Raw genomic sequence first — 56649 nt, forward strand, 5'->3', positions numbered from 1 at the left:
TGGTATCGTCATTGGCCGGACAAACCTTCCTTTGGTGTATGAAGGTGATGGACTGTTTCACATTGTCCGGGTTGAAGGGACTCAGGTTGTTGCTGAGACATTGGACGCCTTTATTCCCGAAGAAGATTATGCCGAAGGTTTGACTGCCGAGTTGGCCGACGATCCGCTTCTTTCGTAGAATCTACTAGGATTGATGCCACAGGATTTCGATTGAGAGCATCAGTCTTGAAGTCCTGAACTGAACAGTGACCTCACCAGCGAAGCGGCACAGCGTCCTGAGTCAGCTCTAAACCTTTTGCACTCTACGCAAAATCTTCAAATCGATCATGCATCTAAATTCCATGTACGCGCCGTAACATGAGTACGGCAATCTCCATAAAACCTCCAAACATTCACCAGGATCTCTTCAAGCAAGGTCCGGCGTTTTCGGGCAAAACCAGTATGACAAGCGGGTTGGTTCGTTTGCTCGCCGGGAGAAAAGAACTGAATTCGAGTTTAATAGAGAGAGACTTCGATGATTGTCGAGACTGTTAACTGCCGCCGGGAGCGTTTGCCATGACGGCATGGATAAGAGAGAAGGGTGGTGCAATGCTGTGGAGTTCGCAAACCATTGGTGTTGGGGAAACTGGAGGACAACTACCCTTTGTAGAGCGCCGCCTCGGCGTGTGCCGTTCGCGCGTTTTTGGAGATCGCCGCACTAGAAGCCCTTCATCAGCGCGCGCGTACTGGCTGCATCAGCGCGTTTGTGATACGACCATTGACCGATGCAGCCGGAGCACCGAAACCATGATCATCCCCAATCTGTTGGTCACCGATATGCGCCGTTCGATCGAGTTCTATCGAGACACGCTGGCGATGACCCTCATTATGGCCGTTTCTCGGGATCGTGAAATTTTATCCGATGGTGATTGCAAGGATGGCGCCTTTGTCATACTTGAATGGAACGGTGGCCAGCTCATGCTCCAGACGGCGGCCTCTCTGGCGGATGAACTTCCGGTTTTCGACGGCGGGGAAAAGCCCACCGCCTCCGGCACAATTTACTTTCGTGATCTACATCCAAATGATGTCCTGGAACGGGTATCGGAAGACCAAATCGTCAAGGGTCCGACGCTTCAGTGGTACGGCATGATGGAACTTTACCTGCGCGACCCGGATGGTTATGTGATTTGTATCGGAACGCCCGAGGGACCACCGCCAAAGTGATTTGAGCGGAGAGAACGGGCCAACAAACAGCTACCGGCGCTTGGTAGCAGCCGTTCGAACGACATCACTGCGGCAGCTTTCTTGATCCGCATCCCGCAGTTTTCTTCATAGCCTTCCCGGAGGAGCTCCGGCACAGTTGCGGCGTTATGCCTTGGAGGATGCGGTGTGGATTTAGTCGCTTGGATTGGCCGTCAGCGGACAAGGGCCGTCGCTGCGTTGGTTGCGATCGCAATCGCTCTGCCGTCCCTCGGCGCCATTCTCAAACCCTACGTCACCGAAGCCGTGGTTGGTCTCCTCTGCATCGCGTTCCTCAGGATCGATGTTGAGGCATTCCGGTCCTATCTGCGTCAGCCCGGCTCTGTTGTGGCAGCCGCGGTCTGGACAAGCTTTGCGATACCGATGCTTTTTGGGCTTGGTTGTTGGATTGCAGGTTTCGAGGCGATCAGCCCGGCACTGTTTCTCGGCCTGATGTTGCAGGCAGTGGCTTCGCCGATGATGGCGGCACCCGCTCTCGCTGCTTTGATGGGTCTGGATGCCACATTGGTGCTTTGCACTTTGATTGTCAGCACGGTCATTACACCAATTTCGGCCCCGCTCTTCGTTTATCTCATGGGGCTTGATCTATCCCTGTCACCGCTGTCGCTCGGCCTGAAACTTATGACGATACTAGCTGGCTCGGCGGTTGTTGGTTTATTGATACGGCGTTTGTTGGGGGCTGACGCAATTGCCAGGCACCGGGATCGGATCGACGGAGTAAATGTTCTTATCCTCTTCGTCTTTGTTTCCGCCGTGATGGGCGAGGTCGGCATACGCTTCCTTGATGATCCCATTAAGATGCTTGCTTTAACGGTCTTTGCTTTTGCTGTTTTCGCTCTACTTCTCGCCGTTACCTATCTGGTTTTCCTAAAATGGGGGTCGAAACGCGCCTTCGCTCTCGGGATGATGACGTCTCAGCGGAACATGGGACTGATGCTTGCCGCAACCGGAGGAATTTTGCCCGACTTGACCTGGCTCTACTTCGCGGTCAGCCAGTTTCCGATCTATTTATCGCCGCAGGTACTCCAACCCGTTGCCCGGGCAATCGCGCGAAGAGAACGCTGACGACTGGCCGCAATTTAGTTGGGCGGCGACGCATCTTGAAACTGGGTGAGCTATCGCTTTTGGAGATCGAGGATAAATCCTTGTTTCACGATTCAGTCAGGCTTCTCTTCTGCTAGTGCCCGGAGCGGAGTTTCACGTTAGTCTTTGTGTTCACCCGGTAATGTCGGGCGCGAAATAAGGGGAGCATCAATGGCACAGTGGGTCAGGTTCGAATATCAAGGTCAGATCGAATTCGGAGTACTTGAAAACGAGGCGATCGCGGTTCACAGCGGTGATATGTTCGATGGCGCAGCGTCAACCGGCGAATCAAGAACGCTGGCAGATGTCACGCTTCTGACACCTTGCGTTCCTTCCAAGATGATTTGTCTGTGGAACAATTTCCATCAATTGGCGGCCAAACTCGGGACCTCCAGGCCAGCCGATCCCCTGTATTTCCTCAAGGCCTCAAATGCTTTTGTTGCTGATGGTCAGGAAATCCGCCGCCCGAAAAGCTATGCGGGAAATGTGATCTACGAAGGCGAACTCGGCATCGTGATCGGAAAAAAATGTGCCGACATAAATGAGGCTGAAGCAGGGGAGTACATCTTCGGCTATACCTGTATCAATGATGTGACGGCTGTCGACTTGTTGAACAAGGACGCAAGTTTTGCGCAGTGGACGCGCGCTAAAAGCTTCGACAAATTCGGTGCTATCGGACCGTCTATCGCCACTGGACTAGATCCGATGTCTTTGACCATCAAGACGGTCGTGAACGGTAAAGAGCGTCAAAATTATCCCGTGGAGGATATGTTTTTTACGCCTCACAAGCTGGTGGCGCGCTTATCGCAGGACATGACCCTGATGCCGGGAGATGTTATAGCCTGTGGTACTTCGGTTGGCGTTGGCGCCATGCGGGAAGCCGTCAACCGAATGGAGGTCGTCATCGACCAGGTTGGCACCCTGACAAACGAATTCGTGCAGGCGGTTCCATTCCAGTACAGTGCGGAGGTTCCGCCGACAAGAGTCTGTGTCGTTGGCGCGGGTGCAATCGGCGGCCTGCTGGCGGCCAAAATCGCCAATGCGGGACATCCGGTCACCGTGGTCGATATGGGCCGGCATCTGGAGGCGATCCGCCAAAACGGACTCAAGCTTATCTGGGAAGACGGCACCAGCATCACTACGGCGGTTAAAGCCGTGAGCTCTGCTGCCGAAGCTGGCCCACAGGATCTTGTCATACTGGCAGTCAAAGCCCATTACCTGGAAGGGGTGGTGCGTGACATCGAAAAGATGCTCACCCCGGAAACCATGGTGATGACCGTACAGAACGGTTTGCCCTGGTGGTATTTCCAGAACCACGGCGGCCCACATGACGGCCAGCAGCTCAAGGGTCTCGACCCTTCGGGTATCCTCACACGCAAAATCGATCCCTCGCGGATCATCGGATCCGTGGTCTATCCTGCCGCTTCAGTCCACGATTTTGGCGTAATCCATCATGTTGAGGGAGATCGCTTCCCAATTGGCGAACTGGATGGTGCCGAGACAGATCGGGTTAAGTTGCTTCATGACCTGCTGGTTTCCAGTGGACTGAAGTCCCGTGTCTTGAGCGATATTCGCGCGGAAATCTGGTTGAAGGCCTGGGGCAATCTTTCGTTCAATCCCATCAGCGCCCTCAGCCATGCCACTCTGGTTGATATCTGCCAGTTCCCTGAAACCCGGACGTTGGCGGCAGACATGATGGCCGAAGCACAAACAGTCGCGGAACAGCTCGGCATCACCTTCCGCCATACCATTGAAAAGCGGATCCAAGGTGCGGAGGCTGTCGGGTCGCATAAAACCTCGATGTTGCAGGATGTGGAGCTCGGCCGATCGCTGGAAACCGAGGCACTGGTTGGATCGATCCTGGAGATGGCGAATTTAACTGGTACGCCGGCGCCCTCCATCAAAGCGGTTTATGCCTGCATCAAGCTCCTGAACAAGGTGATGCTGACCGAAGGTGTTGGCGTCGCCTTTGCGAAAACCGGCTAGCGCCAGGGCCTGAGTTCGGCGTTGTTCGCGTCATCCTTTCAAACTCTCGTCGAACGAATGGATGAAGCGTCCCCGCCCGGTAAATACGATCACCCAAATGACAAGACATATGGTCACGGCGATCAGCATGGGCGTCACCACGCCCTGGGTCACCGCATAACTTCCGACCAGATAGGTTCCGATCCCTCCGGCCAGCTGCGTCAGCAAGAACATATTTCCCATGACGCGCCCGCGTTGCGCCTCGTCGACGTTTAACTGAAGCAATGACTGCGTACCGGTTTTTCGAATCTGGCTCGCCAATCCCGAGGCCATCGCGATAGCAACCGCAAAATACAGGTTTTCGACGAGGAGAAGGCATGCGAGCGATAGGGTGGCTGCCAGAAACGCCCAAAGTACCCGTTCGATTCTCGCGGCTTTGGCGCCACCATGAGCGAGCCAAAGCGCCGCCAGCGTTGCACCGAAGCCTCTGGCCGCCAGGATGGCGGAAACGCCAACAACGCCCACACTAAGGATCTGTTCCGAATAAGCAGGCAGCATATGATAGAAGCTGACGCTCAGCGCGTCCCCGGCCAACAGCAGGATGAGCAGAGCGGAAATACCCTTGTTGCCGAGGATGTAAGTAACGCCGTGTGCAATGTCGCCGAGAATTGAAAGGCCGCTTCTTTGCGGCTTCATGTAACCTTTCGGCGTTTTCAGAAAGGTCATTGCACAGAGCAGGATGAAGTAGCCCAGCGCATTGACGGCGAAGGCCATGGCGATGCTGTGGTTGACGATAAGCCAGCCCGCCAGTGCAGGTCCGGCAAAAATCGCAAACTGAGTATAGGAGGAATTCACTGCGATGGCCGAGGCAAGGCGGGATTTTTCGACAAAGCGCGGCAGCATTCCATGCATGGCAGGGACATAAAAACTAATGAGCGTTCCATGCAACAAGACCAGCAAGGCCAGAGGCCAAATGCTCAGGAGATCCCACCAGGCCAGCAATGCCATCACCGTCGCCTGAATCAGCAAAAGGATGTTTGTGACGATCAGAATCCGGTAGCGATCGAACCGATCCGCCAGGGCGCCGCCAAGAGGCAGTAAAAGGACATTTGGAACGATGTCCATCAGGGCAACAACAGCCAGCCAAACCGTCGACGCCGTCAGTTCCCATGTCAGCCAGGACACCGCGACGATCTGCACGAAGTAACTGATCCAGGATGCGATCGAGCCAACAGAGTGGATGCGGAAATTCCGATCCGCAAAAGCTCTGCCGATACCGCCAAACCACTGCCGTTCCGCAGTTCCATTCATGGCCAAGGTCCAGATGACCTAGACGGTGAGTTTCTTGCCATGGAATTAGCGTGGCCCTGGAGCAGTAGGTTCGAGAAATTTCTCCATGGCATAGTTATGGATCGCGACGCCGGAGATATCCAGCTCGCGCCTTGAAACAACGACAAAGCCTCTTTTCAAAAAGAAACGCCGCGCTGCTTCGCTTGCTTCGGTATACAGTCGGTGCATGCCATGAGTTTGTGCCGTCTGTTCCAAGGCATCGTAAAGTACGGACGTGACGTTCTTTACGGCAGCCTCTGGCGCGCAATAAAGGAAATGGATGTGACCATCCGGTTCCAGATCGGCAAAAGCGATCGGAACATCTGAAGCCTCTATCGCAACAAGCCGGATTCGGCCGTCTTCGCTCATAAGGTGAAAGCTCTCTGCGCTTGGGCAGAGAGACGCCCAGGCCGTGACCTGGGCTGGCGTGTAGTCACGGCTGCCGATCTGCTCGACCGACCGCCGATAGAGGTTTTGAAGGCTGATTGCGTCGTGTTTCTCGTAGGCGCGAATTATCACGTGGCACTGCTGCTTTCATTCCGAATGCAACTGGATTTGCCTCGTCGTTTTACGCGTGTGTCCGGGTTTTGTCGCGGTCGAAAAAGGGAATGGCTTCGACAACTGCGCCGCACGCGAGCTCCTCGCTGTCGACTTCCAACCGCGTTCCGGGGGCGATTGCGTCAGGATGCAGATGCACGAGGGCGAGAGATTTGCTTAAGCGATGAGACCACGCGGGACTGTTGACCACGCCTACGTTTCTGCCATCCAAGAGAAGCTTTTCGCCGTCCGCAAGCGCGTCGCCGTGGTCGGCGGCGATACCTGCCAGCTTAAAGCGTTCCTGTCCTTCCAGAGCGTAGACCGCATCCTTGCCCCTGAAATTCCCTTTCTTCCGGCTGACCGTAAAACCAAGGCCAACCTCCCAAGGGCTGTGCTCGCTGGTCATGTCGTAGCCGAAAAACAGCAGGGCCGCTTCGACCCGCACTTTGTCCAGTGCCGTGAAGGAACAGGGCAAGACTCCCTGGGACTTGCCACGCCCCAGGATGTTGTCCCAGATGTTGCAAACAACAGATTGGTCCGCGAAGATCTCATACCCGCGTTCGCCGGAATAGCCTGTGCGGGAAATGCGGCACGGATGGCCGAAGAGCTCGCTTTTCAGATGATGAAAGTACTTGAGGTCGCCCAGGTCAATGGACGCATGGGCGTTGAGCAGGTCCAGCGCCTTGGGCCCTTGGAGGGAGATGTTGTGGAGGCTGTCATCGAGTTCGATTTCGACGTTCTTTCCTTCTGCGGATTCCTGTAAGCGTTCCATGCTTTCTCCGGAACCGTGGCATAGCATCCACTCATCTCCGCCATTGTTGGCAATGATGGCATCGTCACAGACGTGGCCGGAATTCGTGAGGATCGCGCCATAGGCCGACTGTCCCGGCGTGACCCTAGTCATGTCTCTGGTGATGACATGGTCGACGACCTCTGCGGCGCCGGGGCCGCGCAGAAAGACCTTTTTAAGCGGCGACATGTCGAACAGACCAGCGGCCTCGCGTACCGCGTCATGCTCGGCATTGGGGTCGCTATTGTAAGTCCAGGCGGTGCCCATGCCGTTCCAGTCCTCAAGACCGGAACCCAATTCACGGTGCCGTGACGCCAATGCGGAGGTGCGCGATAGTTCAGTCGTCATGAGATTTCTCCCCTAGGTATGAATGTCTTGCTAATGATTGACGGCCTTCAGGTCAGTACCACTCGTCTCCTACGGCCTGTTTCTTCCGTGTCATGAAATCAAGAAGGGCCTCGTCGGTCGCCGGATCCATTGGCGGTGCCTGGTATTGAGCCAGCATTTCTTTCCAGCGCCTATTGGCCCGCTGTTCGATTGTCTGACAGCCGTTTTCTTCCCACTGTTCGAAGGAAGAGGTGTCGGCCAGATCGGACTGATAGTTGGCGGTTTCGAAGTTCTGCAAGGTATGGGGAATGCCGAAGAAGTTCTCGCCCGGTCCGGCCTGCCGGTAGGCTTCGGTGCCGAGCTGGTTGTCATTGATGGTGAGCCCCGAGAGGCTGCGTTGCATCATTCCGCATCGATCCAGGTCCATGACGAACTTCTCGTAGCCTATGGTCAGGCCGCCCTCGAGCCAGCCGGCGGCATGTAGAACGTAGTTGGCGCCGGCCATCAGACCAGCCGTCATGCTGTCGGCTGATTCCTGCATGGCCTGTCCATCGGCAACCTTGGAGGCGGTCAGATGCCCGCCGCATCGCAATGGCAGCCCCAGCCGCCGGCAGAGCTGGCCGATGGCAAGTGCGGAGAGATTGGCCTCGGGCGTACCGAAAGTAGGGGCGCCGGACTTCAGATCAACCGTGGTGAGGAAGTTGCCGTAAACCACGGGCGCGCCCTTTCGCACAAGCTGGCTGAGCGCAATGCCCACCATGGCTTCTGCGTGGGCCTGGGCGATCAGCGCTGGTTGTGTGACCGGACCCATGGCGCCTCCCAGGATGAAGGGTGAGAGAACGATGCCCTGGTTGGCGCAGGCGTAGGCTTTCAGTGCGCCGGTCATGATTTCGTCGAACACGAGGGGCGAGTTGACGTTGATATTGCCCTGGATGACGCAGTGCTTTTCAAGGGTTTCCGCGCCGAAGACGATCCGCGCCATCTCAATGGAGTCTTCGGCACGTTGCGGCGCAGTGACCGAACCCATAAAGGGTTTTGTCGAATACCGCAGGTGCGCGTAGACCATATCCAGGTGACGCTTGTTGACGGGGATATCGACCGGTTCACACACCGTGCCTCCGGAATGGTGGAGCCAGGGCGTAACGTCGGCGAGCTTCACAAAGTTTCGGAAATCCTCGAGCGTCGCGTACCGGCGGCCATTGTCGAGATCCGAGACGAAGGGCGGGCCGTAGGCTGGTGTAAAGACTACGTGATCGCCACCGATCGTGATCGTTTTTGCAGGGTCACGGGCGAACATACGAAATTGACCGGGGGCACTGCTGCAGAGAGACCGGGCATGACCGGGATCGAAACGTATACGGCTGCCGTTTACTGAGGCGCCGGCCTGCTTGAAAAGCGCCAGGGCTTCTTCGTCGCCGCGTATTTCGATACCGATTTCCTGCAGGATCCAATCGGCGTGATTTTCCAGGGCAATGAGGTTTTCTTCATCCAGGAGATCATACAGTGGTGTTCTGCGGGTGAGAAAAGCGGGGCCATTTTGGGTGCTGCCGTCGACACGTCGTTTTATGCGCCCGGAGCGTCCACCGCTGCGGCCGCCTCTGCGACCTCGCCGTAGGCTGGAAGAGGTTGGTTCTGGTATCGCCTTTGTCGCGGGCATTGCGCATTTCTCGATCAAAACAAATTATTCCAAACCCTGTTATGCACAAAGGAATGGATTTCGAGTGTATGTTTAGGTTCCTATATCGTTGACAAAACAACGGTTATCAAAATCGCGCAAACCAAATAATTTGCACTTTTGGTTTAAAAAAATTAGACCATAAAAATGCGCTTTCGCTCATTCGATAACCTGCGTCTCTTTGACGTCGTCGCGCGCCATCTGAGCTTCACGTTGGCGGGCGTTGAACTGAACCTGACCAAAGGGGCCGTCAGCTATCAAATCGGCCGCCTGGAAGAGGAACTCGGCTTCAAAGTATTCGACCGTCTACACCGCAGCATCGTCTTGACGGAAAAGGGTAAAAGGCTCTGGCATGTATCCCAGGTGGCGTTTCATGATCTCGAGCGGGAGATAGCGGGTCTTCGGGAGGACACTCCGGGACGGATTACGATCGGCCTGTCGAGTTACTTTGCTTCACGTTGGCTGTCGCCACGATTGATGACTTTCATGGTCGATCATCCGGGTATCGGGCTCCGCCTGCAGCCTGTGATCGATCTCATAGATCTTCGGGCCGAAAACATCGACATGGCCATTCGTTGGGGCAAAGGCGATTGGACAGATCTGGAAGTTGAGTTGCTGTTCCATTGCCCGGCCATACCGGTCGCTGGGGCAAAGATTGCAGACCGGATCAAGGAAACTGGAATTGCATCGGCCTTACCGGAGCTGACGTTGCTTCAGGACCGGGAGAGCAGCGTTGCCTGGCAGGATTGGCATTACGCGGCCGGATTAGCTTATCACACGGCGGGGGACGGTCTCGTCGTACCTGATCCGAACGTCCGAGTGCAGGCCGTGATCGACGGGCAGGGCGTAGCTCTAAATGACTCCCTGGTAGCACCCGAATTGTCTGCCGGTCGACTTTTCCCGATTTCGGACATCGCCCTCGACAATTACGGATATTATCTGGCTTATCCCAAAGGCGCGCTGGGAAACCCGGATCTACGGGATTTTCGTGATTGGATTCTGTCGGAAGCAGAGTCGGAGAGGGTCATAAAACCTTAGTGCAGCGCACAGCACCGCCGTTACTTCAAGTCCATTTCCAATCGGATGTAGTCGCCGCGATAGGTCGCTTCGGCCAGATAAATTACGGAGCCATCGGGCGAGCAGAAGACCCGGCGCACCTCGGCGACCGGCGCGTTGACCGGAACCTGTAGGTCGCGTGCAATCTCGAGGTCGGCCGTCGAGATGTGGAGTGTCTGGCGCGCCGTCGCAATCGTCACGCCCGGCAGGGACGTCAAAACCGGTATCGCGACTTCATTGCGGAGTTGCTCCGGCGCCTGCTGGAAGACCCGGTCATCGATAAAGATCGACGCGACGCAATAGTGCTCTCCTTCGCGCGAATGGACGCGGCGCATATGGAAATAGTGTGGGGCAGCGATACCATCATTTTCGGTCAGGATCGGCTGTTCGTCGGATTCCGTCATGTTTGAGAGATCGGGCTTGTCGCCACTGTACATGGCAACAAGTGCGTCCAGGGTCGTCTCAACCACGAGCTTCCGCTTACGCTCGGCGGCGGCAGTCACAAAGGTCCCGCGTCCGCGCTGGGGTGACAGCAGACCGTCTTCTGCCAGCAATCGGATGGCCTGGCGGATCGTCACGCGGGCCACGCCGAACTCACGCATGAGTGTCTCAATGGATGGCAGGATGTCCCCCGGTGTCCATTGTCCCTTGGCGATGCGTTGACGCATCAGATCTGCCAGTTGGACATAGCGGGGAATGGGGACGTTTCCGAACATAAGCCTCTCGTTGCAAAGATTTTGCTTGCATTAAACATCCTAATATTAGAACGTTTAGGACATTAGAACAAATAAAATGGTCAATTGGTTCTTGCATGGATCGCAATCACTGCGCAACGCGCAGTGCACATGCCAGAGCAAATACCAGACCGATAGGGAGGAAACGACATGACAATCCGCAGAGAGAATCCCGCAAAATTCAACTTTAAAAACATTGCCCGGCGTTCGGTGCTGAAAGGTGCCGTCTCCGGCGCGGCTCTGTTGGCGGCGCCAGCCATCTTTAGTGGCCGCGCGCAGGCCGCCGGCAAGTATATGGATCTTGAATCGCTTCGCGGCGCGAACATCGATTGGCGTCAGGCGGAAGGTGCGAAGATCACTATCGGAGTCATTCCGGCCGGCTACTTCAAGAACCTTGAAGCGGTGCTGCCCGACTTTGCGGAGCTGACCGGCATCGACGCCAGACTGGAAATGACGCCTCCGGGTCAGATCCGCCAGAAAGCGGTTCTGGATCTTTCATCCGGTACGGGTACCTGGGCAAGCCATGCCGCCGATCCGATGTATTACCCGCTTTATGTCGCCAACAATTGGGTGGATCCGCTGGACGGGTATCTCGGAAACGGCAAACTGACGGACAACAGCTGGTTCCAATACGAAGATATTCTGGCCGGTTGGCGCGGCGTCACCTCGGTCGATGGAAAACCCTACGGGATTCCCTTCGACGGCGAGGCGACCATCCAGGTTTACCGGAAGGATGTTTACGACAAGCTGGGCCTGAAACCTGCAGAGACCTTCGAGCAGTTCATGTCCAATGCCGAGAAGGCACACGATCCCGACAATCGGCTCTGGGGATCGGCCCTGCGTGGCTTCCGCGGTGCTGGCCAGAATATGTACATCTATCCCTCCATCTTCCGTGCGTTCGGCGGGGAGTGGTTCGATTCCAGTGGTAGGATGGTGGTCAACGGACCGGAAGCGGTCGCGGCCCTGGAGTGGTACGTCAAACTCCTGAACAACTACTCTCCTCAAGGTGTGGAGAACTGGAACTGGCCTGACATCGCCGATGCCTTTGGCCAGGGGACGGTGGCATCCTATATCGATGCGCATGGTTCGGCGGCCATCATAGCCAATCCGGAAAAATCCAAAGTGGTCGGCAAGATCGGGTTTGCCCGCTGGCCGAAAGGGCCATCCGGTAAGCGCGTCACCTCCATCTGGAACTGGAGCTTTCCGATCAATGCGGCCCTGTCGGACAAGGATAAAGCGGCGACCTGGCTGTTTATTCAATGGGCGGCCTCCAAGGAAACCCAGGCGGCAACCTCTTATGCCTTCCCGGGTGCTTACAAGCGTACAGGCGCAAACCGGACGTCGGTTTGGGGCTTGGATGAGTACAAGGCCGTTCTCAGCGCTGCCGGTGACAATTATATCGCCGCCACCACGGAATCCTTCGCCGAGGATACCGATGTGGAATGGCGTCCGCGCCTGCCGCAGTGGCCGGCAGTGGGTGACACCATGGCGACGGCGATCCAATCGAGCCTTGTCGGACAGTCCAGTGTGACCGAGGCGCTCAATGAGGCCCAACGTAAGATCGATGCCGTCCTGAAGGGCTGACGGTGCAGTTACCTCCCAAGGTCGGGATTGGGCGCCAGCGGAGCGGTCTGTTTACCGGTGAACGGGGTTTTGCCCTGCTCATGGTAAGCCCCGGTCTGCTGGTGCTCATTCTCACGACGACCTTTCCGCTTGCCTATCTGATCTGGAGTTCGTTCCAGAACATCAACCTGGCGATGCCGTTTCTCGACGGCTTTGCCGGTTTGGACAATTACCGGAACATGATGAGCGATGGCCGCTACTGGCACGCTCAGCAATTAACCGCCATCTACACCATCTCTTCGGTTTTTCTGCAGATCGCCATCGGTCTGGGTCTGGCGCTTTTGGTCATGCAGATTCCGGCAGGTCAGTGGCTTTTCAGGATCATGGCCATTCTGCCGATCGTTCTGGCACCGGTCGTTGTGGGCCTGTTCTGGCGGACGCTGATGCTGGCGCCGGAATTCGGAATCGTCGACTTTATCGTCCGGGTGCTAGGGTTCGGATCGGTCAACTGGCTCGGCTCGCCGACGCCTGCGTTGATATCGGTGATCATTATTCACACCTGGCAATGGACGCCCTTTGCCTTTCTGGTTTTGCTCGCCAGTCTCGCGTCGCTGCCGCCGGATATCTACGAAGCCGCGCGGATCGACAAAGCCAACGCCTTTCAACGATTCATCCACATCACGCTGCCGCTGATCCGTCCGGCAATCATCATTGTGGTCATCATGCGTTCCATGATCGCGCTGTCGGCTTTCGCGGCGATCTTTGCTGCGACAGGCGGAGGGCCGGGGACGGCTTCCGAAATTCTCAACCTCTATGCCTACAAGACTTCCTTCGTCGAATTGAACTTCGGTTATGGTTCGGCGCTCGCCGTGTCGCTTTTGATCATCACGCTTGGCGTGTCGGGTATTCTGTTCCACCTGCGCACCGCAAAGCGCAATTGAGGGCGACAGGAATGACATCTCGCGCCTCAACCAAGTATACGCGCAATGCCATCTGGTTCGTGGCGGGCGGGCTACTCCTCTTCGTCTGGGTGATTCCGCTGATTTGGGCGGTTATCGTGTCCCTGAAATCGGAATCGGAGGTGCTGGCCTATCCACCCAGCATCTTCTTCGAACCAACGCTCCAGAATTACAGGGATGCGCTTTTCGGTGGCGTCTCAATCCTACCGAGCCTGGGAACCAGTATGATCGTTTCGACCGCAACGACGGTCCTGACCATCGTGATTGCGGTCCCCGCTGCCTATGCCTTTGCGCGGCTGAATCTGCGTGGCAAGAAGTGGCTCGGCTTCTATACGCTGGCGACGCAGATGGTACCGCCGGTCGGTCTGGTCATTCCCTACTTTCTGATCCTCAATAAGGTCGGCTGGCTCGACAGCTATCAGGGAATGGTGACTGTTTATCTGACCTTCTCCCTGCCTTTCGCGATCTGGCTGCTGGTCTCCTACATGGAGGACATACCCTGGGAGATGGAGGAGGCAGCCTTTCTCGATAAGGCAAACCGCTTCCAGACGCTTTGGTATGTGATCCTGCCACAGGTGCGCGGCGGTATCGCGGTGACCGTTATCTTCATATTCCTCAATGCCTGGAATGAGTTCCTGTTTGCGGTCCAGTTGGGCGGGAACACGGTGCGGCCGGTCACGGTGGCCATGTACAACTTCGTGTCGGTCGAGCAGACGCTCTGGGCCAAGCTGAGCGCCGCTGCGCTCGTCGCCATGGTGCCGATGATCATTATTGGAATCGCTGCGCAAAAGCAGATCGTCAAGGGACTGACGGTCGGCGCAGTGAAGGGTGGGGGACGCCGGTGAACCAGGCAAGTGACAATCGGGGCAGGGTGACTCTGCGCGGCATTAGAAAGAGCTTCGGCAGCTTTGAAGCCCTGAAGGGTGTCGATCTGGATATCGAGGCGGTCGAATTTTTTGCCCTCCTGGGGCCGTCCGGATCGGGCAAGACGACCACACTACGTGTTCTTGCCGGGCTGGAAACGCCGGACGAAGGTGTGATGACCTTGGACGATGCCGACGTCACCTACGCCCAGCCGGGCGAACGCGACGTGGCCATGGTGTTCCAGAACTACGCCCTCTATCCGCATATGACCCTGGAGGCCAACATCGGCTTTCCCCTGAAGATGGACGGTGTGCCGAAGGATCAAATTCCGGGCCTGGTTCGCGAGGCGGCGGCCAAGGTAAAAATCGACCACTTGCTGCATCGCAGACCTGGACAATTGAGCGGCGGTCAGCAACAGCGCTGCGCGCTGGCACGCGCCATTGTCCGCCAGCCCCGGTTGTTCCTTCTCGACGAACCGCTGTCGAACCTGGATGCGCAGTTACGACTCGAAACCCGCGTCGAGCTGAAGAAACTCCAGAGGTCCCTGGATGTCACCACCGTATATGTGACCCACGATCAGGAAGAAGCCATGACGATCGCCGATCGGATGGCGGTCTTTCTGGATGGCAATATCGCACAGGTCGGAACGCCGGAAGAGGTTTTCAACACCCCGCGCAATGTCGACGTTGCAGCCTTCATCGGCAGTCCACCCATGAACATACTCAAAGGGCATCTCGACGGCACGAAGGTGTCGATCGGGGATTATGCCTTCAATCTTCCTGCAGCGGTTGCGCGTTCTCCGGGTGAAGTCGTGGTTGGTATCCGACCCAGCCATATTGCCATTGCGCAGGAGGGGCTGCCTGCAAGCCTGTACCTTTCGGAGAACCTCGGCGAGAGCATGCTGCTGAACTTCGATGTCGGGGACCAGCTCGTCAAGGTGCGCCTGCCGGAGGTTTGCCGCTTTGCCGATAACGAGACCGTGCGCCTGAAGTTCGATCCGGGCCATGTCCATTTGTTCGATCCGCAAAGCGGGACACGGATCGACTAGTACTGCCGTGACTGTCCCTGTTTCGTCCAGTGGATGGAGCAGAAAGTTGCGGAGAGCTCAACTGTATAAGGGCGAGAACCATGAAAGCCGTATTTCTTCTTTTTGATTCTCTCAATCGTCTGATGCTCGAACCTTACGGCTGCACGATCCTGGAAACGCCGAACTTCCGGCGCTTGGCGGAACGGAGCGTCACCTTTGACAAGCACTACATCGGCTCCATGCCCTGCATGCCTGCCCGCCGTGACATGCAGTCCGGGCGACACAGTTTTCTGCATCGTTCATGGGGACCTCTGGAACCCTTCGACAATTCCTTCCCCGAACTGCTTAAGGGCGCAGACGCATACTCCCATCTGGTCTCCGACCATTATCACTACTGGGAAGACGGCGGCGCGACCTATCACTCCCGCTACAATTCTTTCGAGTTCGTGCGTGGTCAGGAATCAGATCCCTGGAAGGTATTGTTGACTTCGCCGATCGAGCGCATTCAGGAAAAGTATCACCAGAGCCAGAACGACCTGACATCGAAGCAAAATCCCTACAACTATATGATCAACCGGGAATTCATTAAGGAGGAGAGCGACTTTCCGTCGGTACAGTGTTTTAAGGCCGGGTTCGAGTTCCTCGACATAAACCGGGCAGCGGACAACTGGCTGCTTCAGATAGAAACTTTCGATCCGCACGAACCCTTCTTTGCGCCTGAAAGATGCCGTGAAAAGTTCAAAACCGATTATGATGGCCCCATCCTCGACTGGCCGCGTTACGAGCGGGTCACGGAGCCCCAGGACGAGATCGACGAGTTGCGCGCCAACTATTTTGCGCTCCTCAGCCTCTGTGACGATCTCCTGGGCCGGTTCCTGGATTACTTCGATGCCAACAATATGTGGGAGGACACCGCACTGATCGTGACGACCGATCATGGCTTCCTGCTGGGCGAGCACGATTGGTGGGCCAAGAACCGCATGCCGCTCTACGAAGAGATTTCCCACATACCGTTGTTCATCCATCATCCGGATCATGCCTCCAAGGCGGGTCAGCGGCGCCAGAGTCTGACACAGACGATTGATCTGATGCCGACCTTCTGCGATCTCTTCGGCGCTGAAGTTCCTGACGAGGTGCAGGGGAGGTCATTGTTACCGCTGCTCGAAGGCGACAACTCGGACAGATCGGCCGCCATATTCGGCTATTGGGGCGGTGGCATCAATGTCGTGGACGGGCGCTACACCTACTTTTGTTATCCGAAGGACATGCGCAATCAGGAGCTCTATCAATACACGCTGATGCCGATGCATATGACAAAGATGTTCACGGTGGAGGAGCTAAAAAGTGCGAGCCTCGTGGGGCCTTTCGATTTCACGAAAGGCGTACCGCTGTTACGCATTGCCCATAAGTCGAAGGCAGACACCAAGACCCACTCCTACCATTTTCCCGAGAAGATGGAGGATACCAATACGGTGCTCTACGACCTTGAGTCCGACCCTGGTCAAACCACACCGTTGAAGGATCAAGCGGTGATCGACCGGCTCAATAACGAATTGTTTCGCCTGATGGCCGAAACCGATGCGCCGCCGGAAGCCGTTCAACGCATGCGGGAGAGCCTTCTCGGTAACTGAGGCAAATATTCAATCGCCGAAGGCACCACCGGTCAGCAAGTGCCGCACCTGGGCGCGGTATTCCTGATCCCAGACCACCCGTTCCAGATCGATATCGTCCAGCGATGTCGCGATCGGTTCGATCAGGTTGCCGAGCGGGAGACGGGCTCCGGCATCGCACTGAGGCTGGTTCAGGGAAATTAAGTTCTGCATAGCTTGTCTTTGCTCGCTTTTCGGCCTGTTTCGTTCGTCCATGTTGGCCAGATTGGCGGGCGACTTAGGCCTGATTTAGGCTCGGGCGCGGGATAATCAGGCGGGAATAGGGCATAACAGGGGCAAGGTTAAAGAGGGACAGCGCGGAGCTTCCGCAGGGCAGCCATGCAGAGCAGCCGCTTGTTCCTCTATCTCCACGCGTGTATAGCCGAGGGGTGCCGGTTTCTGAAATCGGGCGTCAATAATCCATGAACCGCTAGGGATGATCGACTGTGACAAAGGCCTCCGCCCAACTTTCGCTGGTTTTTTCCTGCATCGGGCACGCCTTCGTTCATCTCTTCATGGCCCTTTATTTTGTCGTCGTTCTTGCGATCGAGATCGACTGGTCGATCCCCTATCATGATCTGATCGGGCTTTGGACGGTGGGTTCGATCCTGGTTGGTGTTTGCGCCATTCCAGCAGGTTGGATTGCCGACCGTTGGTCAGCGCCAGGCATGATGGTGATCTATTACTTCGGGCTTGGTGGTGCTGCGATTGTCTGCAGTTTCATGGATGCGCCGCTTGCCCTGGCGATTGGTCTCGCCGCAATCGGTATCTTTGCTGCAATCTATCATCCGGTCGGCATCGCCTGGTTGGTCCGCAATGCCGAATCCCGCGGCAAGGCCCTGGGGATCAACGGTATCTTCGGTGGTTTGGGTGTCGCCGGCGCGGGTTTAATCGCAGGCTTCCTGATCGATACACATTCCTGGCGCGCCGCCTTCTTTGTTCCCGGTGTGGCCTGTGTCGCCACTGGTCTGGCACTGTGGTACTGCGTTCATCGAGGCCTGGTGGCCGACGATGGCGAGGACCGGGTCAAGAGCGAGCCGGTGAATCGTGGCGATATGCTGCGTGTATTCGTTATTTTGCTGATGACCATGCTGTTGACCGGGCTGCTTTATCAGTCGACCCAGGTTTCCCTGCCCAAGGTCTTCGATCTGCGCCTGCGGGATATCGCCGGAGACGGTGTGTTCGGAATCGGGACAGCCATTGCGGCGGTCTATACCATCAGCGCGGTGATGCAGGTTTATGGCGGTCATCTCGCCGATCGCTATCCCCTGAAGCCGATTTATGTCGGCGCCTTCCTGCTGCAGGTACCATTGCTGGTGGCGGTCGGCGTCTTTTCGGGATTGCCGCTCATTGTGGTCGCGATGTTTGCGGTTCTGGTCAACGTCGCGGCATTGCCGGCGGAAAATATGTTGCTGGCGCGCTATGCCCCCCAGAAACACCGGAGCCTGGCTTTCGGCATTAAATTCGTTCTGGCCTTCTCCATTGCCCCGGTGGCATTGCAACTGGTTGCCTTTGTGCAGGAGGACACCGGCGAATTCGTGTGGCTCTACTATATCCTGGGCGGTGCTGCGCTGGTCGCCTGTCTGGCGGCGCTCATGCTGCCGCGCGATCGTGGGACTGTGGCCGAGCAGTCAGTTGCGTCAGTTCCGGCTGAATAGACGACCATCCCATGGCGACTCAATTGCTGGCAGCGCGTAACGCCTGATCCAGGTCCGCGGTGATGTCGTCGATGGTCTCCAGACCGACCGAAAGACGAATGACATCCGGGCCGGCACCGGCAGCGATGCGTTGTTCTTCGGTCAGTTGGCGGTGAGTGGTCGAGGCCGGGTGTAGTATCAGAGACTTGGCGTCACCAATATTGGCCAGGTGCGAGAAGATTTCGCAATTGTCGACCACCTTGATTCCGACATCGTAGCCACCCTTTACGCCGAAGGTGAAGACCGCGCCGGCGCCCTTGGGCATGTACTTGCGTGCCAGCTCATAATAAGGGCTTGAAGGCAGCGCCGCAGAGGAAACCCAGGCGACATTCGGATGACTTTCCAGGAACTCGGCGACCTTTCGCGCGTTTTCACAATGCCGCTCCATTCGTAGCGCCAGGGTTTCGCAACCCAACAACGTATGAAAGGCGTTCATAGGGGCCATGGTGGAGCCAAGATCACGCAGGCCAACGGCATGAGCATGAGTGGTGAAGGCCATGTCGCCAAAACTCTCGTAGAAGTTCAAGCCATGATAGGCTGGTTCCGGTGCAGCCAGACCGGTGAACTTGTCATTTTGCGCCCAGTTGAACCTTCCACTGTCGACCACGCATCCGCCCACGGAAGTACCGTTACCGGATAGAAACTTGGTCGTGGAGTGAACCACAAGATCGGCACCCCATTCGAAAGGCCGGCAAAGGTAGGGCGTGGCCATGGTGTTGTCGACGATCAGCGGAACTCCCGCATCGCGCGCGATTTCAGAGAGCGACTCAAGGTCACTGACCACGCCGCCGGGATTTGCCAGGCTTTCGACAAAGATTGCCTTGCAGTTTGGCGTTAGCGCATTGCGGACGTTTTCCGGATCGTCGACGTCGACGAACGTGGCCTGCCAGTCGAATTTCTTGAAGGTCTTTCCGAACTGAGTGATCGAGCCGCCGTAAAGCCGGTTCGAGGCGATGAAGCTGTCGCCTGGTTCCATGATGGCAAAGAAGGTCAGAATCTGGGCGGCATGTCCCGAAGCGCAGCAGGTGGCACCGCGTCCATCTTCCAGGTTAGCGATGCGCTCTTCCAGTACCGCAACAGTCGGATTGGTCAGGCGTGAATAGATGAAGCCGAAAGTTTGTAGATTGAAGAGCGAGGCTGCGTGGTCGGCATCGTGGAAGACGTAGGAAGTATTCTGGTGGATGGGAGTTTGCCGGGCGCCGGTGATTGGTTCAGGTTGGGCACCGGCATGGATCATACGGGTTTCGAAGCCGTAGTTCTGGGATTTGTCGTTGATCGGTTTTGGGCTCATCCGATGCGTACCTTACGGCGCTTGGCGGTGATGACTTTGGAGTTGAAACCACCCCAGGAGAGTTCGCAGTTGAGGCGGCCGAACTCGATTTTGGGGCAGCGATCCATGATGACCTGCAGTCCGGCGGCTTCAGCCCGTAGTGCTGCCGCATCGTTGCGAACCGTAAGCTGCATCCAAACCAGTTTAATGTTCTTTGAATCTTTCAAGTCGATGGCTTCGTCCGTGATCGCACCGGCGACTTCGGAGTTACGGAAGATGTCCACCATATCGTAGTTGTCAGGAATCTCCGCCAGCGAGGCATAAACCTTCTCGCCAAGAATCTCCGTACCTGCCGCACGCGGGTTCACCGGGTAGATGCGGTAGCCTTTTTCCTGGAGGTATTTCATTACGAAATAGCTGGGACGATTCCAATTGGGACTTGCACCGACAAGCGCCACAGCCTTGATACTGTTTAACTGACGGCGCAGATAGGCGTCGCTGTAGCTATCGTGATTGTCAATTCCGCCCATTGTTACTCGCCGGTCCAAGTGGGCTCGCGTTTCTCGATGAAGGCATCGATGCCTTCTTCGGCATCGCGGGCCAGCATGTTGATGGTCATGACCTCGCTGGTGTAGCTGTAGGCCTGCTCCAGATCCATTTCGATCTGACGGTAATAGGCTTCTTTGCCGATCTTGAGCGTAAGCGGCGACTTACCGGCCACTTTCTGTGCGTAGTCGAGTACCACGCGGTCCAGTTCTTCTTCAGCAACTGCCTTATTGATCAGTCCAATCTGTTCAGCCTTTGCGGCATCGATACCTTCACCGGTCAGCAGCATCTCCATTGCCGTCTTACGCGGGACCGCGCGGGAAAGGGCGACCATGGGGGTGGAGCAAAAAAGCCCTATGTTGACACCCGGTGTGGCGAAGTGAGCGCTGTGGGAGGCCACGGCCAGATCACAGGTGGCGACCAACTGGCAACCGGCTGCAGTGGCAATACCGTGAACCTTGGCGATTACCGGTTGGGGCAGGCGGGCAATCGACAGCATCATCTTGCTGCAATGTTTGAAGACAGCCTCGAAATAGGCCCGTTTGTCGTCCGCGCCGCCAGCCGCTCGCATCTCTTTGAGATCGTGACCGGCACAGAAGCCTTTGCCGGCTGCTTCCAGGATGACGATCTTGACCGAACGGTCTTCGCGCAGATTATCCAGTGCCTTCTGGACTTCCGTCATTAACCCGGTTGAGAGCGCGTTGTACTGCTTTGGCCGGTTCAGCGTCAGTGTTGCGATCCCGTCAGCGTCAGAGCGTAGTAAAATTGCGGCATCATCCATCGTTGTTGCGGGGCTTTCAGGTGCTGTGACTGCGCTCATGGGATCAAAGAGCCTCCGGTAGCTTTTCGTTGAATTTCTGCGGCCTGTTTCGACTAATTCTACTCACTATTCCTTCTCGCGACGGTGAAGTCCAGCCGCATTCTGCGCTCTGGGAAATCGTAGATTTCTACGCTAGGAAGAGGCCCAGGCCTCAATAAGATCTGCACAGCTTGCCGCCCTTAAAGGCGGGCGCGGCAGGGGCGGGGCGCTATCGATCCAAGCCGGATAGAGCGCATGGACAAGCCCGGGCTCCTCGGTGTCTTCCTCAAGCATTTTGCGTTCTTGAACTTGCGGATTCTGTGCCAGTTGCTCCACTTCTGTGACAGCATGGAAACAGCAGTCGACCGGATCAAGAAGGCTTTGCCACTGCGCTAGATCCTGTGTCGCGATGACCCCACTGACATCAGCAATCAGGGAACTCTGCGGGCTTTCTTCGTCTTGCCGGACAATCCATTCGCGCCGGTCAAGGGCAGAGCAAAAGTTGGCCCAGAACTTGGGCTCGATAGCGCCGAGACTGATAAAACCTCCGTCCCGGGTTCGATATATCTGATAACAGGCATAACCACCGTTGAGCATATTTCTCTCTCGTTCCGGACGATGACTGTAACTCTTGGACGCGGAAAGATTCATGCCCTGCCAGGCGAGCACGGATTCTGCGATGCTCATGTCGAGGTGACATCCCGTTCCGCTGCGTTCGCGTCCGAAAAGGGCGGCGAGCACAGCAGAAGCAGCTTGGCTGCCGCTAGCGAAGTCAGCGACCGGCGGCGCTGCAGTTACGGGACGCTCTGCCGTTCCGGAGGCGGCCAGACCGCCAGCCAGGGCCATGTAATTGATATCGTGGCCTGCGCGCCCCCTGTAGGGGCCAGTCTGACCGAACCCGGAAAGTGCACAATAAATCAGGCGGGGGTTTAATTCTTTGAGCCGGTCAGGCGAAAATCCGAGGCGTTCGAGCGTGCCGGGACGAAAGGATTCGATCAAGATGTCTGCTTTTGAAACCAGAGCGCAGAAATCACTCTTTCCCGCTTCTGATTTGAGGTCGAGCGTTGTGAGCGTCTTGCCGGCGTTAATCCCTTTATAAAAGAGAGACACGCCGTCGCTGCCCAGAGGCCCGAAACCTCGCATTGGATCGCCGGCTGGGGCTTCGAGTTTGATTACCTCGGCTCCCATGTCGCGCAGAATTTGTGCGCAGTAGGGGCCTGGCAGAAACTGCCCGAGATCGAGAACGCGGATACCATTCAAAAATCCGGTCATGGTCCGCAGTTTCTCCCCGCCACTTCAGTTGATGCGTCCCAAACGATTGTTTGGTATGCATCAGGAGCACCCGAGTCCGCAAGGACGTTAGGGGCAGGTATCGGTTTGTCAGCGCTTGTTTCGAAGCGGTATCAGGTTGGATAAAAACTGTGGATGAAGAGAAAGAGACAGAATGGCGCTTATCACCGCTGAGGAGATTTTCGAGATCTGCCGTGCCGAGATGCCGCTGGTGTTGGATCTGGGTCTCGAGATCGAGGAAATCGGCGAAGGACGGTGCCGGGTACGGCAGCCTTACCGTGCAGCCTTCGTGCGTCCGGGCGGCACCATCAGCGGCCCAACCATGATGGGGCTTGCGGATTGCGCCATGTGGATCGCCGTGATGTCCGTCGTCGGCAAAGCAGAGATGGCGGTCACCGCTAGCCTGAACATTAACTTTCTAAAACGCCCCAAACCTGTGGCATTGATCGCGGAATGCCGGGTTCTCAAATCAGGTAGGCGCCTGGCTTATGGTGAAATATCTCTGTTTTCGGAAGGCGAGGAAGAAGAGGGCCCGGTTGCGCACGTCACCTGCACCTATTCGCTGCCTCCTCGAGGCGCGCCGTGATACTGGAATTCTAATGTCGAAACGGTATCTCTGTAATGGCAGGATACGATAAAAGAACTATATTCCATATAGTTAGAGGGCGATTTACTTTCTTGATTCCTTTCTTCCAGGACCATCGCCCTCAGCCTGTTGACACTGATTCCTTGAGGTATTTGCCTGCGTGTCGAAATTTAGCTTAATATCAGATGGTTAGATGTGCGGTATTATAATACCGTTATTGTAAAATATTCGAAAAACACACTTTTTCGGCGTTGACAGCCCCTCATCCCTGAATTAGAAACCGCCGCGTTATGGACGGGCTGTGCCCGTGCGTTCAATTTCTCTGTTGTGTGAAGCCTTTTGGTTTATTCGAAACCGTATGGGTGTTCACGATGAGTGGATGAAACGATGAAAACCTATTCAGCCAAACCGGCGGATATCGAGAAAAAGTGGATCGTCATTGACGCCGATGGTGTCGTGCTCGGTCGCTTGGCCGTCGAAATCGCCCGGATCCTGCGCGGCAAGAACAAGCCGACTTATACTCCTCATATGGATTGCGGCGACAACGTCATCGTGATCAACGCCGAGAAGATCAAACTGACTGGCAAGAAGCTCACTGATAAGACCTATTACTGGCACACCGGTCACCCCGGTGGGATTAAGCAGCGGACCGCTGGTCAAATCCTGGCCGGAGCCCATCCTGAGCGGGTGGTATCCAAAGCCGTCGAGCGCATGGTCCCACGCGGACCCCTCGGTCGCCAGCAGATGAAAAACCTGCGTGTCTATGCTGGAACAGAGCATCCGCATGAAGCGCAGAACCCGGTCGTTCTGGACTTCGCGTCGCAGAACCCGAAGAACAAGAGGAGCGCGTAAGTCATGGCCGAGGAAACTCAGACCCTGACCGATTTGAGCCAGCTTGGCGAGGTCGCCACGGCGGAAGCGGCAGTCGAAACGACGGCAGAACCCAAAAAGGACGCGCAGGGCCGCTCCTACGCGACCGGCAAGCGGAAAGATGCGGTTGCCCGTGTCTGGATCAAAGCCGGCAGCGGTAAAGTCACCGTCAATGGCCGCGATCAGGAGCAGTACTTTGCCCGCGCAGTGCTGCGGATGATGATCGAGCAGCCTTTCACGGTTACCGACCGTTCCAATCAGTTCGACGTGATTTGCACCGTTGCTGGCGGTGGTCTCTCAGGACAGGCCGGTGCAGTACGTCACGGTATCTCCAAGGCTTTGATCCTGTTCGAGCCGGGCCTGCGTCCGGTTCTGAAGGCAGGTGGCTTCCTGACCCGTGATTCGCGTGTTGTTGAACGTAAGAAGTACGGTCGCGCGAAAGCACGCCGGAGCTTCCAGTTCTCCAAGCGTTAATCCGCTTAGGGCATACAAGTCTGTTAAAGCGGGGGAGTGGCATGTTGTCGCTCCCCCGTTTTGCGTTTGGCGATTGCCTGGTTGTTCCACTAGATTCGCCTGACTATGACAGTCAGGAAAACCAAACTGCCAGACGACAGTGGCCTACGGCGCTTTGTAGAAGCGGGCGACTTTCTGGATTGTTACACCGTTGACACCAAGCAGACGGAACTGTCGATCGCTGAAATCACGCAGCGGATCTTCATCGGAGCACCAAGATGGGTTGAGCTGCTGCTTGCGCTGCGGGACCTGGGCGTCAGACCTTTCGGTCTGAAGACGACGGCGCGGCTGCCGACGGATAATTCGATAAGGAAGAGTGTTCAACCGGGAGAAGCCGTCAGCTTCTTCTGTGTGCACAGTATCAGCGACAATGAGATCATCGTTGGCGAGGACGATAAGCATCTCGATTTCAGGATCTCGGTTTTTCGCGCGAGCAGGAACTCCAGCAAAATTTCTCTCGCCACCTGGGTGCACACGCACAATCGGCTTGGCCGGATCTACCTCCGCATGATTCTGCGATTTCACGTTCTGATCGTGAATGCGCGCCTTGCCGCGCTGCCAAGGGAACTCGCCTGAATCAAGGGGAGTCAGATACTATAGAAACACTCTGAATTTGCGGTTGTTACCAGGATGAACAGCACATTCGAATGTCTTGGTCCAGATCACTGGCAGGTCTTCAAAGCTTTGAGATTTGAGATGTTGTCCGAATCTCCCTCAGCCTTTGGCTCAAACCTGGAGAAAGAGACGGGATACGACGAAATCAAGTGGCGCAACTTTGTGAAAGCGGTCCACCCGATTGTGTTGAAGGTAAATGGCGAAGTGGCTGGTACGGCCGGTTATCTCTGTCCTGTGGATGACGACCCGACCCTGGCCAAGATGGTGTCCATGTATATTGCGCCGATCTATCGGGGCTATGGTCTTGGCCGCGATCTTGTCGAAGAAACATTATATTGCGTTCGGAAGGAGACTGCGGCACGTCGTGTGGTTCTCAACGTCTTTCCCGGCAACGTAAGCGCAATTCGCCTCTATGAGAGTGTCGGCTTTCGCGCGGCTCAAAATGGACAGGGAATGACAATCGCTGGTAAGGAAGACAGCGAGCTCACGATGGAGCATTTCTTGAACTAAGCTGACGACAAGCTTTCTATCGTGATCAGTTGAGCCAGGGCTTCATGCTATCGTTCAAGACTCGAAACACGACCGAAGCAATAGGGATGACACGACAAAACCCGATCCGAATTGAACTCAAAGACGTTATTCAGATTAGCGTTGCTTCGAACAGAGGCATACCGAATCATCCGCACTTGCCGGCACTTATCTACCCGAAAGCGGTTCTACCAGATACGCTGCCCTATCAGATCAAAGCTCTCTACGCGAGAAATCGCTGGACCAAGGCTTGGGTCTATAGCTTGTTCGATTACCATCACTACCACTATGCGGCACATGAGGTGCTGACGGTGGTTGGCGGCACGGCAATGCTGCAGCTGGGTGGCGAACTCGGCCTATGTAAGGAAGTAACCTCAGGAGACGTCGTCCTTCTGCCCGCGGGCTTCGGCCACAAACTTGTCGATTCGACGCCCGACTTCTCCGTTGTCGGCGCCTATCCTGAGGGCCAGGAGGATATCGGTTACAATCGCGCAGGATCTGATGCAGCGGCGGAGGCACAGATATTGATTGCGGCAACGCCCTTGCCCGATTGCGACCCGATATATGGTTCCGGCAGTCTGTTAGAGGCTTTGTGGGCAGGTCCGCAACGCTAATTGGGAAGTGCCATCCAGTTCGGTCAAATGTCCCGCAGGCATTGGTCGCTTAGCCCATTGTGCAGTTTACACTGGAAAAGACTCGGGTGAGTTAGGTCAAGCACACCAAATTGGCGTGTTACTTCTTGGCGTATTTTCTGTTTTTGATCGGATGGCGTTATCGGGTTTTCCCTGGCTCCGTTCCCGCGTATCGTAACTTATCGCGAGTCGGGCGCTTGCTTCCGGCGCGGCGAACTTTTCGGCGTGTGTCTGTGAATCAGCGGGAGATCTGAAATGCCTGTCTCAATCGGAATGACCCTGCGTCCTCTTGCGTCCGCCACTGCAATCTGTGTCGGCGTTATTTCAGTTTCCGGCCCGGCCATAGGCGATACGACTGCGCAGCTGCGTATCTTGGAAACCACGGATATCCATGTTCACGTTGTCGACTATGACTATTACGCCGACAAACCCTCCGCTTCGGTTGGATTGGCCAAGGTCGCAACGCTGATCGAGCAGGCGCGGGCGGAAAACGTCAACTCCCTGATGATTGACAACGGAGATTTGATCCAAGGCAATCCACTCGGTGACTACATGGCTAAACGCCGAGGGCTGGAAAAAGACGATGTACATCCGGTTTACAAGGCCATGAACCTGATCGATTACGATGTCGGTAATATCGGCAATCACGAGTTCAACTACGGCTTGGATTTCCTCGGCAAAGCGCTGGCGGGCGCAAAATTTCCTTACGTCAGTGCAAATGTCTATCAGGATGACGGGGATCTGGATCCGAGTAACGACAAACCATACTTTGCACCCTACGTCATTCTCGAGCGCGAACTTCTGGCAGAAGACGGTAAGAGCTATCCGATCAAGATCGGTGTAATCGGCTTCGTGCCGCCACAAGTCATGCAGTGGGATAAGGCCAATCTGGCCGGTAAACTGATCGCGCGCGATATTGTCGACACCGCACACCGCTACGTCCCTGAAATGCGGGCGCTAGGGGCCGATGTCGTGATCGCTGTCCCGCATTCAGGACTGACAACTGCAGCTCCCAAAGCGCTTGACGAGAACGCAACTTACGAATTGAGCTTGATCCCGGGAATAGACGCTATCCTCTTTGGTCACGCGCATCAGGTTTTCCCATCGGACAGCTACGCCGACATGCCAGGCGTCGACATCAGGTCGGGGACGATCAACGGTGTTCCAGCAACCATGCCCGGTTTCTGGGGTAGCCATCTGGGGCTTGTGGATCTTAACCTGCGGCGCAGCGATGCAGGTAAGTGGCGGGTGACTTCAGGAACCGGCTCGGTACGTGCTGTCTTCAAGCGCGATGGGCGCAAGAAGATTCCGCTGGTTGACGCCGATCCGAAGATTCTTGCAGCCGTCGCCGAGGAACACCAGGCAACGATCGCCTACATGAGCGAAGCGGTGGGTAAGGTCGAAGCGCCGATCAACAGCTACTTTGCCCTGGTCGCCGACGACCCCTCTATTCAAATCGTGACCAATGCACAAAAATGGTACGTCGAGGAGCTGATCAAGGGAACGGAATACGATGGTATTCCAGTCCTCTCCGCCGGTGCTCCCTTCAAGGCCGGAGGTCGCGGTGGCCCAGACTATTACACTCTGGTGGAAAGCGGCGATATTGCTCTCAGAAATGTCGCCGATTTGTACATCTACCCCAATACCTTGCGTGCCGTTCTTCTTACAGGAGGCGAGGTCCGGGAGTGGCTCGAAATGTCTGCGGGCGCTTTTAACAGAATCGACCCGACTTCGGGTGCCGAACAGGCGCTCTTGAACCCGGAATTTCCGTCCTACAATTACGACGTCATTGATGGCGTGACCTATGAAATCGATCTGACTCAGCCTGCCCGTTACGCCAAGGACGGGACGCTGGCCGATCCGGATGCACATCGCATTACAGAGCTCAAATTCGATGGCGCACCGATCGACCCGGAGGCGAAGTTTATCGTCGCTACCAATAATTATCGTGCAGGTGGGGGTGGCAATTTCCCGCGGTTGGATGGCAGCACCACGATCATCGAGGCGCCCGATGAAAATCGTACGGTCCTCGCCAACTATATTTTCGAATTGAAGAGCTTCAATCCTTCCGCCGACATGAATTGGTCTTTCAAAGCCATACCCGGAGACGTCAATGTGACTTTCTCGTCGTCGCCATCTGCATCTTCCGTGCTGGACGGAACCTTGCCGATCGAGGCAGCGGGGCAGGCGGACGATGGCTTCGCGAAGTATCGAATGATTATGAAATAGCCAGCCACGAGTTAACGACGGCATAGGGAAGTCAGGCCAGTTTTATGAGTACTATTCTGCGTGCCCATCGTGGGATTATGCCGAAAATCCACGAAACGGCTTTTATTGCGGAAACGGCCGTGATCATCGGGGATGTGGAAATCGGTCCCGGGTCGTCGGTCTGGTACGGATGCGTGATCCGGGGCGATGTCAATGCCATCAGGATCGGGGCGGATACCAACATTCAGGACGGCAGTGTCATCCATGTGACGCATGACCGGAACGGCGACTACCGTCAAACAGGCGGTGGTGTCTCCACGACAATCGGAGACGGGGTGACGATCGGCCATATGGCGCTGCTGCACGCCTGCGAAATCGAGTCTCACGCCTTTATCGGCATGCGCGCTGTACTAATGGATAAAGCAGTGGTGGAGACCGGTGCCATGGTTGCCGCAGGTGCGATGGTAACGCCGGGGAAACGCGTTTTGAGCGGTCAGCTTTGGTCGGGTGCACCGGCGGCTTACATGCGCGACGTAAAGCCCGACGAAGCTGAATTCATTAGCTATCTGGGCGGCAACTACGCCGATCTGGCTGCATCCTACAGAGATCAGGCCTAGATTCTGACCCTCAGCGAGCGTTCAGCGTTTCAGACTGACTTTGACATAACTTCCCGGAGCGTCCTCGATCGCCTTGATCTTTCCGGCACCCGGTTTTCGGGCGGTCACCTGTTTGCCCTGGTGTTTGTTTAGCCAACGCGACCAATCTGTCCACCAAGACCCTTCGTGTTTCTTGGCATTCTTGTACCAGGTCTCCGGGTGCTTGGCGCGTTTACTGTTGGTCCAATAAGCGTATTTGCTGGTTTCTGGCGGATTCACCACCCCTGCGACATGACCCGCAGCGGTCAGAACGAAGTGTACCGGCCCGTTAAAGAGATCTACGGCGAGATACGTCGAACGCCAGGGTGCGATATGATCTTCCTTGGCGGCGACCATGAAGACCGGCGTTTCGATCTTTGCGAGATCGATCGCGACGCCGTCGAGGATCACGCCCCCTGGAACGGCTAACAGGTTCTCCAGATACATCTTACGCAGATAGAAGGAATGCATGGCGGCAGGCATGCGGGTGGCGTCTTCGTTCCAATAAAGCAGGTCGAAAGGAAAGGGTTCTTTGCCCAGCAGGTAGTTATTAACCACGAAAGACCAAATCAGGTCGTTGGCCCGCAACAGATTGAAGGTTGCGGCCATCTCCTTGCCGTCCAAATACCCCTGCTGTTCCATCTTTTCTTCCAGCAGAGTCACCTGCTCTTCGTCGATGAAGACGCCAAGTTCTCCGGGTTCGGAGAAGTCTGTCAGGGTCGCGATAAAGGTCGCGGCGTGAACCAGCGGTTTTTTCTTTTCGGCTAGAAAAGCCAGCGTTACCGAAAGAAGTGTGCCGCCGAGGCAATAACCAATTGCGTTAACATCGTCTTCGCCTGTTGCCTTGCAGATCACGTCGATGGCCGCGAGCGGACCTTCCAGCATGTAATCCTCAAAGGTCTTTTGCGCCAGGCTTTCGTCCGGGTTAACCCAGGAGATGCAAAAGACCGTCAGACCTTCGTCGACCATCCACTTGATGAAAGAATTCTCCGGCCTGAGGTCGAGGATGTAATACTTGTTGATCCAGGGCGGCACGATCAGAACCGGCCGTTTGGCAACCTTTTTCGTGGTCGGGCTGTATTGGATCAGCTGCATCAAATCGTTTTGAAAGACCACTTTACCGGGTGTCACGGCAACGTCCTCGCCCAGAGTAAAGGCCTCGTCGTCCGTCATGCTGATTTTCAGCTGCCCGCCGCCTCGGCTGAGGTCGTGGAGCAGGTGGTCCAGGCCCTTAATCAGATTTTGCCCGCCACTTTCCACAGTTGCGCGCAGCACTTCGGGGTTGGTGAAAAGAAAGTTGGAGGGCGCAAGGGCGTCGACGAACTGACGGGTGAAGAAGTCGATCTTTTCGGCCTCGTGTTCATCCTTCCCATGGAGACTCTGAACGGTCGAGCGCAGCCATCTGGCGCTGAGCAGATAAGATTGCTTGATGTAGTCGAAGAGCTGGTTGTCCTCCCAGGCCTCGTCCTTGAACCGCCGGTCGTGCCTGTCCGGTGAAATAGTGGGTTCGACCTCGTGGCCCATCATGCGCCGGGTCGTGGACTGCCAGAGGTCCATATAGCTCTTCCACAGCGACATTTGCGCCTGGACCATGATTGCCGGGTTGGTCATCAAGCGGGTTGTCAGCTCCAGGAAGGCACCTCCGATGTTCAGAGGATCGACCTGTGACGCATAATCGATGCCGTAGTTGTCCTTCAGGAAGTCAGTCACCATATCGCGACTCTGCTCGGCAATCATGCCGAGAGAGCTGGCGAGGTCCTGTGTTTCTTCTGGGGTGTTTTCGGCGTACGGTTGCTCATCCATGAGGCCTTGCCTATGATTCCTCCGATTCGAAAATAAAGCGGCTTCTCCGCAAGAGTTGTAATGCCTTGTATCCTATGACGCGCACGGAAAACGCATTGAAACAATTCAAGAATGCCACGTTACGAAGGGCCTTTATAGGGGGCAACAACGCTTGTTGTAGCTTTTTAAAGCATCGTAACGTTATAAGGACAGACTTTGCGCCGAAAATGTGCGGTAAATCCGGGGGATAAGGCTGGAAAATGATCATGGCCAGCGATAACACGTTCGAAAAAATGTGTCGTGGGTGGCGAGTCCGAAGCGCCACTGTCATCACCGTTGCAATGCTGTTGACCGGCTGCTCTTCCGGGTCCGACTGGGCCGATCCGGGCGAGTGGTTGTCTAGCGACGACGAAAGTGCCTCCTCCACGCCGGCTCCCGCTGAGAGCGAACCTGCAGAGGGTTTTCCCAATTTATCCAGTGTCCCTGGCGAGGCTCCGGAAACTTCCTCACGCTCCGCACGTGACAATGTGAGTGAGGGCCTGTCGGCAGACCGGTCTAACGCGCGCTACAGTGATCAATCCCTGACGGCAGAATCCACACTGATACCGCCTGCGCCACCGCCGCCAAGTGCTCCAAAGCGGGCGCCCGTGACGCCTGCAGCACCTGCGCCGGCCGCTGCGCCGTCGCCAGCGCCTGCTACGCCAGCAGCTCCGGCTGCGCCTGCGGCTGCAAGCGTGACGCCCAAACCAGCTGCCCCGGCAGCACCGGCTACACCTACGGCGACACCGGCTTCACCTCCGCCGCCACCGCCAACACCGGCTGCGCCTGGAACGACGGTCCTTTCTGCAGCACCTAAGGCTGTCGCGGCTGCGCCAGCCGCCAAGACTGCGGCCGCGCCCCGGTCCAATTCAACCTCTGAATTGCCGCCTGCATTTCCGGCGCGTGCAGCACAGCCCAACACGTCGAATTATGTTCCGCCGACCTTTGAGGCGCCGCGTTATCAGTTGCCTGGACGCGGAACGGCGTCTCCCGGTGCTACCCAACAGCAGACCGCCCGCGCCCCGGTGCCAGGGGCGTCCGGAGCAGCCGGCGCGTCAGGCCAGCTAACGGCAGTGATCTACTTTGGTCATGGGTCGTTCGGCCTGGATAACAACGACTTGAAGGTGTTGCGTGACGTCGCGGCTATCCAACGCGAGAAGAATGCCCGAGTCTTAGTTATCGGTCACTCAAGCTCACGTACAGGTTCAACCGACGCGGTAAACCACAGGGTCGTCAACCTGGAGACATCGCTGAAACGCGCAAATTCCGTGGCGGCAGCGCTGGCGCGGCTGGGAGTTCCCAAGGACCAGGTTGTCGCAGAGGCCCGTTCAGACAATCAGCCGGTATTTCACGAATTTATGCCGACAGGCGAAGCCGGTAACCGCCGTGCTGAGATCTATCTGGCATATTAGGCGGCGGAGCGCTAAAAAGCGGGGCGTTGGCCGGTTACGCCTGAGGGGGAAGACCCGCGGGTCCTTTTCCTCAAATCCGAAGCTGGCTTTTTAAAACTCAATGCCAATTATTGGCGATTTCCCAAGAGTTTGCGATGGAACAAGAATTTCACCGTATCAAGCGTCTGCCGCCTTATGTGTTTGCCGAAGTCAACGACCTGAAGGCAAAGGCCCGCGCAGCCGGTGAAGATATCATCGACTTTGGTATGGGAAATCCCGATCAGCCACCGCCGCCGCATGTCATCGCAAAGCTGGTTGAGGCGGCCCAGGATCCACGGACGCATCGCTATTCCACCTCCCGTGGAATTCCTGGATTGCGCAAGGCGCTCGCAGCCTACTATCAGCGCCGTTTCGGCGTGGAAATCGACCCAGACAGCGAAACCTGTGTAACGATCGGCTCGAAAGAGGGGCTCGCCAATCTGGCGCAGGCGATTACTTCACCGGGCGACATTATCCTAGTGCCGAACCCGAGCTATCCGATCCATGCCTTTGGTTTCATCATTGCCGGCGCATCGATCCGAAGCATGCCGGTCGGGTCGGATTTCGACTTCATGGCGCAGCTCGAACGTGCCGTGAAGCATTCAGTGCCTAAACCTACGGCATTGGTGCTCAATTATCCTGCCAACCCAACCGCTGAAGTGGTCGGTGTCGACTTTTACGCCGAGGTGGTCGACTTCTGCCGTCGTCATGGGATCTATGTGATTTCGGATTTAGCCTATGCCGAAGTCTATTTCGAAGGCGATCCGCCGCCATCGATCCTGCAGGTGCCGGGTGCCCGGGACATCGCCGTGGAGTTCACGTCGCTCAGCAAGACCTATTCCATGCCGGGCTGGCGGGTCGGATTCTGTACCGGGAACAAGAAACTGGTCGCCGCTTTGATGCGGGTGAAATCCTATGTCGACTACGGCGCCTTTACCCCGATCCAGGTCGCGGCAACCACGGCCTTGAACGGCGATCAAAGCTGCATCGACGAGATGCGCGCCCGTTATAAATCCCGGCGGGATGTTCTCATTTCCGGGCTGGAAGCGGCAGGTTGGGACGTGCCTAGTCCGCCCGCCACCATGTTCGCCTGGGCGCCTCTGCCTCCAGAGTTCGCAGATCTGGGTTCGCTGGAGTTTTCCAAGCTTCTCCTGCAACACGCCAAGGTCGCTGTGGCGCCAGGCGTTGGTTTTGGAGAATATGGTGATGGACATGTTCGCTTAGGACTGGTCGAGAACGAACACCGCACACGTCAGGCAGTTCGAAATATCAAGGCACTTTTCAAGGACCCTGAGAAGGTCCGCAACCTAATGGACGAGCGGAAAATAGCATCGTGACGAAACCTCTGCGTATTGGAATTGCCGGCCTCGGCACGGTTGGTGCCGGGACTCTCGGAATCATCGAATCCCATGGGAAATTGCTTGCCGCCCGTTGTGGCCGTCATTTTCTGGTCTCCGCTGTGTCGGCGCGTGACCGGAGTAGAGACCGTGGCGTCGACCTTTCCGCCGTGCGCTGGTTCGAAGACGCAGTGGCAATGGCGGCTGACGATCAGATCGATGTTGTGCTGGAGCTGATTGGCGGTTCTGACGGTATCGCGAAGGAAGTGGTCGAGACCGCTATTTCCACCGGGAAGCATGTTGTAACTGCAAACAAGGCGTTGCTTGCCCATCACGGCACCGAGCTGGCACGTGCCGCAGAGGACGCCAAGGTATTCCTGGGCTATGAAGCAGCTGTGGCCGGTGGTATTCCTGTAATCAAAAGCCTGCGTGAAGGTCTTGGTGGAAACGCTATCGAGCAGGTTTACGGCATTTTGAACGGCACCTGCAACTATATCCTCTCTGCTATGCGCGACAGTGGCCGCGAGTTCGGCGAGGTTCTCAACGAAGCACAAGAATTGGGATATGCGGAAGCCGATCCGAGCTTCGATGTCGATGGTGTGGATGCCGCGCACAAGCTCGCAATTCTGACGGCTCTTGCCTTTGGGTGCGAGGTTGATTTCGAGTCGGTCTATGTTGAGGGAATTCGAGAGATCTCCTCTCTGGATATCGCCTACGCCGAGGAATTGGGCTACCGCATAAAGCTCTTGGGGATTGCCCGGCGCGAAGAAGGTGGCATCTTGCAGCGTGTGCATCCCTGTATGGTGGCCAGAGACACCCCGATCGCCAATGTCGAAGGCGTGTTCAATGCTGTCGTGGCGGAGGGCGACTTTGTCGGCCGCATTCTCTCAGAGGGCGCCGGGGCCGGGGCGGGGCCGACGGCTTCTGCTGTTGTTGCCGACCTGTTGGATATTGCACGGGGCAGCACGCTTCCAACCTTTGCCATTCCGGCTGGAGAACTGAGCAACAGTAAAAGCGCAACGATGGATGGCCATAGTGCCTCACACTACGTACGCTTGATGGTTGTTGATCGTCCCGGCGTTATTGCAGATATTGCCGCAGCCCTGCGTGACGAGGAAATTTCCGTCGAGGCCATGCTGCAGCGTGGCCACGCTCCGGGTGAGGCTGTGCCGGTGGTCATTACGACGCACGCGACGACACAAAAGCGTATCGCGATGGCTCTGGATCGGATCGACGCGATGGAGGCGGTGCTTGAAACGCCGCGCATGATCAGAATTGAATCGCTGTAGCCGGGACAGGACGTACCCGCATCAGCGACGCCCATATTGAGGGCGATGAATGTTGAAGAACGAATTGGAGTAGAAGAACGATGTCACAATCCGATGCAGCAGCAAGCGCGATGGATCGCAATCTGGCGCTTGAAACCGTCCGCGTAACGGAGGCGGCTGCTCTTGCGGCGTCAAGACTAATGGGACGGGGCGATGAAAAGGCGGCGGACCAGGCAGCCGTCAATGCCATGCGTGAATCCCTTAACGAGCTTGCAATCGACGGAACCGTTGTCATCGGCGAAGGCGAACGCGACGAAGCCCCGATGCTGTACATCGGCGAGAAGGTCGGGCAGGGCGGCCCAATGATCGACATCGCGCTCGATCCGCTCGAAGGTACGACATTGACGGCAAAAGGCGGCCCCAACGCACTGGCGGTCATTGCGCTGGCGGAATCCGGAGGCTTTCTGAACGCACCGGATACCTACATGAACAAGATTGCCGTCGGTGGCGGACTGCCTGAAGGGGTGGTTGACCTTGATAAAGCCCCGGCTGAAAATCTGAAAAGCCTGGCTGAAGCCAAGAAGACCGAAGTTGCAGACTTGGTCGTCTGTATCCTGGATCGGCCACGCCACAGCGAACTGATCTCACAGGTCCGCGAAGCCGGCGCCCGTATCATGCTGATCGGCGATGGTGACGTCTCCGGTGCGATGGCAACCAGCCGGCCCGACAGTGGGGTTGATCTCTACATGGGGGTTGGCGGTGCACCCGAGGGTGTTCTGGCTGCTGCCGCCTTGCGCTGCATCGGCGGCCAGTTCCAGGGTCGGCTGGTCTTTCGGAATGAAGACGAGCGGGAGCGCGGCCGGCGCTGGGGAATCGAAGATTTCGACCGCAAGTACCAATTGAATGAGCTGGCGGGCGGTGACGTGATGTTCGTGGCGACGGGTGTTACGGACGGCAGCATGCTGCGCGGTGTCCGCCGTACTCCAGGCGGCGCGACCACGCATTCGATGGTGATGCGCTCTAAGACCGGAACGGTCCGGCTGGTCGAGGCTCAACACGATTTCACCCGCAAGACCTGGTACGACAAGCTGGGGGTATAGGAGCAGGGTATCGGCATGGAGGCAGCGTCGGAACGGCTTTCGCGTGCCAGCTTTCTGAATGTCGAGACCTCGGCCGGCGGAAAACGCTGGGAAGAACGTCTGGCCGACCCCAGGCGCGGCCTGGCTTTGGCGCAGCGGCTTGATTTACCCGAAATTGTCGGCCGGATCCTGGCTGCGCGCGATGTCGATCTGGACTCCGCTGAAGCTTACCTCAATCCAACCCTGCGCCAGTTTTTGCCCGATCCGTCACACCTGCGCGATATGGATCAGGCTGTTGAACGGCTCGTCAAAGCCATTCGCGAGGGTGAGCGGATTGCTGTATTCGGTGATTACGACGTGGACGGCGCCACCTCATCGGCTCTGCTTCATCGCTTTCTCAAGCAAGCCGGTGCTGATTTACGTGTCTATATTCCTGATCGAATTACCGAAGGTTATGGTCCTAACGCGACCGCTCTCCGCCAGCTAAGAAGCGAAGGTATCGCGGTGGTCATTACCGTCGACTGCGGCATAACCTCATTCGATGCCCTGGAGGACGCGGCAGACCAGGGACTCGAGGTCATCGTGGTTGACCACCATGCCGCCGAGCCAAGACTTCCTGTGGCGGCGGCAGTGGTCAATCCGAACCGGCAGGATGAGGAATCCGACTGTGGCCATCTGGCGGCTGTCGGTGTCACTTTCCTGCTTATCGTCGCATTGAACCGGGGTTTGCGTCAGGCAGGCTGGTTTCAGCAGTCCGGGTTGAGTGAGCCGGATCTGAAGCAATGGTTGGATCTGGTTGCACTCGGTACGGTCTGCGATGTCGTCCCGCTGTACGGACTTAACCGGGCCTTCGTGACCCAAGGGCTGAAAGTCATGGGGCAGAGGAAAAATCCAGGCCTTGTCGCCCTTTCGGATGTCGCAAAACTCAGCGAAAGGCCCGACAGCTTTCATCTGGGTTTCATGCTTGGTCCGCGCGTAAACGCCGGTGGCAGGGTAGGAGAGGCAGGTTTGGGCGCCACCCTTCTCGCAACTGACGATGCGGTCGAAGCACGCGATCTGGCAAGCCGTTTGGACCGCTATAATGCGGAACGCAAAGAACTCGAAGCGCAGGTGCTGGATCAGGCGATCGAGCAGGTTGAAGCAAATGGCGAACCGCCAGGTGGACTGGTGATCGCTGCGGGGCCCAACTGGCATCCAGGCGTCATAGGTATTGTGGCCAGCCGCCTAAAGGATCGCTACAACGCGCCTGCAATCGTGATTGCGCTTGATGAAAAGGGACTTGGAAAGGGATCGGGACGCTCTGTGCCGGGTGTAGATCTGGGTGCGACCGTCATCGCAGCCCGTCAGGCCGGTCTTCTGATCAACGGTGGTGGCCACCCCATGGCGGCGGGCTTAACCGTTGCTGCTGATGCTCTTAAGGGGCTCGAAGCGTTTCTTACAGAGCGGATAACGTCCCAGTTGAAGGCCGTCGACTATAGGCCCTCGTTAGGGATCGATGGTGCCCTTCAGCCTGGCGGAGCAACGGCCGACCTTTTGCGGGAAATCGAGCGTTGCGGGCCCTTCGGAGTTGGAAATCCTCAACCACGCTTCGTACTGCCATCCGTACAGGTGGCGAACGCCAGCGTAGTTGGCGCCGATCATGTGCGCTGCAGTCTCGCCGGGGTCGATGGCAAACGTATCAAGGGGATCGCCTTTCGGGCCTTGGACAACCCGTTGGGTGAACTCTTGCTGAAGTCTGGTGGTGTTCCGCTTCACGTGGCGGGAAAACTCAAGCTCGACAGCTGGGCCGGGCGGGACGCAGTTCAGATCATTATCGAAGACGCCGCATCGATATAAGTCTACACTGACTTTATGACGCGACCAATTGACTCGGCGAATCGACATCTCGTTGCTGGTTTTGCTCCGACGCACCGGCGAAATTCACTCTCAAAAGCCATAATTTCAAGAGTTCCCCTTTCGTTGCTACGTTTGACAGCACTAAGCCTCCTCGTACCTTTACTTGTGGCGGCGGGGCCAATACCGCCTATTCAAACGACACAGGAAAGAACCGTAGATCTAGAGCTGATTCTGGCAATTGACACTTCGTCGAGCGTGTCTTCGGAAGAGTTCGACCTGCAGATGAGAGGGATGTCGCAAGCCTTTCGAAACGAAGCGGTTATTGGCGCTATTCGGGCATCCGGCGATCGCGGAATTGTGGTTGCGATGGTCCAGTGGTCCGATGCCCGCAAACAATTGCTGGCGATCGATTGGTTCGAGGTCAATGATCAGGAAACATCCGAACAGTTTGCCCAGGAGATCGATAATACACCGCGGTTTCTGTTTGGCGGAGGGACGGCGCTTGGGGGCGCGCTGACCTTCGCTGCGCGGCAGTTCGAAAAGAACAGCTATTCTGGCCGGCGTAAGGTGATCGACGTATCGGGGGACGGTCGAACCAACCAGGGGACACGGCCGGAGCGCGTGCGTGACAAAGTCGTCGATTCGGGAGTGACCATTAACGGTCTTGCTATCCTCAACGAAGACCCGACCATCGACTCATACTATCGCTACAACGTGATCGGCGGCACCGGCGCTTTCGTCATCACTGCAACGGACTATGAAGACTTTTCCGCAGCAATGCTGGAGAAACTGATTAAAGAAATCTCAGGTGTACCAATTGTTCAGGCGCCGAAAACACCCTTGCTCCAGGAAGCGCACATCTTTGACAAGCCGGGGAAAAACGGTCCAAACGAGGAAAAGTGATTTTGTGGAATTGTTGGGCTTGCATTCGCGCCACGAAGCCTTTACATCCGTCCTCACAGCGACCCCATCGTCTAGAGGCCTAGGACACCGGCCTTTCACGCCGGCAACACGGGTTCGAATCCCGTTGGGGTCGCCACTTCCTCCTTCCACGAAAATCAGCTTCTAGACGAGACCGCAGCGGCACGGATGCCACACAGGTGTATGTGCGTGTTCCGCTTGCGATTTTATGGGAAAAAATGCCGACTTTTTGGCGCGGCTGACTTGGCACAGGTGAAATTGGCCGGGGGCCGAAAGGAATCAGGCAGAACTGTCCGCCCGAAAACATCCGCCTCCGAAGAAGCGTCTGCTACTGCCGGGGGCTCATATTCTATGCGATGACCAGGATTCCCCAGGTGACGATGCTCCAGACTCCCACCGACGCAACAAGCAAGATAGCGGCGGTGCGTCGTGTCGGCCACTTTGCGGCCCTCTTTTGCTCCACGATCATCATTACACTCCCGTCCTGATCTGTGGAATTACGCTACCAAGCGAATTATTAGGGTGTTGTGCCAAAGTTGTGTTCTTGCGGTAATGATTATCCAGATCGATGTGACAGTCGTTAGGATTAATTCGATAAAGGTGAGAATTGATACGAGTTTCAAGAATTATTATTTGAAGACGAACAAATTTAACTTCTGAGCGAGTTGCCGAAATCTTGGGCAAGCCCTTGAGATCTAGCAATTGTTTAAAAATACTGCATTAACAATAGGATTTAATGCGTCGAATGGGTTGTTTTCGGTGCGCCATTTGACGTAATTTTAGTTGAGTTCGAGCTCATCGCGTCTAGCTCGAACGGGGGAGCTTAAAAACGAATGCTTGAGCAGATTCGCACCGAACCGTTAAGAGAAATCTACCGCTATTGGCAAACAAAATGCCGGGACAGCGTTGTCCCCTCGCGTTCGGATCTGGATCCACCAGTCGAGCTATCGGCAAAGATATTGCCTTATGTCGCAATGATTGAAGTCGAAGAAGACCCGCGCAGATACCGCTATTGCCTCGTTGGAACAGCGATCAACAAACAATACGGTGAAGAAACGACCGGCCGTTACGTGGATGAGATCGATCTCGGTGATATGAAGAGCTGGGTGATTGGTACCTACGACGAACTGGCCTCGACGCTTCAACCCTCAGTCATCTCGCGTGAATTCCGCAAGCAGAGCGGCGAGTTTATCTGGTTCGAGCGCTTGGCGTTGCCCTTATCGAGCGATGGAAAAACAGTGGATATGATTTTTGGCGGGGCGGTTGTCGAACCATTGACGCCATTGCAGGCTTTGCGCGGGTTCGGCGGCGTTTAAAAAACGCCCGGATGAAGGTTATCCCTCATTGGCCGATAAAATATAAACCAAGCCGTCGTTTGTGATGATGTCATCGACCGTCTGAGTCGCACATTGGAAGTCGCCTTGTATTCCCCCAAGGCAAGTCGAATAGAAGATTTGCTCCACGCCATCACTATCCCTCGTCAGCGGCAGGAGCAGCCGTTGAATGCTCCGAACCGATGCATCGCGATAACGGCACTTTCCGAGCGAATAGACCGGAGAGCGGGTCTGCACCACCTTTCGATAGAGAAGGGTGATGAATTGGCTGTATCCGATCGGCGCGACTTCATCAAGAAAATGCCCGGTATAGTCGTGGCCAAACGCTCGATTTATGCTACTGCCGACAACGCGAAAATAGAAACGTCGACCGCCGTCTATGACGTCCAAAAGGCCGATATCCGGCAGAAGTTTGGGGATATCTATCGGATCAATGTCTGAGCGATCAGGCATGGCCCGTCCCGCGCGCTTTTCAACCCAATAGTCGAGAAGCGCCTGGTGGCGATCATCTGTTATCTGAGCCTTAAAGTTAGCTAGAGAAGCGTGAACTTCATCGGCAATTTCATCAGGAACTGTGACCAGATCCAACACTAAACGCTGCCTCCGAAAGCTTGCAGAGGGAAAAGATACTTATAAATACAACTTAGAAATACAACTACAAAGTTCAATAAATTATTGGCCGGATACTATAGGAAGTCGTTCGATTTGTCACGACGAGATTGCATCAATTGTTTGGCAATTAAACCAACACGCTCGTGCCAGAATGATGCCCGAAGATGCTGAAATTTGCTCGCTCCACGCCCCAATTCTCTGCCAATAAGCCTGTAACCGTCGCCTGAACAGACTGCCATCTCTACCACCTGGGTGGAATTTAACCGCTGTGATAAGATTGAGCCGCCAACGAAGCCCACTGGCTAAACAAAGTCAGTTGGAATGCTCGAAAAGCTGGAACTGGAAGAATCCGCTGGTGGTAAATGTTGGGGGTATGACCGATAGGACAAGCTATATGGAAAAGGATTAAGCCAGACTCAGGTCGTGACCTGGTCCAGACATACCCCAGTGCCAATGGACCTATGCGGTAAACCGGAAGGAGGACGAGATGTATGCGCGGCTGATAACTATGCACCTGAAGTACGGTAATGCCGAAGAGGTCGCGGCGTTGTATCGGGATTCCATCTTGCCGGCATTACGTAAACAAACGGGTTTCAAAGAAACCAATTTTGGTATCGATAAGAACGGCAAGGCAATCACTTTTGTCGTTTTTGAGAGCGAGAAAGATGCCTTGAAAAGCGAGGAAAATGGCTATCTGTCCGCTCAGATCGCGAAGACCATGCCGTTCCTGGACTATCCGCCAATCGTTGAGTATTTCGATATTCCCGTGAAGTCGTAGGACGCGATCCTCCTTAACAGAGGTTGCAACGACCGCAGTGTCAGGTGCCAGCGGCGCCAATTACGCAAGCCTATTTCACAGAGATATCGAAATCTGGTTCCGTTTCACGGAAAGGGAAGATCCTGCGCTAGAAGCCGGCGAGCTTAGCGTTGTTCCAGACAAAATACGCCAAGATCGGTATGACGGGTGTTACAACGATCAGAACCGCACGATGCGGATACCAGATGATCATCACAGCTGGGATGATCTGGGCCACCAGACGCGGTACAAACCACCAGTCTCCAAGGTTTTGCTGAAACCAACGAATGATCTTGTTGGCCTCGACAGCACCTGCGGCCAAACCAAGATTCGTGGTGACAATATCAAGTATCGTAAGCGCGATCAGACAGGTCGCGATCAAATAACTGGCAGCCTTGAGCCGGGGGCTATTCCGATTCTTTGACGCGATCGCCGGTAACCACTGGAACACAGTAAATGCCTCGAACCTAATTATTGCCGCTGAGCAATTTGTTTGAACGACAAGTTTTAGCTTTTTCTGCTTTCTCGAAAGTTAATCGATGAGATGAAGAGCTATTAATCGCAAGCTGTTGCGGTGCGCACCTACTTCAGGAAGAAAGGTTGCTAGGGCTTTATCTGGATTTAAGTTCGCGGACTTCCGCAAGTACGGCCTCGATCCGCTCATGCAAGCCCTGCTCAGAAACTGCAAAGAGTTCGGCTTTCGCTAAATTCTTTTCGTTCAATTCGCGTAACGACTTATCGAGTCGCCCGATTCGCAACCAGATCAGTAGCGCGGCGATAACCAAGACAATCTCGGTGGCGGCACCATCAAAGAAGGCTGTAATTACGTCCAAATAGGGGGTGATGGCTTCCATCGATCGGTCCTTGTTCTGAAAAAAAATTGAGCTCCGGTATTCACCGAACTCGGGAGTTAAACCAAAAGTTTATCTCTCAACGCGAGCTAAGCGTTTGAAAAATATTATATTAGAAACAACAAGTTCTGAGGTTTTTTTGCGAAAGATCAAGCGAAAGGGATGTGAACGTTCGAATTCGAGATGCCAACCACTATACAGGCCACAGTTTTAACACACCGTTTTCGATCAGATCTTGGCACTGTGTGTTCACCGAGAGGTTGGTTGTTAACGCAACTGACAACGGCCTTCCCCAAGGCCTATTCCTCGCAAAGGCCCCCACGGTATACGCCGAACCGTGGGGGCCTTCCTATTTTTATCGCATCATTTGAAGTTCTGAAGTGCTTGAGACGGATTGTGATCGTCTGAAGCTCCCTCGAATCCTTGCCTTTAGAGGCGTGATTGCGGCGGCTATCCGCCGGACCATGGTGGTTATCACTTAAGGAACCGCGCTTGTCTATTACATGGGAAAAATCATGCAGGTGGTGGTGCCGTGCGCGTAGAGCTTGCCATCTTCGCCGAACAATCTGCCTTCGGACGTGGCAATGCGAGATCCTTGGTGAATCACACTCGACTCGGCACGCACCTTTCCTGTTTCCTGAGTAAGGGCGCGTACGAAGTTCACTTTGAATTCCAGGGTGGTATAGCCGGTTCCTGCCGGAAGGGTCGAATGGACCGCACAAGCCATCACTGAATCGAGGACTGTTGCCGCGTAACCCCCATGAACTGACCCAATCGGGTTATAGTGTTGCGGTCCAGGTCTGCCCTCGAAAACCACACTGCCAGCGCCGACTTCGGTCAGTCGGAAATCCATCAACTCGGCAATAGGGGGCTGCGGAAGATCCCCGGAGGCAATCGCGGTGAGGAAATCAAAGCCGCTTAAGTGTTTCATTTCACTCGCGGTTATTACGGGGGCGTTGCTTGCATTCGGCGAAGCGTTTGTGGATTCCTTCGTCATTCGTCGTTTGTTTCCTCAGTAGCTTCGGCGCCGCGTGGGGATTCAGGCGGACCGTCCTTGGGCGATGTGGGCGCGCAGTTTTGCAGTAGCGTGCGGAAGGCGGTTCGCGCCTTCTGGCGGGCGCTGCTGTCGCGCAGGAATCTCTGGGAAAAGTGGTATCCGAAGCCGATCGCATTGAATTCAAAGGCAACCTGCTCGCAATCGACTGCTTCATCCATATGGCCCACGGAAATTGATATGCGTGCGGCTTGTGCGATGGTGTCGAGCCACCTTTGCTGTTGTGACAACAGGTAGTCGCGAAGGGGGCCAGGCTGATCGTCCAGCTCTAGTGTCGCTGCCATGATTGGGCAGCCTCCGGGGAACTCGCGGCTCTCGGACCAGTCGAGCCAGTTTTCAAAGAGCCGTTCAAGCCGGGGCCGTCCCGCAGGTTCTTTAAAGGCCGGTCGCATCACCAATTCGACAAACCTCTCGGATGCCGCCTCGGTTACCGCCATCAACAAGGCATCCTTTGAGCCGAAATGCCCAAACAATCCGCTCTTCGACAAGCCAAGGTCTTTCGCCAAGCTACCGATGCTCAATCCAGCGAGGCCATCCTTGCTGGCAAGATTTGTCGCGGCCGCAAGAATACTTGCCCTGGTTTGATTGCCTTTGTTCATTTCATAAAATAACGAACGTTCGTGCTTTTTTGCAATTAAAATCGACCACCCCAGATAGTACCTTTGATAAGCGCTCCTGCGCTAAAACAGCTTATGTCGACGGCAGTTTACTTTGAAACCTGAAATGTGGTGGTCCGAAAACCAGGGTAAAGATATCTGAGCGTGGTTCGAAAACCGGCGGTTGGAAAGCATTTGTACATTTTCTCTGCAGTATCCTACCCACGGAGGAGAGTCTTTAATGTGCAGACGCCAGGCTAAACGACAAACCTAGGCGTGAGCGCGGTGGACCTTGTTAGAAACGTCCGAGAACGAAAGACGCCTTCTCGCGTTTGGAATAGAGGCTGGTTCGGTGTTTTTACCGGTTCTGCAAAATACGAAAAGCCTCTGAATAAATGGGATACAGCCATGGGCAAAGTTGTTGCGGTAAGGCGGAAAGAACGCCGTCGTGATCTTCGCCGGCGTGTGAATTTCGACGGTCTCGTCAATGAAGGTCGGATCACCGTCGTCGATATCAGCGCCAGTGGGGTCGGGGCTAAAGTGTTCGGCAAGCCCGGTCCCCTTGTTCTTGGCGATGATGGATACGAGTTGGAGATCATTCCCTTAACGCAACGCGCTGGCAGAGCCTGCAATTTCAAGGTTGGTGACCCGGCAATGCTGAAGTTGCTGAAGGATACTGAAACTATTCTTGAAATTCAGGTTGAAATCATGCGTTTCGACAAGAGTGAAGACAGCCTGGGAGCACGCTTCATTGACATTACCGATGAACAATATCGGATTATTGAGCGCCTTGTGACGGGTCGGCCGATAAAGCGAAAACCAAGCTGACCAGTAAACCAAAATAAGGCGTTAGCACTCTGCGCAAACAGGGTATTAGTTCAGGCTTGGACGCCCGATCGCTGTCGCTTCAATCCTGCTTTCCACAAAAATGCTACGGCCTCCGGCATCTTCGACCGTTGTATCCCGGCGACTTGACTGTATTTCGGGCTCAAAGGCGCCGGCGCTGACGGCGGACTCCCTCGCTAAACGTTCGGCTTCTTCGGTTGCGAAGTCTGTGGCCAAGTCCAACGACGGGAACTCGCGCATAACATTGCTTAAGTGCACCCGGTAGCGGCCCTCGCCGGGTGTGGTGACAGTGGCTGTCGTCGTCTGGGCAACGCTGCTTACAACGGCACCAATTGCGTTGCAGACCTCTGCATGCGACGGGATCGTTACACCTGCACTCAATCGCTTTGCGATCTCGGGATAATAGTTTGCTGCTGGTGCTCCAATCGCGACAACGGGCAGACGCAAACGGAACGCAAATTCGACAGGATCCTCATGCAGCGGGCGATCTGTGTTGGTGTCTCGGCCTACAGCCTGGCGAAGGAAATGCCGACCGACTTCATTTAAACTATCGAGTTGAGCCGAGGGAAAGGTTTCAGCCAGGCTGGCCATAACTAGCAATTCAGCCGACGCGATGACCATTGCTTCAGTGATTGTTTCTGCGAGTTCGACTGGTTCCTCCGGCAAAGAAAGCCCAGCCGCCGCCGCACGGCGGGCGAAGAGCCGGGCGGCAGTTTCGGCGGCTGGTCGCGACCACGCCTGATGTCGGCCCAGGATATGCGCGGCATCGCTGGGCGTGAAACCCGCGACGATAACCAAGCCTCGTTCGACAAGGCGTTGGAACGGTCGTTCCATTGCCGATCCCGAGAGCAAATCTGCGAGGGCGACAGGGCGATCCTGAAGCGCACGCCAAAGACTCCGCTCGGATGAAGTCAGGGAAGATTCAGTGGTGTCGAGTAACCGCTGCTTCAGTGCAAAGAGTCCAGCGTACGCCGGCAGTCGTTCATCGGCGAGCTGTTGTCCGAGGCTCTCCAAAACCTCCGGGTGGTCTTTGGCGAGCAGGGAAATTGGCACGTTTCGTCTCGGACCCAGCGTCAGGCCGGAACCCCGATCCATCTGTACTTCGCTATCCCCTCCCAGGCCAAAAGTCTGAACGGCGATCGCCTGTACCATCGTTCTCCAGCCGCCAATGGTAGCGCCATCGGCGCTCAACAAAGGTCGCCCGTTTCGCAGAACGGCGATGTCCGAGGTTGTTCCGCCAATGTCGACCACCAGCATATCCGACTGACCGGCAAGGAAAGTCGCGCCGATCGTGCTCGCGGCCGGTCCGGACAGCACGGTTTCGATCGGCCGCTTCAGAGCAACACCGGCCGAAATCAGCGACCCGTCACCTTTGACGATCATCAGTGGGGCTTCTATCCGGCGCTCAGTGAGAAGGTTCTGAACCGATAAGATAAGATCCTGTAGTTGTGGAATCAGTCGCGCATTTAACACCGCCGTCAGGGCTCGGCGGGGAGCATCCAGGTTTGAAGCCAATTGGTGAGCGGCGGTTACGGGTCTGCCGGACAGCGTATGAACCAGTTCGCTGACTGCGATTTCGTGCGCCGGATTGCGAACGGCGAAAAGACCTGCAACGGCGAAGGCCGAAACGCTTGGAGCGTAGTGTTCGATAGCTTCTTTCGCCGCCGCGAGATCCAGCGGTGCCGCTTCATCACCAGCGGCATTGTGGCCGCCTTCAATGAATACCACCGGGTCTTTGCCCAGGGCTTCGCCTAAGCCGGCTCGGCCGAGTGCTTTTTTGTCATAACCGATGAGCAAGAGACAGACCGGGCTCCCTTGACCTTCGACCACCGCATTTGTGGCAAGGGTGGTGGAGATCGAAACCAGTTCAATCTTGGTGCCGTCCTGATTTTCTTCGAGAACGGCCCCGATCGCTTCGCCGACACAAAGCGAAAGATCGTGTTTCGTTGTCAGGGCTTTTGCCGAGGCAAGGACTCCGTCTTCTCGACTGAAAAGAACAGCGTCCGTGTAGGTGCCGCCGGTGTCGATTCCCAGAAGTTTAGCCATGCAAAATAAATCCTCAAACCCGAGTGTCTGCGGGCTGTCAAAAGCAAAACCTCCTCTAGCACCAACAGGCAGCGAATGTCTCCCGGAATCACCGAGTCGTTGAAGACCAATTGAGCTGAGCAATGTCGCAGCAAGCAGGACGCGCTCAAACAGTAAATTCAGGCGCAAAACCTGAGTTTAATTGAGTTTCGGCTGTTGCTACAGATGGTCGGCTATGGCGTGAATTGCACAAACAATGTCGCGAATTGGCCTATCTACCAAAAGTAGGTTACCCTCACAATTGGGTGTATAAAAATAAATACGCGCTGGGGGGAGACACTGATGTCGTCAATCACGTCCAAGCTCACAATCAACACAGTATTTATTGTTTCAATGGTGTGCTGCGCCGGAATTGGGATCTGGGGGATCATAAGTCCGGAAGGCATGACAGGAGCGATGCTCGGGTTTACCAACTACGCACTGACCGGTGTCAGTTGGGCTTGGCTTTTCATTTGCTCCAGTTTCCTTTTCCTCTCTCTCTATATGGCGCTTGGACCTTACGGAAAAATCCGATTGGGCAAAGACGACGAGGAACCCGAGTTCTCGACGGTGTCCTGGATTGCGATGCTTTTTGCCGGCGGTATGGGCTCCGGTCTTTTGCTCTGGGGACCGGCCGAGCCGATGTATCATTACATCAGCCCTCCGGGCATGGAAGGCGGAACGGCCGCTGCAGCCCGTCAGTCGTTGGTCATCACAAACCTGCATTGGGGTTTTCACGCCTGGTCGATCTATGCGATCTGCGCGCTGGTGATCGCGTACTTCACCTTCCGCCGTGGCCAGCCATCGATGATTTCAACACCGATCAAGGCATTGTTCTCCGGCCGGGCAGGCGAGGCCATGGGCAACGTTGCCGATATTCTTGCGGTTCTTTCAGTCGTGTTCGGGCTCGCCGGATCCTTGGCTATGGGGACTTTGGCGGTCCGCTCCGGCTCGTTCTACGCCTTTGGTACCGATGAAAGTGTCACGACGGCGATCATCATCCTGGGCATCCTTTTCGTCTGTTACATGCTGTCTGCGACCACAGGCGTCGACAAGGGAATCAAGATCCTGTCGAACGTCAATATGGTGATCGCAATTCTCATCATGTTGCTGGTTCTCTTTGCCGGCCCAACGCGCTTTCTGCTTGAGACCTTCATTGATTCGATCGGTAATTATTTTGCCGGGATATTCACCATGTCGTTCAAGCTCTTCCCCTTTGAAGATCTTGGTGGTTGGAGCGCGGGTTGGACGCTGACCTACCTGATCTGGTGGATTGCCTGGGGACCCTTCATCGGTATCTTTGTGGCGCGCATCAGCCGCGGACGGACGATCCGCGAATTCTGCATGGGGGTCATCTTCGTGCCGACGCTGTTTTCCATGCTGTGGTTCGCCGTCTTCGGCGGCTCTGGTTTTTACATCGAGATGTTTGGTGGTGGTGGCCTCAAGGAAATAATTTTCGAGGACGCGACCAAGGCGTTGTTTGCCTTCTTGGCGTACTTCCCAGGCGGGCACATTCTGAACATCCTGGCTGTGTCTTTGATGTTCATCTTCCTCGTGACCTCGGCAGATTCGGGAACCTTCGTTCTTTCGATGATGACGACCGACGGGAACTTGAACCCACCGATTATGCAAAAAATGGTGTGGGGTACTTTGATCGCTGCAATTACGACCGGGACGATCTTTTCGGAATCCGTGGCAGTCGCGAAAGCCATGGCGATCACGGGAGCGATACCCTTTACCGTGATCGTGTTGTTGCAAATCGTCGGGTTTATGCGGGAAATCAAAAAGGAGATTCCGCAACTCAAACCCATCGAGGCCCGCGGAGAAGCCGTTGGTCAAAGTAGCGGCAGTTGAGCAGAGGAGGGAAAGACTATGTTTAGATCACTTCTAATCGCCGTTCTGGCCTTCACGCTCAGCGCGTGTGGAGACAGCGAGGGTCAGATCAAAATCGGAGCTAAGAATTTTGGCGAAAGCCGTATTCTGGCTCATATGCTGGCCGAACTGGCATCTGCGCAGGGTCTGCCGGTTGCCGGTGTCGTTGATTATCCAAGTACGCAGGCCATACAGGCTGCGTTGAAACAGGGCGATATCGACGCTTATCCCGAGTACAACGGCACCGGTCTCGTCATGCTGGGACAAAACCCGACCGCGGACGGTGACGCAGCCACGAAGCGGGTAAAGGAGTTATACGATCCGCTCGGCCTGTCCTGGCGGCCGCGTATCGGCTTTGCCAACAATTACGGCTTGGCCATGCGTCCCGACCGGGCCGCTGAACTCGGCCTCACATCCATGAGCCAGTTGGTTGCACAAGCTGCTTCGTTAAACGTCGGCATCGAGGACGATTTCATTAAGCGCCCACTCGATGGCTTTCAGCCGATGGCGCAGCGATACGGGTACAATTTCGGCAGCACCGATATTGTGCCGTTGAGCGACCGCGCACAGCTCTACGACAAGCTGCTGGATGGGCAAGTGGATCTGATTGAGGTCTACACCAGTGATGGACAGATCGCAGACTATGGTCTCGTTCTGTTGGAAGACGATCTGCAGTTCTTCCCCGTCTATCAGGCGGCAATCCTGGCAAGTGCTGCCTCACTCGCCAATCATAATGGTCTCGGCGGAGCTTTTGACGCCCTGGCCGGTAAGATCGATATCGAGACAATGCGGGATCTTAACCGCAAGGTCGATATTGAAGGACGTTCACCACGCGCAGTGGCCCGGGATGCCCTGGCGCGTCTCGGGTTGATCGACAGTGGTGCTGTTGAGGCTGACGACCCGCTGTTCATTGCGGCATCGCCTTTCGTGAGTGAGGGCGTTGCGGCCAACGCGGCGCTGCGGGCGGCCAGAAGTGCATTTCAGGGGCGGAACGTTCAAATTCTCCCCAGCCATGCGCCGTTGGAGATGGTTGCGAATGGCGAAGCCCGTCTTGCTCTTGTAGCTTCCGATGCATTCTTCGACGTCACTAAGCCGACGCCAGTACGGAATGAGAGTTTTGAGGCGGTTGCCGTGATCGGACAGAATCTCGTCCACATGGTGACGGCGCAGGGCGGCCCCGCAGACCTGTCGAGCATTACGCGTATTGGCACCGGGCCGGACGGCTCGGCGTCCCATCGTCTCGCTACGGTGCTTGCATCTGGGCTTTCGCTTTCGGCGGAAGTCGTCCCTGGAGAAGTTGAGAATACCGCCGCTTTGCTGGCGAAGCTGACCGACGGTTCGGCGGATGCGGCATTGGTTTCGGCACCGGAAGGGGACAGTGCACTTCTTGCGAGTTTCGCTGATACCAGCTTTCGCCTGTTGCCGATCGAAGGCTGGAATGAAGGCGCCAATCTGGTTCGCTTCCCCTTCATCCGGCAGAACCGGATTTCGAAACTCGTCTACCGCGGGCAGTTCCATCCTGTAGAGACTCTGGGCGAGCAACTCGTATTGGCCGGACCTGCGCCTGACACCGCTGCGATCGTTGGCGATCAGGGGCCTAGCGCGATTGCCGTGGGCCTGTCGCCGATTTCCGGTAATGCGGTTATGGCGCTGAACGAAGCGGTGTCCGGGGCAACCTTGATTGATCCCACGCTGAAGCAGGCCGCTGCGCTTGCGCCGGTGCTGCCCGAACCACCAGCTGCGATCAATCCTGCATCGGATGTTTCTATCCTTAGTCTTCTCGTGGTTGCCATGTTCGTCTGGATGGTGTGGCTGTACATCCGACCAGAGTACCGCTGAGCAAAGGAGATTCTGCTATGACTGCAATTGTACTTGCTCCGATCGACATCACCGATGCTGAGACGACGAAGAAGGTTCTCGAGGCTGCGGTTGCTCAGACCAAGGCCGTTGATGGCGAACTCCACGTTATGACCGTTGTGCCAGACATCGTAAGCGGGCTCGACTGGCGTTACGCCATCAGGGGCGAGACGGGTGGTTCGGCTGAGTTCGACATGTCGAAAGTTGTTGCGGAGTGCCTTGAGCGTTTGAACAAGATCATCGCCGATCAGACGCCTGCCGGTATGTCTGCGAAAACCATTGCCCGTCACGGGACCGTTTATGAGCAGGTCCTGAAGGTCGCTGAGGATATTGGAGCGGATCAAATCGTCATGGGCGCCCATCGGCCGGGACTTGGAGATTTTCTGCTTGGGCCCAACACTGCGCGTATCGTCCGACATGCCACCTGTTCGGTGAACGTGATCCGGATCTGATCGAGTGGAGTCTTTGAGGCGGCTTTTTAGAAGTAGATTTGACCTTCATGTCTGTCGTAGGTCTCCTGCGGCCTTATTCCAGTACAAATGCGATGCGACAACTGACCTGCCGCGGTTTGGTCCGATATCGAAAGACATTCGCTATCATCAGGCACCACCAAGAGTTTGATGAAGTACGACGACGCGAATTGGCATTACAATGGCGAATTTCCGTCTGAATCGCCGCGAGAATTTGGTGGTACCCATATCGCCTTGTTTCTCAAGTGGTGTTTTATGCAAGGTTGGGCTGGTCAGTTTCATCTAGATGAAGCGCCGCGCGATGTACAAAGGGTCGCGGAGGGCGATCTTGCTGCTACCGAATTCTTTTTCGAGCATTGCGACGGAAAGCTCACAGACGAGGATTTAAGCGCTGAGGGAAACAATTTTGCTGAACAGTACTACGGGGATGATGGGCTTTATCTGACCGACTTTGCTGACAACTTCGCACAACAGATGTATGTGGAACCTGAAGAGGCGCACGATTTCACAACATTCGCGTCAGTCTTAGACACACGCCTTAAAACAGGAATACTGACAGAGCAGCAAGCAAAAGCGGCTCGGCCGTGGTGGAAATTATTTTAAGTTCCAGAAGTGCGTTACGACAGGGCGCTAAGCAAATTCATTGCTGCCTGGCAGTTAGTTCCTTCTCTGAAACATAATGAAGATGTCCGGCATCGTCGGTCCAACCAAGGGCGCCAAACCCAGCCTCGTTCGTGTCGGCCTTTCTGAGCCGGGTTTCGGGTGTCTCCAAGTGCTGAATTTCGAGCAGCGTGTAAGGACGCTCGTACAGCCATTCGCGGTTCTCAACGGCGTATAGATCGGGATTGGGGAGCTGTTCATTGGACCAACCGTAGAAGTAGAGACAGAACTTCCGCTGTGGCAAGATCACCTGCTGTACCGACATCAATCGCATGTTGAGCTGGTCTTCGCAGACAGCTTTCATCGCCGGTAAGTCGGTGACTCTTAAGGTCACATGTGCGAGGACAGCCTGGGCAGAGATGGGGTGGTCGCCGCGCTTTAACTCAACTGTTTTGTGGTTTCCTTCGAACCCCTGTTGAAGCAATTCAATTGGAAACCCGTTGGGATCATGGATATGACAAAGATATCCGACATCAAGGAACTGTCGGGGCTCCGAAACGGAAAGACCTCGCTCGCGCAGATAGGCAACTGCGCCATCAAGATCGCGAAGCGCGATACCGATCTTCCAGTATAATCGATCACCGCTTGAGTCAAATGCCTGGCAATCCTTCCTGTGAAACTCCAGGAGACACTGCCGATCATCGTATCCAATGACAAATCCTTCATCCGATTTAAAGCCTCGCATGCCGAGGAGGCCGCAATAGAAAGCCTCCAGATTTTCAAAGCTGTTTACGGTCAAGCGGTTCCGGGCGATCTTCATCTCAGAATCTTCGGTTCGTTGATATTGATAATTCTCCTTCTAAAGGGCAGGGGGCGCAATCACCAGGCGTTGTTGAATGCCATAATCCTCAGCAATGTCGAGAGTCTGAACTCTTGATCTCAGTGAATCGCAAAGCTAGCGCCCCTACGCCATCCGCGTTATATCTATTGCTACAAAAAAGGTAGCATATGAGTGACGAGATGACTTCTGACCACGTGCCGCCTGCACGCTGCGAAACGATAACACTTGCAGGCGAAACCGCGCCCTGGATCGTGATGTTGCACGGTGTTTCACAGGATCGACGGATTTTTGATAAACAAGTCGAGGAATTTTCCGTGGACTTTCGCTTGTTGTTGATTGACCTGCCAGGTCACGGATTGTCTTCCGATCTTCCGGGTCCTTACGGTTTGGAGGCATTTGCCGAAAGTATTCATGGGACACTGAAGGAAGCCGGACTCGAGCATTCACATTTCTGGGGTACGCATTTAGGGGCCGGCGTGGGGCTTTTACTGGCCTGCCGCATGCCGCAGTTTTTCAGGTCGCTGATTCTTGAGGGGCCCGTCTTTCCGGGACGGTCATTGCCTGCGGTAACGAATTTTCTCCGCGAGGTCAGCGAGACTACGCGCACGGACGGGATCCAAGCCGCACGGGATCTTTGGTGGAATGAAGGTAACTGGTTCGCCATCATACGCGCTCGCCCTGATCGCTGCCGTGCGGCTGAACACCGCACAATCATCAACGACTTTCTGGGACAGCCCTGGTTGGATAGCGGCCTCGCCAATCGACCAATCTCCCCAATCGACGATCAGCTGAGCGCTTTAGACGTCCCCGTGTTGATCATGAATGGTGAACATGACCTTCCAGACTTTCATGCGGCGACAGAGCAACTGGCGACTGTACTTGCGAACTGCCGGTGCACTGTTGTCAAGGATGCCGGGGGCTTTCCGCTGTGGGAGTACCCTGAACGGATAAACGATCAAGTGCGCCTGTTCTTGAAACACCTTTGAATGAATTTGCATCTGCCTGGGTTAAGTCAGCCCCGCGATTGACCAATAGCCCATCGTCGATAAAACCGCTGCCACCAGCCCCACTGACCGAAGTGGATGTGCGTCGAGCGGTAATGCCCATTTTAATGTACGTAGGATGGCGGGCGCGCGGACCGCAATCGAAAAGGTAAACCAGGAAAGAAGATAGGCCCAAAGCCAAAACGAGCTGATGATGCTGGAGTAAATGTAAACACAGGAAATGTTCTCGAATTGCAGACCGCCCCAAAGAGTTGCTGGAACTGCGAGGAATGCATCACCCAGGTTACCGCCGAAACTTCCGTCCGAGGCAAAGGATCCGTACACCGCGCCTGTCGCGATCACGAACAAACCGACCTTCATGGCGAGGTCTTTGAGAAGGAAGACCGGCAAATAGCCAATCCGCGGCGCGCGTTGCATCTGCGCGACGACTTCGCGGCAATAAGCAAGACAGAGGTAATCAACGACAAAGTTTACGAAGAGTGTCGTCACGCCGATTTGCTTACTGACGGCTTCACGCTGAAATGGGTCTGAAAACAGACTCTGAGCGAAGTCAGGAAGCTTTATCAGGTACGTGGCGAAGAAAAAGGCGACCGCGAGCAGGGAGGTCACTGATGCAAGCAGGATGAACCTGACCCGCAAGGCATCCGCACCATATACGCGGTCGAACGCGCGTCCGAAGACCTGAGGCCATTCTGCACCTGGTTTTGTAACCTGTGCCCCTTTCAACACCTTTGAAAGCCATTTCAATAGGGCAGGAGAAAGTGCCTCTTCTCCCTTCCAAAAGAATGTCAGTGTCACGCCACCGAATGCGATGCCAGCGGCTGCGAAGCTATATAGGCTCTGAAGGTTGTCCATGATGGAGTTCAGCCGATTGTGTTCGTGACTCAGTCTCTGATCGCATTGAGGAACTTCAGCAGGAAGTGATCCGGTCTGCCGTCTTCAGCATAGCGGATGTCATGCACCAAAATTGAAAAAGAATATGAGCTGTTTCGAATTGATGGATTTGGTTAGATGCCTGAACTGACAGCAGTGCAGGCATGGACGACGGGCTTCTTGATTATGTAAGTTGAAATTTCGTGTCGCGCTTAATCGAGTAAACAAGAATTTGAGAGACGCTTTCGCCGTCTTCCGACAGAGGCAGGAAGATTGTCGATTCATTGCGCCAGCGGCCGTTCGGAGTCTCGTACTCCAGGGGATCGTAAATGAATGTTCGTTCTCGACGCACAAACTCGTAGGTCTCTACAACGTCTTCGAGACTGGGGCCAAAAAAGCCATCTTCGACGCGTTTGCCGGTCGGATCAAATCCGCGGAGCCAGACTTCATCGGTGCCGACAACCCGGTACCTGAAATTCCCCAATCCCTCGGGATTGGTTCCTTCGACATCGACCAGGAGGATTCCGGGAAGATGGGCAACGAAATCTTCCGGTCTAATATCCCCCCGTTGTGGCATCAGGCGGTCACCACGCTGTTTGTCCCAATAGCGAAACAAGTCGGCGATCTGTTCAGGGCAATTGGCAAGTAAGGCGCGACTGGTGGTATAGCGCGGACCGTTCTTGGCTCTTTGTTCGTCGCCGTTCTTGTCAGACATGAACTCTCCCGGGCCTGGCGCGCAAAAAGGAACGTTTGTCCGTTCGCTCGGCCGCTACGAGCAATAGTAGCAAGGTTGGCAAAAGTAATACAAAAATTAGAGCCTACGGGTGCCTCAACTTTCTGTATTGCGTCCTGTCCATCGAGTGCCGTTGTCCTTCAACGAGACGATAGATGGATTCCCGCCAGCATGCAGCGCACGGATCCGCCGGCCATCTCGATGGTCGGGACATTCAGCGGCAGGAGTGAAGCGCTCTTTTCAATTATTTCGATCTGCTCGTCGACAAGTGCGCCGAAGGCCCGCGCCGATAGTGCCAGGATGCGGCCGTTGTTTCCCTGTAGTTCGATGGCATTGCCGGCAAACTGCGCGATCTGGTCGTTGTCCAATCGGATTACCTCGCGTCCCGACTCTTCGAAACGCCTGACGATTTCGTTCCGCCGCGTGGTGTCCGCTACCATGTCCAACCCGATCATGACGAAGTCCGTTGCAATACACATGAGCACGTTCGTGTGATAAATCGGCGTTCCCTCGCCATCACGAGCCTCGAATACCATCGGCTCGTAATTGAAATGGGTGCAGAAGCGCTCCAGCGCGACAGGATCCGTTCGGTTCGATTTCGCGGCATAGGCCACACGGTCGATGTGGTCGAGGACCATCGCTCCGGTGCCTTCCAGGTACAGACCGTCCGGCTCCAAACCGGAGTAGTCGATAATGTCCTGAACACGGTAGCGGCCCTTTAACATATCAATAATATCCGGGCGACGTTCCTTCCGCCGGTTTTCCGCAAACATCGGATAGATGGCGACGTGCCCTCCAGGGTGGGTGGAAAACCAATTGTTGGGGAAAACAGAGTCCGGTGTCTCTTGTGTCTCGTCATCGAAAAGGTGCGTCGTGATACCTGCAGTCATCAGGGTCTCGGAAGCGGCACAAACTTCCTGGTACGCCGCTATTGCGATTACAGCGGGATCAAGCGTAGGGGCGCTGGATTGGAAGGCGTTATCTGCCGCGGTTTCGTGGTTGGGCGCGAAGTGATGAGGGCGGATCATCACGACGGCTGAAGGCGCCTGAGCGCTTTTTCGATCCATATGCCGTTTCTCTTTATAGAGGGAGTGAGCACTGCTTGATAGCCTTCAGGCGGCTTCTGACGCACGCATGACCATACCGAAGAGGTCGCGTGGGTCATCGGGGTCGGCCAGCATGTCCAGATCCTGGAACTGGCCCGTGCGTGCAAGTTGATCCCGCACATAGCGCAAGGCCGAGAAATCCTCGATAGCAAAGCCAACGCTGTCGAACAGTGTGATCTGGCGGCTGTCTTTGCGCCCTGTGGCTTCTCCGCGCATGACCTGCCACAATTCTGTGACAGGATAGTCGGGCGCAAGCTGTTGGATTTCGCCTTCGATCCGGGTCTGTGGCGTGTATTCGACGAAGATATCCGATCGCAACAGGATGTCGCGGTGGAGTTCCGTCTTGCCTGGGCAGTCACCGCCGACGGCATTGATGTGTTGACCAGACCCGACCATATTGTCGGTCAGGATGGTGGCGTATTGCTTATCGGCGGTAACGGTCGTGATGATGTCGGCGCCTTC

General features: G+C 55.7%; 56 protein-coding genes and 1 tRNA gene (2 of these 57 only partly in view). 34 read left to right on the forward strand and 23 right to left on the reverse strand.

Annotation, left to right across the window (positions count from 1 at the left end):
• The 4 genes from QMZ18_RS25565 to QMZ18_RS36960 form a co-directional block, all read left to right on the forward strand.
• Window positions 1–178, forward strand: the end of a protein-coding gene (locus QMZ18_RS25565; protein ID WP_282609208.1) for a succinylglutamate desuccinylase/aspartoacylase family protein. Its footprint begins 887 nt before the window's first position; the window shows 178 of its 1065 coding nt (coding positions 888–1065); its start codon lies beyond the left edge, outside the window; the stop codon is at window positions 176–178.
• Window positions 179–786: 608 nt separating this feature from the next.
• Complete coding sequence (locus QMZ18_RS25570; protein WP_282609209.1) at window positions 787–1203, forward strand: glyoxalase/bleomycin resistance/extradiol dioxygenase family protein; 417 nt, start codon at window positions 787–789, stop codon at window positions 1201–1203.
• Window positions 1204–1368: 165 nt separating this feature from the next.
• A complete protein-coding gene (locus QMZ18_RS25575; RefSeq protein WP_282609210.1) occupies window positions 1369–2304 on the forward strand; it encodes a Na+-dependent transporter in 936 nt (311 codons plus the stop codon).
• A gap of 189 nt (window positions 2305–2493) precedes the next feature.
• Window positions 2494–4308 (forward strand): 2-dehydropantoate 2-reductase, encoded by a 1815-nt coding sequence (locus QMZ18_RS36960; protein WP_322097290.1) that lies wholly within the window; start codon window positions 2494–2496, stop codon window positions 4306–4308.
• Window positions 4309–4338: 30 nt separating this feature from the next.
• On the opposite strand, the gene QMZ18_RS25590 is transcribed toward QMZ18_RS36960, so the two are convergent.
• Genes QMZ18_RS25590 through QMZ18_RS25605 form a run of 4 tightly spaced genes read right to left on the reverse strand, consistent with a single transcriptional unit; the run spans window position 4339 to window position 8927 of the window.
• Window positions 4339–5598, reverse strand: coding sequence for an MFS transporter (locus tag QMZ18_RS25590; RefSeq protein ID WP_282609211.1), 1260 nt, complete (start codon window positions 5596–5598; stop codon window positions 4339–4341).
• A 45-nt stretch (window positions 5599–5643) separates the two neighbouring features.
• Entirely contained in the window at window positions 5644–6135 is a 492-nt protein-coding gene (locus QMZ18_RS25595; protein WP_282609212.1) for a GNAT family N-acetyltransferase, read from the reverse strand.
• Between the two features lie 49 nt (window positions 6136–6184).
• Entirely contained in the window at window positions 6185–7291 is a 1107-nt protein-coding gene (locus QMZ18_RS25600; RefSeq protein WP_282609213.1) for an aminomethyltransferase family protein, read from the reverse strand.
• 52 nt (window positions 7292–7343) lie between these two features.
• Window positions 7344–8927, reverse strand: a complete 1584-nt coding sequence (locus tag QMZ18_RS25605) for a trimethylamine methyltransferase family protein (protein ID WP_282609214.1) — start codon at window positions 8925–8927, stop codon at window positions 7344–7346.
• A gap of 165 nt (window positions 8928–9092) precedes the next feature.
• Here QMZ18_RS25605 and QMZ18_RS25610 point away from each other — a divergent pair, with 165 nt between their 5' ends.
• Window positions 9093–9983 (forward strand): LysR substrate-binding domain-containing protein, encoded by an 891-nt coding sequence (locus QMZ18_RS25610; RefSeq protein WP_282609215.1) that lies wholly within the window; start codon window positions 9093–9095, stop codon window positions 9981–9983.
• 20 nt (window positions 9984–10003) lie between these two features.
• On the opposite strand, the gene QMZ18_RS25615 is transcribed toward QMZ18_RS25610, so the two are convergent.
• Window positions 10004–10717, reverse strand: coding sequence for a GntR family transcriptional regulator (locus QMZ18_RS25615; protein WP_282609216.1), 714 nt, complete (start codon window positions 10715–10717; stop codon window positions 10004–10006).
• Between the two features lie 168 nt (window positions 10718–10885).
• Between QMZ18_RS25615 and QMZ18_RS25620 the strand changes: the two genes are divergently transcribed.
• The 5 genes from QMZ18_RS25620 (at window position 10886) to QMZ18_RS25640 (ending at window position 16779) form a co-directional block, all read left to right on the forward strand.
• Complete coding sequence (locus QMZ18_RS25620) at window positions 10886–12319, forward strand: sugar ABC transporter substrate-binding protein (RefSeq protein WP_282609217.1); 1434 nt, start codon at window positions 10886–10888, stop codon at window positions 12317–12319.
• Window positions 12320–12321: 2 nt separating this feature from the next.
• On the forward strand, window positions 12322–13239 hold the full coding sequence (locus tag QMZ18_RS25625) for a carbohydrate ABC transporter permease (protein WP_282609218.1): 918 nt from the start codon (window positions 12322–12324) through the stop codon (window positions 13237–13239).
• A gap of 11 nt (window positions 13240–13250) precedes the next feature.
• Window positions 13251–14102 carry a carbohydrate ABC transporter permease gene (locus QMZ18_RS25630; RefSeq protein WP_282609219.1) on the forward strand — a complete coding sequence of 284 codons (852 nt, stop codon included), beginning with the start codon at window positions 13251–13253 and terminating at the stop codon, window positions 14100–14102.
• Window positions 14099–15169: an ABC transporter ATP-binding protein gene (locus tag QMZ18_RS25635; RefSeq protein ID WP_282609220.1), complete on the forward strand. Its 1071-nt coding sequence runs from the start codon at window positions 14099–14101 to the stop codon at window positions 15167–15169. The genes QMZ18_RS25630 and QMZ18_RS25635 overlap by 4 nt, the downstream gene beginning before the upstream one ends.
• An 80-nt stretch (window positions 15170–15249) precedes the next feature.
• On the forward strand, window positions 15250–16779 hold the full coding sequence (locus QMZ18_RS25640) for a sulfatase (protein ID WP_282609221.1): 1530 nt from the start codon (window positions 15250–15252) through the stop codon (window positions 16777–16779).
• Window positions 16780–16788: 9 nt separating this feature from the next.
• On the opposite strand, the gene QMZ18_RS25645 is transcribed toward QMZ18_RS25640, so the two are convergent.
• Window positions 16789–16971: a hypothetical protein gene (locus QMZ18_RS25645; RefSeq protein WP_282609222.1), complete on the reverse strand. Its 183-nt coding sequence runs from the start codon at window positions 16969–16971 to the stop codon at window positions 16789–16791.
• A 272-nt stretch (window positions 16972–17243) separates the two neighbouring features.
• On the opposite strand from QMZ18_RS25645, the gene QMZ18_RS25650 reads away from it, so the two are divergent.
• Window positions 17244–18455, forward strand: a complete 1212-nt coding sequence (locus QMZ18_RS25650) for an MFS transporter (protein ID WP_282609223.1) — start codon at window positions 17244–17246, stop codon at window positions 18453–18455.
• Between the two features lie 19 nt (window positions 18456–18474).
• Here QMZ18_RS25650 and QMZ18_RS25655 read toward each other — a convergent pair whose 3' ends face one another.
• The 4 genes from QMZ18_RS25655 to QMZ18_RS25670 form a co-directional block, all read right to left on the reverse strand.
• Window positions 18475–19785: an O-acetylhomoserine aminocarboxypropyltransferase gene (locus tag QMZ18_RS25655; RefSeq protein ID WP_282609224.1), complete on the reverse strand. Its 1311-nt coding sequence runs from the start codon at window positions 19783–19785 to the stop codon at window positions 18475–18477.
• Window positions 19782–20294 carry a CoA-binding protein gene (locus QMZ18_RS25660; RefSeq protein ID WP_282609225.1) on the reverse strand — a complete coding sequence of 171 codons (513 nt, stop codon included), beginning with the start codon at window positions 20292–20294 and terminating at the stop codon, window positions 19782–19784. The genes QMZ18_RS25655 and QMZ18_RS25660 overlap by 4 nt, the downstream gene beginning before the upstream one ends.
• Window positions 20295–20296: 2 nt before the next feature.
• A complete protein-coding gene (locus QMZ18_RS25665) occupies window positions 20297–21130 on the reverse strand; it encodes an enoyl-CoA hydratase (RefSeq protein WP_282609227.1) in 834 nt (277 codons plus the stop codon).
• A gap of 132 nt (window positions 21131–21262) precedes the next feature.
• On the reverse strand, window positions 21263–22381 hold the full coding sequence (locus QMZ18_RS25670) for a CaiB/BaiF CoA-transferase family protein (protein WP_282609228.1): 1119 nt from the start codon (window positions 22379–22381) through the stop codon (window positions 21263–21265).
• 172 nt (window positions 22382–22553) lie between these two features.
• Here QMZ18_RS25670 and QMZ18_RS25675 point away from each other — a divergent pair, with 172 nt between their 5' ends.
• The 8 genes from QMZ18_RS25675 to QMZ18_RS25710 all read left to right on the forward strand — a co-directional run bounded on the left by QMZ18_RS25675 (window position 22554) and on the right by QMZ18_RS25710 (window position 28968).
• The gene (locus tag QMZ18_RS25675) at window positions 22554–22985 is read left to right on the forward strand and encodes a PaaI family thioesterase (protein ID WP_282609229.1); all 432 of its coding nucleotides are present in this window, start codon (window positions 22554–22556) and stop codon (window positions 22983–22985) included.
• A 387-nt stretch (window positions 22986–23372) separates the two neighbouring features.
• Window positions 23373–23837, forward strand: a complete 465-nt coding sequence (gene rplM / locus QMZ18_RS25680; protein WP_282609230.1) for a 50S ribosomal protein L13 — start codon at window positions 23373–23375, stop codon at window positions 23835–23837.
• A gap of 3 nt (window positions 23838–23840) precedes the next feature.
• The gene (rpsI, locus tag QMZ18_RS25685) at window positions 23841–24329 is read left to right on the forward strand and encodes a 30S ribosomal protein S9 (protein ID WP_282609231.1); all 489 of its coding nucleotides are present in this window, start codon (window positions 23841–23843) and stop codon (window positions 24327–24329) included.
• A gap of 105 nt (window positions 24330–24434) precedes the next feature.
• Window positions 24435–24944, forward strand: a complete 510-nt coding sequence (locus QMZ18_RS25690; RefSeq protein ID WP_282609232.1) for a DUF2867 domain-containing protein — start codon at window positions 24435–24437, stop codon at window positions 24942–24944.
• 120 nt (window positions 24945–25064) lie between these two features.
• Entirely contained in the window at window positions 25065–25493 is a 429-nt protein-coding gene (locus QMZ18_RS25695; protein WP_282609233.1) for a GNAT family N-acetyltransferase, read from the forward strand.
• A gap of 86 nt (window positions 25494–25579) precedes the next feature.
• The gene (locus QMZ18_RS25700) at window positions 25580–26125 is read left to right on the forward strand and encodes a cupin domain-containing protein (RefSeq protein ID WP_282609234.1); all 546 of its coding nucleotides are present in this window, start codon (window positions 25580–25582) and stop codon (window positions 26123–26125) included.
• A 273-nt stretch (window positions 26126–26398) separates the two neighbouring features.
• Window positions 26399–28372 carry a bifunctional 2',3'-cyclic-nucleotide 2'-phosphodiesterase/3'-nucleotidase gene (locus tag QMZ18_RS25705; protein WP_282609235.1) on the forward strand — a complete coding sequence of 658 codons (1974 nt, stop codon included), beginning with the start codon at window positions 26399–26401 and terminating at the stop codon, window positions 28370–28372.
• Window positions 28373–28416: 44 nt separating this feature from the next.
• Window positions 28417–28968 (forward strand): gamma carbonic anhydrase family protein, encoded by a 552-nt coding sequence (locus QMZ18_RS25710; RefSeq protein ID WP_282609236.1) that lies wholly within the window; start codon window positions 28417–28419, stop codon window positions 28966–28968.
• 21 nt (window positions 28969–28989) lie between these two features.
• Here QMZ18_RS25710 and QMZ18_RS25715 read toward each other — a convergent pair whose 3' ends face one another.
• Together QMZ18_RS25715 and QMZ18_RS25720 are read right to left on the reverse strand one after the other, a co-directional pair.
• Window positions 28990–30789: an alpha/beta hydrolase gene (locus tag QMZ18_RS25715; protein ID WP_282609237.1), complete on the reverse strand. Its 1800-nt coding sequence runs from the start codon at window positions 30787–30789 to the stop codon at window positions 28990–28992.
• 553 nt (window positions 30790–31342) lie between these two features.
• Complete coding sequence (locus QMZ18_RS25720; protein WP_282609238.1) at window positions 31343–31729, reverse strand: hypothetical protein; 387 nt, start codon at window positions 31727–31729, stop codon at window positions 31343–31345.
• 43 nt (window positions 31730–31772) lie between these two features.
• Between QMZ18_RS25720 and QMZ18_RS25725 the strand changes: the two genes are divergently transcribed.
• The 8 genes from QMZ18_RS25725 (at window position 31773) to QMZ18_RS25760 (ending at window position 39994) form a co-directional block, all read left to right on the forward strand.
• Window positions 31773–32219, forward strand: coding sequence for an OmpA family protein (locus QMZ18_RS25725; RefSeq protein WP_282609239.1), 447 nt, complete (start codon window positions 31773–31775; stop codon window positions 32217–32219).
• Between the two features lie 134 nt (window positions 32220–32353).
• Window positions 32354–33574: an LL-diaminopimelate aminotransferase gene (locus QMZ18_RS25730; RefSeq protein ID WP_282609240.1), complete on the forward strand. Its 1221-nt coding sequence runs from the start codon at window positions 32354–32356 to the stop codon at window positions 33572–33574.
• Window positions 33571–34863, forward strand: a complete 1293-nt coding sequence (locus tag QMZ18_RS25735; protein WP_282609241.1) for a homoserine dehydrogenase — start codon at window positions 33571–33573, stop codon at window positions 34861–34863. Before QMZ18_RS25730 ends, QMZ18_RS25735 begins: the two co-directional genes overlap by 4 nt.
• A gap of 110 nt (window positions 34864–34973) precedes the next feature.
• Entirely contained in the window at window positions 34974–35942 is a 969-nt protein-coding gene (gene glpX / locus QMZ18_RS25740) for a class II fructose-bisphosphatase (RefSeq protein WP_322097315.1), read from the forward strand.
• A 15-nt stretch (window positions 35943–35957) separates the two neighbouring features.
• The gene (gene recJ / locus QMZ18_RS25745) at window positions 35958–37757 is read left to right on the forward strand and encodes a single-stranded-DNA-specific exonuclease RecJ (protein WP_282609243.1); all 1800 of its coding nucleotides are present in this window, start codon (window positions 35958–35960) and stop codon (window positions 37755–37757) included.
• A 15-nt stretch (window positions 37758–37772) separates the two neighbouring features.
• Window positions 37773–38660 carry a DUF1194 domain-containing protein gene (locus tag QMZ18_RS25750; RefSeq protein WP_282609244.1) on the forward strand — a complete coding sequence of 296 codons (888 nt, stop codon included), beginning with the start codon at window positions 37773–37775 and terminating at the stop codon, window positions 38658–38660.
• A gap of 60 nt (window positions 38661–38720) precedes the next feature.
• Window positions 38721–38796: transfer RNA gene (locus tag QMZ18_RS25755), tRNA-Glu, on the forward strand.
• Window positions 38797–39511: 715 nt separating this feature from the next.
• Window positions 39512–39994: a PAS domain-containing protein gene (locus tag QMZ18_RS25760; protein ID WP_282609245.1), complete on the forward strand. Its 483-nt coding sequence runs from the start codon at window positions 39512–39514 to the stop codon at window positions 39992–39994.
• A gap of 18 nt (window positions 39995–40012) precedes the next feature.
• Here QMZ18_RS25760 and QMZ18_RS25765 read toward each other — a convergent pair whose 3' ends face one another.
• On the reverse strand, window positions 40013–40603 hold the full coding sequence (locus tag QMZ18_RS25765; RefSeq protein WP_282609246.1) for a PAS domain-containing protein: 591 nt from the start codon (window positions 40601–40603) through the stop codon (window positions 40013–40015).
• Window positions 40604–41111: 508 nt separating this feature from the next.
• Between QMZ18_RS25765 and QMZ18_RS25770 the strand changes: the two genes are divergently transcribed.
• Window positions 41112–41402, forward strand: a complete 291-nt coding sequence (locus QMZ18_RS25770; protein ID WP_282609247.1) for a hypothetical protein — start codon at window positions 41112–41114, stop codon at window positions 41400–41402.
• A gap of 127 nt (window positions 41403–41529) precedes the next feature.
• Here QMZ18_RS25770 and QMZ18_RS25775 read toward each other — a convergent pair whose 3' ends face one another.
• The 4 genes from QMZ18_RS25775 to QMZ18_RS25790 form a co-directional block, all read right to left on the reverse strand.
• Window positions 41530–41871 (reverse strand): DUF5658 family protein, encoded by a 342-nt coding sequence (locus QMZ18_RS25775; RefSeq protein ID WP_282609248.1) that lies wholly within the window; start codon window positions 41869–41871, stop codon window positions 41530–41532.
• A gap of 160 nt (window positions 41872–42031) precedes the next feature.
• Complete coding sequence (locus QMZ18_RS25780; RefSeq protein ID WP_282609249.1) at window positions 42032–42274, reverse strand: hypothetical protein; 243 nt, start codon at window positions 42272–42274, stop codon at window positions 42032–42034.
• Between the two features lie 496 nt (window positions 42275–42770).
• On the reverse strand, window positions 42771–43268 hold the full coding sequence (locus QMZ18_RS25785) for a PaaI family thioesterase (RefSeq protein WP_282609250.1): 498 nt from the start codon (window positions 43266–43268) through the stop codon (window positions 42771–42773).
• On the reverse strand, window positions 43265–43924 hold the full coding sequence (locus tag QMZ18_RS25790; RefSeq protein WP_282609251.1) for a TetR/AcrR family transcriptional regulator: 660 nt from the start codon (window positions 43922–43924) through the stop codon (window positions 43265–43267). Before QMZ18_RS25790 ends, QMZ18_RS25785 begins: the two co-directional genes overlap by 4 nt.
• A 273-nt stretch (window positions 43925–44197) precedes the next feature.
• On the opposite strand from QMZ18_RS25790, the gene QMZ18_RS25795 reads away from it, so the two are divergent.
• Window positions 44198–44749, forward strand: a complete 552-nt coding sequence (locus QMZ18_RS25795; protein WP_282609252.1) for a PilZ domain-containing protein — start codon at window positions 44198–44200, stop codon at window positions 44747–44749.
• Window positions 44750–44794: 45 nt separating this feature from the next.
• Here QMZ18_RS25795 and QMZ18_RS25800 read toward each other — a convergent pair whose 3' ends face one another.
• Entirely contained in the window at window positions 44795–46813 is a 2019-nt protein-coding gene (locus QMZ18_RS25800) for a hydantoinase/oxoprolinase family protein (protein WP_282609253.1), read from the reverse strand.
• A gap of 321 nt (window positions 46814–47134) precedes the next feature.
• Between QMZ18_RS25800 and QMZ18_RS25805 the strand changes: the two genes are divergently transcribed.
• From QMZ18_RS25805 to QMZ18_RS25820, 4 genes are all read left to right on the forward strand, one after another.
• Complete coding sequence (locus QMZ18_RS25805; RefSeq protein ID WP_282609254.1) at window positions 47135–48685, forward strand: BCCT family transporter; 1551 nt, start codon at window positions 47135–47137, stop codon at window positions 48683–48685.
• 18 nt (window positions 48686–48703) lie between these two features.
• Window positions 48704–50542 (forward strand): glycine betaine ABC transporter substrate-binding protein, encoded by a 1839-nt coding sequence (locus tag QMZ18_RS25810; RefSeq protein WP_282609255.1) that lies wholly within the window; start codon window positions 48704–48706, stop codon window positions 50540–50542.
• Between the two features lie 17 nt (window positions 50543–50559).
• Window positions 50560–51012 carry a universal stress protein gene (locus QMZ18_RS25815; protein ID WP_282609256.1) on the forward strand — a complete coding sequence of 151 codons (453 nt, stop codon included), beginning with the start codon at window positions 50560–50562 and terminating at the stop codon, window positions 51010–51012.
• Between the two features lie 168 nt (window positions 51013–51180).
• Window positions 51181–51633, forward strand: a complete 453-nt coding sequence (locus QMZ18_RS25820) for a hypothetical protein (protein ID WP_282609257.1) — start codon at window positions 51181–51183, stop codon at window positions 51631–51633.
• 37 nt (window positions 51634–51670) lie between these two features.
• Here the strand turns inward: QMZ18_RS25820 and QMZ18_RS25825 are convergent, their stop codons facing one another.
• Window positions 51671–52450 carry a VOC family protein gene (locus tag QMZ18_RS25825; RefSeq protein WP_282609258.1) on the reverse strand — a complete coding sequence of 260 codons (780 nt, stop codon included), beginning with the start codon at window positions 52448–52450 and terminating at the stop codon, window positions 51671–51673.
• Between the two features lie 200 nt (window positions 52451–52650).
• Here QMZ18_RS25825 and QMZ18_RS25830 point away from each other — a divergent pair, with 200 nt between their 5' ends.
• Entirely contained in the window at window positions 52651–53457 is an 807-nt protein-coding gene (locus QMZ18_RS25830) for an alpha/beta fold hydrolase (protein ID WP_282609259.1), read from the forward strand.
• A 21-nt stretch (window positions 53458–53478) separates the two neighbouring features.
• On the opposite strand, the gene QMZ18_RS25835 is transcribed toward QMZ18_RS25830, so the two are convergent.
• The 4 genes from QMZ18_RS25835 to QMZ18_RS25850 form a co-directional block, all read right to left on the reverse strand.
• On the reverse strand, window positions 53479–54330 hold the full coding sequence (locus QMZ18_RS25835) for a hypothetical protein (RefSeq protein ID WP_282609260.1): 852 nt from the start codon (window positions 54328–54330) through the stop codon (window positions 53479–53481).
• A gap of 202 nt (window positions 54331–54532) precedes the next feature.
• Complete coding sequence (locus QMZ18_RS25840; protein ID WP_282609262.1) at window positions 54533–55063, reverse strand: PAS domain-containing protein; 531 nt, start codon at window positions 55061–55063, stop codon at window positions 54533–54535.
• A gap of 158 nt (window positions 55064–55221) precedes the next feature.
• Window positions 55222–56148, reverse strand: a complete 927-nt coding sequence (gene ctlX, locus QMZ18_RS25845) for a citrulline utilization hydrolase CtlX (protein ID WP_282609263.1) — start codon at window positions 56146–56148, stop codon at window positions 55222–55224.
• Between the two features lie 45 nt (window positions 56149–56193).
• A protein-coding gene (locus QMZ18_RS25850; RefSeq protein WP_282609264.1) for an ornithine cyclodeaminase crosses the window boundary here: on the reverse strand, window positions 56194–56649 show its 3' end. Its footprint extends 603 nt past the window's final position; the window shows 456 of its 1059 coding nt (coding positions 604–1059); its start codon lies beyond the right edge, outside the window; its stop codon occupies window positions 56194–56196.

It is taken from the genome of Pelagibius sp. Alg239-R121, assembly GCF_947331435.1.
In the GTDB taxonomy this organism is placed as follows: domain Bacteria; phylum Pseudomonadota; class Alphaproteobacteria; order Kiloniellales; family Kiloniellaceae; genus Denitrobaculum.

What these genes read in the sequence shown, in the direction of transcription:
- QMZ18_RS25570 (WP_282609209.1), top strand. Translation starts at nt 787, where the DNA reads ATGATCATCCCCAATCTGTTGGTCACCGATATGCGCCGTTCGATCGAG.
- QMZ18_RS36960 (WP_322097290.1), top strand. Translation starts at nt 2,494, where the DNA reads ATGGCACAGTGGGTCAGGTTCGAATATCAAGGTCAGATCGAATTCGGA.
- QMZ18_RS25590 (WP_282609211.1), bottom strand. Translation starts at nt 5,598, where the DNA reads ATGAATGGAACTGCGGAACGGCAGTGGTTTGGCGGTATCGGCAGAGCT.
- QMZ18_RS25600 (WP_282609213.1), bottom strand. Translation starts at nt 7,291, where the DNA reads ATGACGACTGAACTATCGCGCACCTCCGCATTGGCGTCACGGCACCGT.
- QMZ18_RS25605 (WP_282609214.1), bottom strand. Translation starts at nt 8,927, where the DNA reads ATGCCCGCGACAAAGGCGATACCAGAACCAACCTCTTCCAGCCTACGG.
- QMZ18_RS25610 (WP_282609215.1), top strand. Translation starts at nt 9,093, where the DNA reads ATGCGCTTTCGCTCATTCGATAACCTGCGTCTCTTTGACGTCGTCGCG.
- QMZ18_RS25615 (WP_282609216.1), bottom strand. Translation starts at nt 10,717, where the DNA reads ATGTTCGGAAACGTCCCCATTCCCCGCTATGTCCAACTGGCAGATCTG.
- QMZ18_RS25620 (WP_282609217.1), top strand. Translation starts at nt 10,886, where the DNA reads ATGACAATCCGCAGAGAGAATCCCGCAAAATTCAACTTTAAAAACATT.
- QMZ18_RS25630 (WP_282609219.1), top strand. Translation starts at nt 13,251, where the DNA reads ATGACATCTCGCGCCTCAACCAAGTATACGCGCAATGCCATCTGGTTC.
- QMZ18_RS25640 (WP_282609221.1), top strand. Translation starts at nt 15,250, where the DNA reads ATGAAAGCCGTATTTCTTCTTTTTGATTCTCTCAATCGTCTGATGCTC.
- QMZ18_RS25645 (WP_282609222.1), bottom strand. Translation starts at nt 16,971, where the DNA reads ATGCAGAACTTAATTTCCCTGAACCAGCCTCAGTGCGATGCCGGAGCC.
- QMZ18_RS25655 (WP_282609224.1), bottom strand. Translation starts at nt 19,785, where the DNA reads ATGAGCCCAAAACCGATCAACGACAAATCCCAGAACTACGGCTTCGAA.
- QMZ18_RS25660 (WP_282609225.1), bottom strand. Translation starts at nt 20,294, where the DNA reads ATGGGCGGAATTGACAATCACGATAGCTACAGCGACGCCTATCTGCGC.
- QMZ18_RS25665 (WP_282609227.1), bottom strand. Translation starts at nt 21,130, where the DNA reads ATGAGCGCAGTCACAGCACCTGAAAGCCCCGCAACAACGATGGATGAT.
- QMZ18_RS25670 (WP_282609228.1), bottom strand. Translation starts at nt 22,381, where the DNA reads ATGACCGGATTTTTGAATGGTATCCGCGTTCTCGATCTCGGGCAGTTT.
- QMZ18_RS25675 (WP_282609229.1), top strand. Translation starts at nt 22,554, where the DNA reads ATGGCGCTTATCACCGCTGAGGAGATTTTCGAGATCTGCCGTGCCGAG.
- rplM (WP_282609230.1), top strand. Translation starts at nt 23,373, where the DNA reads ATGAAAACCTATTCAGCCAAACCGGCGGATATCGAGAAAAAGTGGATC.
- rpsI (WP_282609231.1), top strand. Translation starts at nt 23,841, where the DNA reads ATGGCCGAGGAAACTCAGACCCTGACCGATTTGAGCCAGCTTGGCGAG.
- QMZ18_RS25690 (WP_282609232.1), top strand. Translation starts at nt 24,435, where the DNA reads ATGACAGTCAGGAAAACCAAACTGCCAGACGACAGTGGCCTACGGCGC.
- QMZ18_RS25695 (WP_282609233.1), top strand. Translation starts at nt 25,065, where the DNA reads ATGTTGTCCGAATCTCCCTCAGCCTTTGGCTCAAACCTGGAGAAAGAG.
- QMZ18_RS25700 (WP_282609234.1), top strand. Translation starts at nt 25,580, where the DNA reads ATGACACGACAAAACCCGATCCGAATTGAACTCAAAGACGTTATTCAG.
- QMZ18_RS25705 (WP_282609235.1), top strand. Translation starts at nt 26,399, where the DNA reads ATGCCTGTCTCAATCGGAATGACCCTGCGTCCTCTTGCGTCCGCCACT.
- QMZ18_RS25710 (WP_282609236.1), top strand. Translation starts at nt 28,417, where the DNA reads ATGAGTACTATTCTGCGTGCCCATCGTGGGATTATGCCGAAAATCCAC.
- QMZ18_RS25715 (WP_282609237.1), bottom strand. Translation starts at nt 30,789, where the DNA reads ATGGATGAGCAACCGTACGCCGAAAACACCCCAGAAGAAACACAGGAC.
- QMZ18_RS25730 (WP_282609240.1), top strand. Translation starts at nt 32,354, where the DNA reads ATGGAACAAGAATTTCACCGTATCAAGCGTCTGCCGCCTTATGTGTTT.
- glpX (WP_322097315.1), top strand. Translation starts at nt 34,974, where the DNA reads ATGGATCGCAATCTGGCGCTTGAAACCGTCCGCGTAACGGAGGCGGCT.
- recJ (WP_282609243.1), top strand. Translation starts at nt 35,958, where the DNA reads ATGGAGGCAGCGTCGGAACGGCTTTCGCGTGCCAGCTTTCTGAATGTC.
- QMZ18_RS25750 (WP_282609244.1), top strand. Translation starts at nt 37,773, where the DNA reads ATGACGCGACCAATTGACTCGGCGAATCGACATCTCGTTGCTGGTTTT.
- QMZ18_RS25760 (WP_282609245.1), top strand. Translation starts at nt 39,512, where the DNA reads ATGCTTGAGCAGATTCGCACCGAACCGTTAAGAGAAATCTACCGCTAT.
- QMZ18_RS25770 (WP_282609247.1), top strand. Translation starts at nt 41,112, where the DNA reads ATGTATGCGCGGCTGATAACTATGCACCTGAAGTACGGTAATGCCGAA.
- QMZ18_RS25780 (WP_282609249.1), bottom strand. Translation starts at nt 42,274, where the DNA reads ATGGAAGCCATCACCCCCTATTTGGACGTAATTACAGCCTTCTTTGAT.
- QMZ18_RS25785 (WP_282609250.1), bottom strand. Translation starts at nt 43,268, where the DNA reads ATGACGAAGGAATCCACAAACGCTTCGCCGAATGCAAGCAACGCCCCC.
- QMZ18_RS25790 (WP_282609251.1), bottom strand. Translation starts at nt 43,924, where the DNA reads ATGAACAAAGGCAATCAAACCAGGGCAAGTATTCTTGCGGCCGCGACA.
- QMZ18_RS25800 (WP_282609253.1), bottom strand. Translation starts at nt 46,813, where the DNA reads ATGGCTAAACTTCTGGGAATCGACACCGGCGGCACCTACACGGACGCT.
- QMZ18_RS25805 (WP_282609254.1), top strand. Translation starts at nt 47,135, where the DNA reads ATGTCGTCAATCACGTCCAAGCTCACAATCAACACAGTATTTATTGTT.
- QMZ18_RS25810 (WP_282609255.1), top strand. Translation starts at nt 48,704, where the DNA reads ATGTTTAGATCACTTCTAATCGCCGTTCTGGCCTTCACGCTCAGCGCG.
- QMZ18_RS25815 (WP_282609256.1), top strand. Translation starts at nt 50,560, where the DNA reads ATGACTGCAATTGTACTTGCTCCGATCGACATCACCGATGCTGAGACG.
- QMZ18_RS25820 (WP_282609257.1), top strand. Translation starts at nt 51,181, where the DNA reads ATGAAGTACGACGACGCGAATTGGCATTACAATGGCGAATTTCCGTCT.
- QMZ18_RS25825 (WP_282609258.1), bottom strand. Translation starts at nt 52,450, where the DNA reads ATGAAGATCGCCCGGAACCGCTTGACCGTAAACAGCTTTGAAAATCTG.
- QMZ18_RS25830 (WP_282609259.1), top strand. Translation starts at nt 52,651, where the DNA reads ATGACTTCTGACCACGTGCCGCCTGCACGCTGCGAAACGATAACACTT.
- QMZ18_RS25835 (WP_282609260.1), bottom strand. Translation starts at nt 54,330, where the DNA reads ATGGACAACCTTCAGAGCCTATATAGCTTCGCAGCCGCTGGCATCGCA.
- QMZ18_RS25840 (WP_282609262.1), bottom strand. Translation starts at nt 55,063, where the DNA reads ATGTCTGACAAGAACGGCGACGAACAAAGAGCCAAGAACGGTCCGCGC.
- ctlX (WP_282609263.1), bottom strand. Translation starts at nt 56,148, where the DNA reads ATGGATCGAAAAAGCGCTCAGGCGCCTTCAGCCGTCGTGATGATCCGC.